The organism is Curtobacterium sp. VKM Ac-2884 (assembly GCF_015350945.1).
Classification (GTDB): Bacteria; Actinomycetota; Actinomycetes; order Actinomycetales; family Microbacteriaceae; genus Curtobacterium.
This window is the reverse complement of sequence record NZ_JADKSA010000004.1, coordinates 56,967-113,323: the sequence shown is the minus strand read 5'-3', so window position 1 is coordinate 113,323 and position 56,357 is coordinate 56,967. Positions and strand designations below refer to the sequence as shown.

The 56,357-nt window shown below is 71.5% G+C and carries 59 protein-coding genes (2 of these 59 cut by a window edge); 46 read left to right on the top strand and 13 right to left on the bottom strand.

Annotated features, from left to right (window positions below; translation table 11 throughout):
* A protein-coding gene (locus ITJ60_RS12090) for an AAA family ATPase (RefSeq protein WP_307860854.1) crosses the window boundary here: on the top strand, nt 1-14 show its 3' end. 2,230 nt of this gene lie to the left of the window's left edge; only the last 14 of its 2,244 coding nucleotides appear in the window; its start codon lies beyond the left edge, outside the window; the stop codon is at nt 12-14.
* Between the two features lie 152 nt (nt 15-166).
* Here ITJ60_RS12090 and ITJ60_RS12085 read toward each other — a convergent pair whose 3' ends face one another.
* From ITJ60_RS12085 to ITJ60_RS12075, 3 genes are read right to left on the bottom strand one after another with little or no spacing between them, the layout of a single operon-like run.
* Nucleotides 167-442 (bottom strand): protealysin inhibitor emfourin, encoded by a 276-nt coding sequence (locus tag ITJ60_RS12085; protein WP_194648099.1) that lies wholly within the window; start codon nt 440-442, stop codon nt 167-169.
* Nucleotides 443-480: 38 nt separating this feature from the next.
* Complete coding sequence (locus ITJ60_RS12080) at nt 481-1,548, bottom strand: M4 family metallopeptidase (protein WP_194648098.1); 1,068 nt, start codon at nt 1,546-1,548, stop codon at nt 481-483.
* 41 nt (nt 1,549-1,589) lie between these two features.
* Nucleotides 1,590-2,645 (bottom strand): glycoside hydrolase family 6 protein, encoded by a 1,056-nt coding sequence (locus ITJ60_RS12075; protein ID WP_194648097.1) that lies wholly within the window; start codon nt 2,643-2,645, stop codon nt 1,590-1,592.
* Nucleotides 2,646-2,788: 143 nt separating this feature from the next.
* On the opposite strand from ITJ60_RS12075, the gene ITJ60_RS12070 reads away from it, so the two are divergent.
* The 8 genes from ITJ60_RS12070 (at nt 2,789) to ITJ60_RS12035 (ending at nt 7,853) form a co-directional block, all read left to right on the top strand.
* Complete coding sequence (locus ITJ60_RS12070; protein ID WP_123293926.1) at nt 2,789-3,235, top strand: VanZ family protein; 447 nt, start codon at nt 2,789-2,791, stop codon at nt 3,233-3,235.
* 102 nt (nt 3,236-3,337) lie between these two features.
* On the top strand, nt 3,338-3,607 hold the full coding sequence (gene rpsO, locus ITJ60_RS12065) for a 30S ribosomal protein S15 (RefSeq protein ID WP_070416523.1): 270 nt from the start codon (nt 3,338-3,340) through the stop codon (nt 3,605-3,607).
* Nucleotides 3,608-3,744: 137 nt separating this feature from the next.
* Complete coding sequence (locus tag ITJ60_RS12060; protein ID WP_194648096.1) at nt 3,745-4,362, top strand: CE1759 family FMN reductase; 618 nt, start codon at nt 3,745-3,747, stop codon at nt 4,360-4,362.
* 126 nt (nt 4,363-4,488) lie between these two features.
* Entirely contained in the window at nt 4,489-4,836 is a 348-nt protein-coding gene (locus tag ITJ60_RS12055; RefSeq protein WP_194648095.1) for a hypothetical protein, read from the top strand.
* On the top strand, nt 4,833-5,780 hold the full coding sequence (locus ITJ60_RS12050) for an FAD:protein FMN transferase (protein ID WP_194648094.1): 948 nt from the start codon (nt 4,833-4,835) through the stop codon (nt 5,778-5,780). The genes ITJ60_RS12055 and ITJ60_RS12050 overlap by 4 nt, the downstream gene beginning before the upstream one ends.
* Complete coding sequence (locus tag ITJ60_RS12045) at nt 5,780-6,337, top strand: ferric reductase-like transmembrane domain-containing protein (RefSeq protein WP_194648093.1); 558 nt, start codon at nt 5,780-5,782, stop codon at nt 6,335-6,337. The genes ITJ60_RS12050 and ITJ60_RS12045 overlap by 1 nt, the downstream gene beginning before the upstream one ends.
* On the top strand, nt 6,334-7,605 hold the full coding sequence (locus tag ITJ60_RS12040) for an NADH-ubiquinone oxidoreductase-F iron-sulfur binding region domain-containing protein (protein WP_194648092.1): 1,272 nt from the start codon (nt 6,334-6,336) through the stop codon (nt 7,603-7,605). The genes ITJ60_RS12045 and ITJ60_RS12040 overlap by 4 nt, the downstream gene beginning before the upstream one ends.
* Complete coding sequence (locus tag ITJ60_RS12035) at nt 7,602-7,853, top strand: ferredoxin (RefSeq protein ID WP_323749167.1); 252 nt, start codon at nt 7,602-7,604, stop codon at nt 7,851-7,853. Before ITJ60_RS12040 ends, ITJ60_RS12035 begins: the two co-directional genes overlap by 4 nt.
* 25 nt (nt 7,854-7,878) lie before the next feature.
* Here the strand turns inward: ITJ60_RS12035 and ITJ60_RS12030 are convergent, their stop codons facing one another.
* Complete coding sequence (locus ITJ60_RS12030) at nt 7,879-9,090, bottom strand: coiled-coil domain-containing protein (RefSeq protein WP_194648091.1); 1,212 nt, start codon at nt 9,088-9,090, stop codon at nt 7,879-7,881.
* A 281-nt stretch (nt 9,091-9,371) separates the two neighbouring features.
* Here ITJ60_RS12030 and ITJ60_RS12025 point away from each other — a divergent pair, with 281 nt between their 5' ends.
* Entirely contained in the window at nt 9,372-11,654 is a 2,283-nt protein-coding gene (locus ITJ60_RS12025; protein ID WP_194648090.1) for a polyribonucleotide nucleotidyltransferase, read from the top strand.
* 165 nt (nt 11,655-11,819) lie between these two features.
* On the opposite strand, the gene ITJ60_RS12020 is transcribed toward ITJ60_RS12025, so the two are convergent.
* Complete coding sequence (locus ITJ60_RS12020; protein WP_194648089.1) at nt 11,820-12,347, bottom strand: YbhB/YbcL family Raf kinase inhibitor-like protein; 528 nt, start codon at nt 12,345-12,347, stop codon at nt 11,820-11,822.
* 208 nt (nt 12,348-12,555) lie between these two features.
* Between ITJ60_RS12020 and ITJ60_RS12015 the strand changes: the two genes are divergently transcribed.
* Complete coding sequence (locus ITJ60_RS12015) at nt 12,556-13,521, top strand: ferritin-like domain-containing protein (RefSeq protein WP_194648088.1); 966 nt, start codon at nt 12,556-12,558, stop codon at nt 13,519-13,521.
* A 247-nt stretch (nt 13,522-13,768) separates the two neighbouring features.
* Here ITJ60_RS12015 and ITJ60_RS12010 read toward each other — a convergent pair whose 3' ends face one another.
* Nucleotides 13,769-14,416 (bottom strand): TetR/AcrR family transcriptional regulator, encoded by a 648-nt coding sequence (locus ITJ60_RS12010; protein WP_194648087.1) that lies wholly within the window; start codon nt 14,414-14,416, stop codon nt 13,769-13,771.
* Between the two features lie 246 nt (nt 14,417-14,662).
* Between ITJ60_RS12010 and ITJ60_RS12005 the strand changes: the two genes are divergently transcribed.
* A complete protein-coding gene (locus tag ITJ60_RS12005; RefSeq protein WP_194648086.1) occupies nt 14,663-15,997 on the top strand; it encodes a M16 family metallopeptidase in 1,335 nt (444 codons plus the stop codon).
* Nucleotides 15,998-16,005: 8 nt separating this feature from the next.
* A complete protein-coding gene (locus ITJ60_RS12000) occupies nt 16,006-16,608 on the top strand; it encodes a histidine phosphatase family protein (protein ID WP_111084585.1) in 603 nt (200 codons plus the stop codon).
* Nucleotides 16,609-16,658: 50 nt separating this feature from the next.
* Here the strand turns inward: ITJ60_RS12000 and ITJ60_RS11995 are convergent, their stop codons facing one another.
* Entirely contained in the window at nt 16,659-17,162 is a 504-nt protein-coding gene (locus ITJ60_RS11995; protein ID WP_123673437.1) for a GNAT family N-acetyltransferase, read from the bottom strand.
* 23 nt (nt 17,163-17,185) lie between these two features.
* Here ITJ60_RS11995 and ITJ60_RS11990 point away from each other — a divergent pair, with 23 nt between their 5' ends.
* Both ITJ60_RS11990 and ITJ60_RS11985 read left to right on the top strand, forming a co-directional pair.
* Complete coding sequence (locus ITJ60_RS11990; protein ID WP_228505012.1) at nt 17,186-17,932, top strand: 4-hydroxy-tetrahydrodipicolinate reductase; 747 nt, start codon at nt 17,186-17,188, stop codon at nt 17,930-17,932.
* A gap of 4 nt (nt 17,933-17,936) precedes the next feature.
* Nucleotides 17,937-18,407 carry a tetratricopeptide repeat protein gene (locus tag ITJ60_RS11985; protein ID WP_416371910.1) on the top strand — a complete coding sequence of 157 codons (471 nt, stop codon included), beginning with the start codon at nt 17,937-17,939 and terminating at the stop codon, nt 18,405-18,407.
* A 7-nt stretch (nt 18,408-18,414) separates the two neighbouring features.
* Here the strand turns inward: ITJ60_RS11985 and ITJ60_RS11980 are convergent, their stop codons facing one another.
* A complete protein-coding gene (locus tag ITJ60_RS11980) occupies nt 18,415-19,335 on the bottom strand; it encodes a TIGR01777 family oxidoreductase (RefSeq protein WP_194648085.1) in 921 nt (306 codons plus the stop codon).
* Between the two features lie 54 nt (nt 19,336-19,389).
* On the opposite strand from ITJ60_RS11980, the gene ITJ60_RS11975 reads away from it, so the two are divergent.
* The 14 genes from ITJ60_RS11975 (at nt 19,390) to dapF (ending at nt 34,271) form a co-directional block, all read left to right on the top strand.
* Nucleotides 19,390-20,220: a thymidylate synthase gene (locus ITJ60_RS11975; protein WP_323749166.1), complete on the top strand. Its 831-nt coding sequence runs from the start codon at nt 19,390-19,392 to the stop codon at nt 20,218-20,220.
* Nucleotides 20,220-20,711 carry a dihydrofolate reductase gene (locus tag ITJ60_RS11970; protein ID WP_194648084.1) on the top strand — a complete coding sequence of 164 codons (492 nt, stop codon included), beginning with the start codon at nt 20,220-20,222 and terminating at the stop codon, nt 20,709-20,711. Before ITJ60_RS11975 ends, ITJ60_RS11970 begins: the two co-directional genes overlap by 1 nt.
* Nucleotides 20,712-20,927: 216 nt before the next feature.
* Nucleotides 20,928-21,905, top strand: coding sequence for a 4-hydroxy-tetrahydrodipicolinate synthase (gene dapA, locus ITJ60_RS11965; RefSeq protein ID WP_111084638.1), 978 nt, complete (start codon nt 20,928-20,930; stop codon nt 21,903-21,905).
* 49 nt (nt 21,906-21,954) lie between these two features.
* Complete coding sequence (locus ITJ60_RS11960; protein WP_123341033.1) at nt 21,955-23,631, top strand: ribonuclease J; 1,677 nt, start codon at nt 21,955-21,957, stop codon at nt 23,629-23,631.
* A 137-nt stretch (nt 23,632-23,768) separates the two neighbouring features.
* Nucleotides 23,769-26,678, top strand: a complete 2,910-nt coding sequence (locus ITJ60_RS11955) for a DNA translocase FtsK (protein WP_194648083.1) — start codon at nt 23,769-23,771, stop codon at nt 26,676-26,678.
* A 5-nt stretch (nt 26,679-26,683) separates the two neighbouring features.
* Nucleotides 26,684-27,328 carry a CDP-diacylglycerol--glycerol-3-phosphate 3-phosphatidyltransferase gene (gene pgsA / locus ITJ60_RS11950; RefSeq protein ID WP_194648082.1) on the top strand — a complete coding sequence of 215 codons (645 nt, stop codon included), beginning with the start codon at nt 26,684-26,686 and terminating at the stop codon, nt 27,326-27,328.
* Nucleotides 27,325-27,870, top strand: a complete 546-nt coding sequence (locus ITJ60_RS11945; RefSeq protein WP_416371909.1) for a CinA family protein — start codon at nt 27,325-27,327, stop codon at nt 27,868-27,870. The genes pgsA and ITJ60_RS11945 overlap by 4 nt, the downstream gene beginning before the upstream one ends.
* A 154-nt stretch (nt 27,871-28,024) precedes the next feature.
* Entirely contained in the window at nt 28,025-28,333 is a 309-nt protein-coding gene (locus ITJ60_RS11940) for a helix-turn-helix domain-containing protein (protein WP_027464765.1), read from the top strand.
* Nucleotides 28,334-28,426: 93 nt separating this feature from the next.
* Nucleotides 28,427-28,651 carry a DUF3046 domain-containing protein gene (locus tag ITJ60_RS11935; RefSeq protein ID WP_123293908.1) on the top strand — a complete coding sequence of 75 codons (225 nt, stop codon included), beginning with the start codon at nt 28,427-28,429 and terminating at the stop codon, nt 28,649-28,651.
* A 282-nt stretch (nt 28,652-28,933) separates the two neighbouring features.
* Nucleotides 28,934-29,995 (top strand): recombinase RecA, encoded by a 1,062-nt coding sequence (gene recA / locus ITJ60_RS11930; protein WP_111084595.1) that lies wholly within the window; start codon nt 28,934-28,936, stop codon nt 29,993-29,995.
* Nucleotides 29,992-30,858: a regulatory protein RecX gene (locus ITJ60_RS19330; protein WP_194648081.1), complete on the top strand. Its 867-nt coding sequence runs from the start codon at nt 29,992-29,994 to the stop codon at nt 30,856-30,858. Before recA ends, ITJ60_RS19330 begins: the two co-directional genes overlap by 4 nt.
* 26 nt (nt 30,859-30,884) lie before the next feature.
* Complete coding sequence (miaB, locus tag ITJ60_RS11920; RefSeq protein WP_123341028.1) at nt 30,885-32,378, top strand: tRNA (N6-isopentenyl adenosine(37)-C2)-methylthiotransferase MiaB; 1,494 nt, start codon at nt 30,885-30,887, stop codon at nt 32,376-32,378.
* Between the two features lie 94 nt (nt 32,379-32,472).
* The gene (gene miaA, locus ITJ60_RS11915; protein ID WP_194648310.1) at nt 32,473-33,384 is read left to right on the top strand and encodes a tRNA (adenosine(37)-N6)-dimethylallyltransferase MiaA; all 912 of its coding nucleotides are present in this window, start codon (nt 32,473-32,475) and stop codon (nt 33,382-33,384) included.
* The gene (dapF, locus tag ITJ60_RS11910) at nt 33,381-34,271 is read left to right on the top strand and encodes a diaminopimelate epimerase (RefSeq protein WP_111084599.1); all 891 of its coding nucleotides are present in this window, start codon (nt 33,381-33,383) and stop codon (nt 34,269-34,271) included. The genes miaA and dapF overlap by 4 nt, the downstream gene beginning before the upstream one ends.
* 209 nt (nt 34,272-34,480) lie before the next feature.
* Here the strand turns inward: dapF and ITJ60_RS11905 are convergent, their stop codons facing one another.
* Nucleotides 34,481-35,092: a class I SAM-dependent methyltransferase gene (locus tag ITJ60_RS11905; protein WP_194648080.1), complete on the bottom strand. Its 612-nt coding sequence runs from the start codon at nt 35,090-35,092 to the stop codon at nt 34,481-34,483.
* 61 nt (nt 35,093-35,153) lie between these two features.
* On the opposite strand from ITJ60_RS11905, the gene hflX reads away from it, so the two are divergent.
* Nucleotides 35,154-36,692, top strand: coding sequence for a GTPase HflX (hflX, locus tag ITJ60_RS11900; protein ID WP_111084601.1), 1,539 nt, complete (start codon nt 35,154-35,156; stop codon nt 36,690-36,692).
* 152 nt (nt 36,693-36,844) lie between these two features.
* Here hflX and lexA read toward each other — a convergent pair whose 3' ends face one another.
* Complete coding sequence (gene lexA / locus ITJ60_RS11895) at nt 36,845-37,489, bottom strand: transcriptional repressor LexA (RefSeq protein WP_123293903.1); 645 nt, start codon at nt 37,487-37,489, stop codon at nt 36,845-36,847.
* Nucleotides 37,490-37,724: 235 nt separating this feature from the next.
* Here lexA and ITJ60_RS11890 point away from each other — a divergent pair, with 235 nt between their 5' ends.
* From ITJ60_RS11890 to scpB, 9 genes are all read left to right on the top strand, one after another.
* Nucleotides 37,725-38,102, top strand: coding sequence for a LysM peptidoglycan-binding domain-containing protein (locus tag ITJ60_RS11890; RefSeq protein ID WP_111084603.1), 378 nt, complete (start codon nt 37,725-37,727; stop codon nt 38,100-38,102).
* 75 nt (nt 38,103-38,177) lie between these two features.
* Nucleotides 38,178-39,284: a histidinol-phosphate transaminase gene (locus ITJ60_RS11885; protein ID WP_123341024.1), complete on the top strand. Its 1,107-nt coding sequence runs from the start codon at nt 38,178-38,180 to the stop codon at nt 39,282-39,284.
* Nucleotides 39,281-39,883 carry an imidazoleglycerol-phosphate dehydratase HisB gene (hisB, locus tag ITJ60_RS11880; protein WP_194648079.1) on the top strand — a complete coding sequence of 201 codons (603 nt, stop codon included), beginning with the start codon at nt 39,281-39,283 and terminating at the stop codon, nt 39,881-39,883. The genes ITJ60_RS11885 and hisB overlap by 4 nt, the downstream gene beginning before the upstream one ends.
* Complete coding sequence (gene hisH / locus ITJ60_RS11875; RefSeq protein ID WP_194648078.1) at nt 39,880-40,515, top strand: imidazole glycerol phosphate synthase subunit HisH; 636 nt, start codon at nt 39,880-39,882, stop codon at nt 40,513-40,515. The genes hisB and hisH overlap by 4 nt, the downstream gene beginning before the upstream one ends.
* A 97-nt stretch (nt 40,516-40,612) precedes the next feature.
* Entirely contained in the window at nt 40,613-41,359 is a 747-nt protein-coding gene (gene priA / locus ITJ60_RS11870; protein WP_194648077.1) for a bifunctional 1-(5-phosphoribosyl)-5-((5-phosphoribosylamino)methylideneamino)imidazole-4-carboxamide isomerase/phosphoribosylanthranilate isomerase PriA, read from the top strand.
* Nucleotides 41,360-41,363: 4 nt separating this feature from the next.
* Nucleotides 41,364-42,191 carry an SseB family protein gene (locus ITJ60_RS11865; protein WP_194648076.1) on the top strand — a complete coding sequence of 276 codons (828 nt, stop codon included), beginning with the start codon at nt 41,364-41,366 and terminating at the stop codon, nt 42,189-42,191.
* A gap of 103 nt (nt 42,192-42,294) precedes the next feature.
* The gene (locus tag ITJ60_RS11860; RefSeq protein WP_194648075.1) at nt 42,295-43,170 is read left to right on the top strand and encodes a ParA family protein; all 876 of its coding nucleotides are present in this window, start codon (nt 42,295-42,297) and stop codon (nt 43,168-43,170) included.
* A complete protein-coding gene (locus tag ITJ60_RS11855) occupies nt 43,154-43,957 on the top strand; it encodes a segregation and condensation protein A (protein WP_111084610.1) in 804 nt (267 codons plus the stop codon). Before ITJ60_RS11860 ends, ITJ60_RS11855 begins: the two co-directional genes overlap by 17 nt.
* A complete protein-coding gene (gene scpB, locus ITJ60_RS11850; RefSeq protein ID WP_228510177.1) occupies nt 43,947-44,654 on the top strand; it encodes an SMC-Scp complex subunit ScpB in 708 nt (235 codons plus the stop codon). The genes ITJ60_RS11855 and scpB overlap by 11 nt, the downstream gene beginning before the upstream one ends.
* Nucleotides 44,655-44,703: 49 nt before the next feature.
* Here the strand turns inward: scpB and ITJ60_RS18910 are convergent, their stop codons facing one another.
* Nucleotides 44,704-45,669 carry a hypothetical protein gene (locus ITJ60_RS18910; protein ID WP_228510175.1) on the bottom strand — a complete coding sequence of 322 codons (966 nt, stop codon included), beginning with the start codon at nt 45,667-45,669 and terminating at the stop codon, nt 44,704-44,706.
* Nucleotides 45,670-45,900: 231 nt separating this feature from the next.
* Here ITJ60_RS18910 and ITJ60_RS18905 point away from each other — a divergent pair, with 231 nt between their 5' ends.
* The 6 genes from ITJ60_RS18905 to ITJ60_RS11820 all read left to right on the top strand — a co-directional run bounded on the left by ITJ60_RS18905 (nt 45,901) and on the right by ITJ60_RS11820 (nt 51,818).
* A complete protein-coding gene (locus ITJ60_RS18905) occupies nt 45,901-46,692 on the top strand; it encodes a pseudouridine synthase (RefSeq protein ID WP_228510267.1) in 792 nt (263 codons plus the stop codon).
* Between the two features lie 77 nt (nt 46,693-46,769).
* Entirely contained in the window at nt 46,770-47,882 is a 1,113-nt protein-coding gene (locus ITJ60_RS11840; protein WP_194648073.1) for a prephenate dehydrogenase, read from the top strand.
* Between the two features lie 203 nt (nt 47,883-48,085).
* Nucleotides 48,086-48,769 (top strand): (d)CMP kinase, encoded by a 684-nt coding sequence (gene cmk / locus ITJ60_RS11835; RefSeq protein WP_228510264.1) that lies wholly within the window; start codon nt 48,086-48,088, stop codon nt 48,767-48,769.
* A 108-nt stretch (nt 48,770-48,877) separates the two neighbouring features.
* Nucleotides 48,878-50,398, top strand: a complete 1,521-nt coding sequence (der, locus tag ITJ60_RS11830; RefSeq protein WP_111084613.1) for a ribosome biogenesis GTPase Der — start codon at nt 48,878-48,880, stop codon at nt 50,396-50,398.
* Nucleotides 50,399-50,529: 131 nt separating this feature from the next.
* On the top strand, nt 50,530-51,165 hold the full coding sequence (locus ITJ60_RS11825; protein ID WP_194648072.1) for a hypothetical protein: 636 nt from the start codon (nt 50,530-50,532) through the stop codon (nt 51,163-51,165).
* Nucleotides 51,166-51,296: 131 nt separating this feature from the next.
* Nucleotides 51,297-51,818, top strand: a complete 522-nt coding sequence (locus tag ITJ60_RS11820) for a hypothetical protein (RefSeq protein ID WP_123293894.1) — start codon at nt 51,297-51,299, stop codon at nt 51,816-51,818.
* An 89-nt stretch (nt 51,819-51,907) separates the two neighbouring features.
* Here ITJ60_RS11820 and ITJ60_RS11815 read toward each other — a convergent pair whose 3' ends face one another.
* Both ITJ60_RS11815 and ITJ60_RS11810 read right to left on the bottom strand, forming a co-directional pair.
* Nucleotides 51,908-54,037: a RecQ family ATP-dependent DNA helicase gene (locus ITJ60_RS11815; protein WP_194648071.1), complete on the bottom strand. Its 2,130-nt coding sequence runs from the start codon at nt 54,035-54,037 to the stop codon at nt 51,908-51,910.
* A gap of 75 nt (nt 54,038-54,112) precedes the next feature.
* Nucleotides 54,113-55,594, bottom strand: coding sequence for a hypothetical protein (locus ITJ60_RS11810; RefSeq protein ID WP_194648070.1), 1,482 nt, complete (start codon nt 55,592-55,594; stop codon nt 54,113-54,115).
* Nucleotides 55,595-55,664: 70 nt separating this feature from the next.
* On the opposite strand from ITJ60_RS11810, the gene ITJ60_RS11805 reads away from it, so the two are divergent.
* Nucleotides 55,665-56,357, top strand: the 5' portion of a protein-coding gene (locus tag ITJ60_RS11805; protein ID WP_194648069.1) for an endonuclease/exonuclease/phosphatase family protein. Its footprint extends 138 nt past the window's final position; 693 of the gene's 831 nt are visible here — the first part of the coding sequence; the start codon lies at nt 55,665-55,667; its stop codon lies off the right edge, out of view.

Here is a 56,357-nt window from a genome sequence, read left to right as displayed (position 1 = left end):
TCGACGTCGACTGACCCGCGGGTCGCGCGCTCCCGCGGCCACTTCGTGAGCAGAAACGGTCGGGTCGGCAGCGCGGACGCGACCATTCCTGCTCACGATCCGCGGCGGTACGGTCGGCGCGGTGCGGACGGGAGGCCCGTGGCGGCTCCGCCACACCCCCGCCGTCTCAGGACGGGTCGCCTGCAGAGCGGACGCGCGCGACGAGGTCGGCCCACGCGCCGTCGAGGCGGCGACCCGGGATCGTCACGGTCGTGCGCTCGACGGTGATCGTCCACGTGAAGTCGTCCGGGACCGGCGGCCCGGCCGACGCCGTCGCGGGGGTCCGGGGGAGCGCGTCGACGACCTCGGACCACGCCGCGGGGTCGGCGCTCGTGTCGGTGTCGACCCGCCAGTGCCGCGTGGTACCGGCGAAGCCCCCGGAACGACGGACCTCGATGCGCATGCTCCCGACCGTACGCCGGTGCGTGGCGCTCGATCGTCTCAGTCGAGGACGCCCACCGTCCGCCAGGCATCCTGCACCGCGGTGTGCTCCGCGGAACCGGCGCCGAACCGGGACCGAGCGGCGTCGATCGTCACTGCGGCGAACCCGGCGAAGTCGATCGAGGCGGTGACGGACTCCGAGGTCAGGGCGTCCCACCACACGGCGCCCGCACCCTGCCAGGCGTACCCGCCGATCGCGGTCGCCGCCAGGAAGAACGCGTGGTTCGGGATGCCGGAGTTCGTGTGCACCCCGCCGGCGTCGTCGGTCGTCACGACGAAGTCGGCCATCGTCGCGGGCTGCGGGTCCTTGCCGAGCACCGGGTCGTCGTAGGCGGAGCCCGGGGCCCGCATCGAGCGCAGGGCGTCGCCGCGCACGGCATCGGTGAAGAGCCCCTCGCCGATGAGCCAGCTCGCTTGCTCGGCGGTCTGCCCGGCCGCGTACTGGGCGACGAGGGAGCCGAACACGTCGCTGATCGACTCGTTGAGTGCCCCGGACTGCCCCTGGTAGGTCAGGTCGGCGGTGTACTGCGTGACGCCGTGCGCCAGTTCGTGCCCGATGACGTCGAGCGCGATCGTGAAGCGTCGGAACACCTCGTCGTCGCCGTCGCCGAACACCATCCGGCTGCCGTCCCAGTAGGCGTTGTCGTAGTCCTGCCCGAAGTGGACCGTGGCGTCGAGGGGGAGCCCGGCGCCGTCGATCGACACCCGGCCGAAGACGTCGAGCCAGAAGGCGTGGGTCGCGCCGAGGCCCGCGTACGCCTCGTCGACGGCCGCGTCGCCGGTGTCGGGGTCGCCCTCGTGCCGGACGACCGTGCCGGGCAGCGTCGTCGTGCCGCGGGCATCGGCGATCGTGCGCTGGGGCGACCGGTCGACCGTGCCGCTGCCCTTGACGCTGACACTGACACCGCGCGGGGCGACCAGGTGCTGGTGCTTCGGGCGCTGCACGAGCTCGAGCGACGCCAGGGCGGTGCGCGCGGCCGAAGCTGCTCGGGGGAACTCGGCCGCCTGGGCCACGGCGTGGAGCAGGTAGGGCGGGACGACGGAGCGCCGGCTGTCGGTCGGGGTCATGCGCTCATGCAACCACCGGGCACCGACACCCCGGCCGTGGGTCAGTCGCGCTTGCGGTTCTCGACCAGGCCGAGCGCGTACGACTCCCACCACTGCCCGGCGGCCGGTCCGCCGTTGCACGTGCCGTCGCTGAGCCCCGGCGTCTTGACCCAGAGCAGGGCGTCGAGCCGGCTCGATCCACCGGTGACGTGCGGGTCCTGGCCGAGGCCCGCGCCTTCGGGGTTGCACCAGGTCCCGCGCCAGCCCTGACCGTTGCGGGAGACGTCGATGACGAAGTGCGGATCACCACCGATCGCGTCGGCGAGTTCGTCGGCGTAGGCGCGTTCCTGGTCGACGCGGTAGAAGTTCGACACGTTCGTGAAGAAGCCCTGCACCTCGTCGACACCCGCCCGACGCAGCCAGTCGGCCATCGTCGCGGTCGGGACGCGGTTCTCGTTGCCGCCGTCGAGGTACACCGTCAGTCCGTGCCCGGTCAGCGCGTCCACGGCCTCGCGGAGCAGGGGGAGCCGGGAGTCGCGGAGGCGCTCGCAGTTCTGGATCTGTGCGATCGCGTCCGGTTCGACGAGCACGACGGCCTTCGAGCCGGCCATCGCGCGGACGGCGGAGCGGACCCACGGCAGGTACGCGTCGTCGGTCGTGCCGCCCTTCGAGTAGCTGCCGCAGTCGCGGTCCGGCACGGTGTACAGGACGAAGACCGGGGTGGCGTGCTGCCGTTCGGCGCTCCGGACGACGGCGCGGATCGTCGCGCGCGTCTCGGACCGCGAGGTGTTCGTGAGCCAGGTCGCGATCGGCTGGTCGGCGATGCGGGCGATCTGCGCCGCGGTGTCGTCGTGTCCGGCGGCGCGGGCCTGGCGCTCGCGGATGCCCGGCTGGTTCACGTCCGACGGCTGGTGCGCGAGGCCGCCGGGGAACGCCTGCTCCACGGTCTTCCGCGTCACGACGTCGCGTCCGCTCGCCGTCGGGTCGGCGTCCGGCCCACTGCCGTGCGGCACGACGACCACGAGCGTCGTGACGACCGCCGCGACGCCGACGACCGCGGCCGTGATCCACAGCCACTGACGTCGCGCGGACGCACGCTTCCCCTGGTGCTCCGGCATCCGGCGGTCCTCCCTGTTCGCACCCATGCTGACAGGTGCGGGGGAGTCCTGACCAGGACGCCGGGGTGTTCGTCCAGGTCGGCCGACGGGTTCTGCCAGGAGCGCTCCAGCGGGCGTGCAGGGCGGTACCGCAGACTGGCGGGATGTTCCGTCGACTCCTCCTCCTCGCCGTGACCGCGGCGTACGCCTGGGTGATCTGGCGGATGACGCTCACCCCGCAGGTGTTCACGTCGGCACAGAACTCGTTCGTGCTGCACGCGATCGCCTGGGTGCAGCAGCTGCCGCACGGCACCTGGTTCACGTACGAGCGCACCGAGTTCCTCGCCAACATCGCGATGTTCGTCCCGGTCGGCATGCTCGCCGCGCTCTGGTTGCCGCGGCGCTGGTGGATCCTCGGAGCCCTGGTCGCGGTGGCCCTGTCGACCGGCATCGAGTTCGCGCAGGCCACCTACCTGCCGTACCGCGTCGCCGACCCCCGCGACGTGCTGTCGAACGGCCTCGGCGGTCTGCTCGGCGCGACCCTCGTCGGACTCGTCCGCAGTCTGCTGCCGGCCCCGCGTCGTCGTCGCCTGCGCGCCAGGACCGCCTAGGACTCTGGTAGTCTTGCGCGGTTGCCGTCGAACGGCCGCGGACAAAGAGCGCTCGTGCATCAGGCACGGGCACCGCGCAACGGACTGAAAGGGGATCTACGCATGGCACTTGACGCGAAGGTCAAGCAGGAGATCATCGAAGAGTACGCGACCCACCCGGGCGACACCGGTTCCCCCGAGGTCCAGGTCGCCGTTCTGACGCGTCGTATCAACGACCTGAACGAGCACCTCAAGGAGCACAAGCACGACCATCACTCGCGTCGTGGTCTGCTGCTCATGGTCGGTCAGCGTCGCCGTCTCCTCGGTTACCTCTCCGACGTCGACATCGCCCGCTACCGCGCGCTCATCGAGCGCCTCGGCCTGCGCCGCTAGTCGACGCCTCACGGCTTGACGGAACGCCCCGGTCCTCCTCGCGAGGACCGGGGCGTTCTCCGTTCCCGGGAATGGTTGCGCGCGGTGCACTGTTCGGTACGATGTTCATGCAAACGCATCGAAAGTCGGGAACCACCATGACCACCATCGCCGTCGTCTCCGCCGGACTCTCCGAGCCCAGCTCCACCCGCCTGCTCGCCGACCGTCTGGGAGAGGCCGTCGTCGCCGCGCTCGTCGCCGAGGGCACGCCCGCGCACGTCCTGCACGTCGAGCTCCGGCCGCTCGCGCACGAGATCACCGACGCGATGCTCACCGGCTTCGCAGCGCCCGCGCTGTCCGCCGCCACGGCCGCAGTGGTCGAGGCCGACGCCGTCGTCTTCGTCACGCCGATCTTCACGGCCGGCGTCAGCGGTCTCGCGAAGTCGTTCCTCGACGTCCTCGACAAGGACGCGCTCGCCGACCTGCCCGTCCTGCTCGGCGCCACGGGCGGGACCTCGCGGCACTCGCTCGCCATCGACCACGCCCTGCGTCCGGTCTTCGCGTACCTCCGCGCAGCGGTGGTGCCGACCGGCGTGTTCGCCGCGACCGACGACTGGGGGAGCGACGGCGACGCCGCGGCCCTGGACGGACGCATCCGCCGGGCCGGAGCGGACCTGGCCTGGGCGATCCGGGCCTCCCGGCGGGCCCCGCAGGAAGCCGACGCGCTCCCCGCGACCGTTGACTTCGCGAGCCTGCTCGGTGGCCTCGGCCACTGACCCGGACCGCTGACCCCGTGGCGCGCTCTTAGGCGGACCACAGGGTTCGCGGGGTCGGCGTGCGGGCGGCTGGCGGCTCGCTCATCGGTGGGCTCGGGAACCTCGTCGTGACGACGAGGAGGACCGATGGACACCAGAGGCAACGGCAAGCGATCCGCACGGGTCACGAGTGCGCTCGTGAGCCTGGGCGGACTCGCGGTCGCGACGGTCACGGGTGCCGGGCTGTGGTTCGGGCACGAGCAGGCCAGCACGACGACGACCGACACGTCCACGAGCACGAGCACCGCGACGGACTCCGGTTCGGGTACCGGGACGTCGAGTGACGCCACCACCGGCTCCGGGTCCTCGTCCTCCTCGTCGTCGAACGACACGTCGACCGACACGTCGACCGACAGCGGCACGAGCAGCAGCGACACCGGCGTCTCGCAGAGCACCACCGGTGGGTCGTCCGACACGACGACGACGGGATCGTGACCGTGCGCGCCGCCGCCGAGTGGGACCTCTGGACCACCACCGCCCGGGTCGTCCTCGACCACCGCGACCGCCGCCACCTCGCCGCCGCCGAGTCCTGCGTCCGCGAGGTCACCGCCGCCGTCGACGCCGCGTGCAGCCGGTTCCGCGCCGACTCCGAGCTCGTGGCCCGCGCCGAGGACCTGGTGCGCGGTACCGAGGTCTCGCCCCTGCTGGCGACGCTCGTGCACCAGGCCGTCGACGCCGCACGGCTGTCCGACGGGGACGTCGACCCGACGCTCGGCCGGCGCATGGTGTCCCTCGGGTACGACGTCGCGTTCGCCGACGCGCCCCCGGTCCCGGCACCCGACGCCGTCGCCCGATCGCTCGACGACCGCCCGGCGTGGCAGCGGATCCTGCTGTCCGGCACGTTCCTGCGGATTCCCGAGGGAGTGACGCTCGATCTCGGCGCCACGGCGAAGGCCGCCGCCGCGGACATGGCGGCCGCGAGCATCACCGCGCGGCTCGGCATCGGCGCCCTCGTCTCGCTCGGTGGGGACGTCGCCACGGCCGGCCCGGACCCCTCCGGCGGCTGGCAGGTGCGTGTGCAGGACCTGGCGGACGACCCCGTCGACCACGTCCGGATCGCCTCCGGGTGGTCCGTCGCGACCTCGAGCACGCAGAAGCGTCGCTGGGAGCAGGACGGGACCGCGCGGCACCACATCCTCGATCCGCGGTGGGGCCTGCCCGCCGAACCGGTGTGGCGGTCGGTGACGGTCGTCGCCCCCTCGTGCACCACCGCCAACACGATGACCACCGCCGCGGTCGTCCGGGGGCACGGCGCCGTGGAGTGGCTCCGGCAGAGCGGCCGTGCGGCACGGCTCGTCGCGGCCGACGGATCGGTGCTGCGGATCGGCGGCTGGCCCGACGACCAGGTCGACCACGTCGACCGGGCGGACGCCGCCTGATGGACACCGCGCTCTGGGTGGTCGGCCGCGGCACGGGCGTCGCCGCCGTCGTGCTCCTGACCCTGACGGTCCTGCTCGGCATCGTGACCCGCGGCGGACGACCGCTCCCCGGCCTGCCACGGTTCGGCGTGCAGCTCGTGCACCGGGACGTCGCCCTGGCGTCCACCGTGTTCGTGGCCGTGCACGTGGTGACGCTGCTGCTGGACACCGAGGCCGAACTGCGCCTGCTGGACGCCGTCGTGCCGTTCGTCGGGGCGTACCGCTGGTTCTGGCTCGGGCTCGGCACCCTGGCCGTGGACCTGCTCGTGGTGCTCGTCGTCACGGGGATGCTCCGCCGGGTGATCGGTCCTCGGGTGTTCCGCGCCGTGCACTGGACCGCCTACGCCATGTGGCCGATCGCGATGACGCACGCGATCGGCACCGGGACCGACGGCACGTCCGCCTGGTTCCTGGTGGTCGCCGGGGTCTGCGCCGCCGCCGTGCTCGGCGCCGTGGCCTGGCGCTGCACGGCCGGCGTCACCGCGTTCCGTCCGACCCCGAAGGAGGCCCTCCGATGACCCTGGCCGACCCGCTCACCGTGCCACCACCGACCGGCGCGCAGCGACTCCTCGCCGCCCCCGGCCCCGGACTCGACGCCCACCGCCGCACGCACGGGCCGCTGCCGCACGTGGGACCCGGGATCATCGACGAGATCGGTCTCGCCGGGGTCGACGGCCGCGGCGGAGCCGGGTTCCCGCTCGCCCGCAAGCTCGACGCCGTGGCGGGCCGGACCCGCCGCGGCAGCCGCGGTGCCCCGACCGTCATCGCCAACGGCGCCGAGGGGGAACCCGCCAGCCGCAAGGACGCCGTCCTGCTCGAACGCGCACCGCACCTGGTGCTCGACGGCATCGTCGTCGTGGCGCAGGCGATCGGTGCGACCGAGGCCGTGGTCGCCACGAGCGCACGGCTCGCCGATCGGGTCCGGCAGGCACTGGCCGAACGCACCGACGGTCGGCGCGGCACCGGCACCGACCCGGTCGCCATCGAGGTCCGCGCCCTGCCGCACACCAGCTTCGTCGCCGGGCAGGCCACGGCGCTCGCCTCTGCCGTCTCCGGTGGACGCGGCCTGCCGGAGGACCGTGTCGTGCGGCTCACCGACCGTGGCCCGAGCGGTCGCCCCACCCTCGTGTCGAACGTCGAGACCCTCGCCCAGGCGGCACTCGTCGCACGAAACGGGGCGGCGTGGGCGCGGAGCGTCGGCAGCGCGAGTACTCCCGGCACCCGTCTCGTGACGGTCAGCGACGTGACCGACCCGGGCGGAGCCGTGGTGCTGGAGACCGCCGGGGGTGCGCCGCTCGGGCAGCTGCTGGGGGCCTCCCGGCTGCCGGCGGCCGATCCGCGACGGACGCGAGCCGTCCTGCTCGGCGGGTGGGGCGGCACCTGGGTGCCGGCCGCAGCGCTCGACGCGCCCTTCGACGTCGACGGGCTCGCACCGTGGGGTGCGGCGCCCGGGGCGGGCGTGCTGGCCGTGCTCGACGACCTGACCTGTCCGGTCGGGGTCACCGCGGGCCTCGCCGCGGCGCTCGCCGGGGCGTCCGCCGGCCGCTGCGGGCCGTGCGTGAACGGGTTGCCGCGGATCGCCGACGTGGTCGCCGACCTGGCCTCCGGGCGTCGGACGGGCGACCTGGCCGGCGAGGTCCGGCGGGTCGCTGCCCTGGTCGACGGACGTGGGGCCTGCCACCACCCGGACGGCGTCGCGCGGATGGTGCGGAGCGCCCTCGACGTGTTCCACGACGACGTCCAGACGCACCTGCGGGGCGCGTGCCTGGTCGGGGGACGACGGTGAGTGGCGAACCGGGCGGTGCAACCGCAGCCGGTCTCGTCGTGCTGCACGTCGACTGGACCCGCTGCCGGGGACGCGGCCTGTGCACCGAACTGTTCGCCGAGCGGCTGGTGCGCGACGAGTGGGGCTACCCGATCGCACGGGACGGCACCGGCACCCGCGACGTGCCGGTGCAGCCGGACGAACGCGCCGCCGCTGCGGACGCGGTGGCGATGTGCCCGCTGCAGGCGTTGCGACTGGTGGGGAAGTGAGCAGGGACGCGGCGAGCAGTGGTCCTCAGTACCAGTGCGGGTTGACGCTCATCTCGTGGCCCCACGCACCGCACGGCGACCCGTACGCGCTCTTGATGTAGGCGAGTCCCCAGTTGATCTGTGTGTTCGCGTTCGTCCGCCAGTCCGCCCCGGCCGCCGACATCTTGTCAGCGGGCAGCGACTGCGGGATGCCGTAGGCGCCGCTCGAGGCGTTCAGCGCGTTCGCCCGCCAGCCGGACTCCTGCGTCCACAGCGACACCAGGCAGGAGAACTGGTCGTCGCCCCAACCGTACGAGCCCAGGGCGCTCCTGGCGTAGGCCTGCGCGGCCGCGGGGTCCACGACGACACCGCCGGTGCTCGGGTAGCTCGTGCCCGAACCTCCGCTGGCGCTGGTGCTCCCGCCGCTGCCGGTGTCCGCGTTCGCCGACGCTGCCGCCGCCTGTGCCGCTGCGGCCGCCGCACGTTTGCGCTGCTGTTCGGCCTGCTGCGCCGCCACCTTCTGCCCGAGCTCGTACCCTGCGGCCTGCTTCGCGGTGGTGTCCCGGAGCGACGCGAGCTGCGCGTACAGCTCGTCGCTGTGCTGCTCGGTCGACTCGACCGCGGCGTTCGCCACGGACTCGGCGGACTTCGCCGCCGCGGACCGTTCCTCGGCCGCCTCCGCACGCGTCGCGCGTTCGGTCTCGGCGCGTTCGGCCTGTTCGTGCAGTGACGATGCCGTGCCGGCCGCGACGGACGCCTCGTCCATCACGCCGGACCACGTGGACGACAGCTGGTCGAGCGCGCCCAGCTGGTAGAGCAGCTGGTCGGGGTTCCCCGCGGTCGCGATCCGGGCGGTCATCTGGTTCGTGCTGCCGTCGCGGTACAGGTTCGCCGCCAGTTGGCCGGCACGTTGCTGGGCCCGGTCCGCCGTCTCCGTCGCATGCTGCGCCTGGGCCTGGAGGCTCGTGGCGGCCTGGGTGGCCTCCGCCAGCTCCGCCTCGGCCGCGTCCGCCTTCGACGAGGCCGTCAGCGCGGCCTGCGACTTCGCCGCTGCTTCGTCCTGCGCCGACTGCAGCGCGGCCTGCACCTTAGTGACCTCGGCGCGCTTGGCGGTCTCGTTCCCCTTGGCCTGCTGCACGTCCTGCCAGGTCGGGTACTCCGTCGCGGACGCCGGGACAGCGGTGAGGACCGGGGCGACGAGCGCGCCGACGACCACGGCGGCCGCGACGAGCACGCCCCGCGAGGGGGTGAGACGCATGGCAGCAGGCTACCGAGGCTCGCCCGGCCGTCAGCGAGCCGCGCCGCCGATTCCCTGTGGACTGGTAAAGTCCATCGTGTCCGAGGACCGTTTCCCCGGATGTTCGACACAACACTGCGCAGGCCGGGCACGGAGCTGGTCATCGGTGGTGGCTCGCGGGCCGGAACGGTTTCCCGAGTGCTTCTACTGCTGGCCAGACATGCGTCCGGAACGATCGGCGCGCACGCACCATCGAGTGCCGTCGCCACGGCCTGCCGAACACACATCAAGGAGGCACCCTTTTGGAGGGTCCCGAGATCAAGTTCGCCGAAGCCGTCATCGACAACGGCAAGTACGGCAAGCGCACCGTCCGGTTCGAGACCGGTCGGCTCGCACAGCAGGCGCAGGGCGCGGTCGCCGCGTACCTCGACGAGGAAACGATGCTCCTCTCGGCCACCAGCGCCGGCAAGCACCCGCGTGAAGGATTCGACTTCTTCCCGCTGACCGTCGACGTCGAGGAGCGCTCCTACGCCGCCGGCAAGATCCCCGGTTCGTTCTTCCGCCGCGAAGGCCGCCCGTCGACCGAGGCCATCCTGGTCTGCCGACTCATCGACCGGCCGCTGCGCCCGTCGTTCGTCGACGGCCTGCGCAACGAGGTCCAGATCGTCATCACCGTCCTGAGCATCGCTCCGGACGAGTTCTACGACGCGCTGGCCATCAACGCCGCGTCCGCGTCGACGCAGATCTCCGGTCTGCCGTTCTCCGGCCCGATCGCCGGTGTGCGCCTCGCGCTCATCCCGGGTTCGAACGGCACCGACCAGTGGGTCGCGTTCCCGAAGGCATCGCAGCTCGCCGACGCCGTCTTCGACCTCACGGTCGCCGGCCGTGTCGTCACCGACGAGGCGGGCAACGAGGACGTCGCCATCATGATGGTCGAGGCCGAGGCCACCGAGCACAGCTGGGAGCTCATCCAGGGCGGCGCCACCAAGCCCGACGAGGCCGTCGTCGCGCAGGGTCTCGAGGCGGCCAAGCCGTTCCTCAAGTCCCTCGTCGACGCCCAGGCGAAGCTCGCCGCGCAGTCCGCCAAGGAGATCCAGGACTACCCGGTCTTCCCGCCGTACGCGCCCGAGGTCTACTCGGCCGTCGAGGCCATCGCGCTCTCCGAGCTCGGTGACGTCTACAAGATCGCCGCCAAGACCGAGCGCCAGGACGCCGACGACGCACTCAAGTCGCGCGTCAAGGAGGCCATCGCGTCGAAGGTGTCGGCGGGCGAACTGCCCGAGGTCGCCAACTCGCAGGTCAGTGCCGCGTACAAGTCGGTCACGAAGAAGGTCGTCCGCGGCCGCATCCTGACCGAGCAGGTCCGCATGGACGGTCGCGGCCTCGCCGACATCCGTCCGCTCGACGCCGAGGTCGCCGTGATCCCGCGCGTCCACGGTTCGGCGATCTTCCAGCGCGGCGAGACGCAGATCCTCGGCGTCACCACGCTGAACATGCTCAAGATGGAGCAGCAGATCGACTCGCTGTCGCCCGTCACGAAGAAGCGCTACCTGCACCACTACAACTTCCCGCCCTACTCGACCGGTGAGACCGGCCGTGTGGGTTCGCCGAAGCGTCGCGAGATCGGGCACGGCTTCCTCGCCGAGCGCGCCCTCGTGCCGGTGCTGCCGACGCGTGAAGAGTTCCCGTACGCCATCCGTCAGGTCTCCGAGGCGCTCAGCTCCAACGGCTCGACCTCGATGGGTTCCGTCTGCGCCTCGACCCTCTCGCTGCTCAACGCCGGTGTGCCCCTCAAGGCCCCGGTCGCCGGCATCGCGATGGGCCTGGTGTCCGACACCGTCGACGGTCAGACCCGCTACGCGGCGCTGACCGACATCCTCGGTGCCGAGGACGCCCTCGGCGACATGGACTTCAAGGTCGCCGGTACCTCGGAGTTCGTCACCGCGATCCAGCTCGACACCAAGCTCGACGGCATCCCGTCGACGGTGCTCGACGCGGCGCTGAAGCAGGCCAAGGAGGCCCGCTCGGCCATCCTCGGTGTGCTGAACGAGGCGATCGACGCCCCCGACGAGATGGCGGACACCGCTCCTCGCGTCATCTCGGTGCAGATCCCCGTCGACAAGATCGGCGAGCTGATCGGCCCGAAGGGCAAGACGATCAACGGCATCCAGGACGAGACCGGTGCCGACATCTCGATCGAGGACAACGGCACCGTCTACATCGGTGCCGTCGACGGACCGTCGGCCGAGGCCGCTCGTGCGTCGGTCAACGCGATCGCGAACCCGACCAACCCGGAGATCGGGGACCAGTTCCTCGGCACCGTCGTGAAGATCGCCACGTTCGGCGCCTTCGTGTCGCTGCTCCCGGGCCGTGACGGTCTGCTCCACGTCTCCGAGGTGCGCAAGCTCGCCGGTGGCAAGCGTGTGGAGAACGTCGAGGACGTCCTGGGCGTCGGCCAGAAGGTCCTGGTCGAGGTCACCAAGGTGGACGACCGCGGCAAGCTGTCGCTCGCGCCGGTCGTCGCCGAGGAGTCGGACACCGACTCCAGCGGTGCCCGCGAGGAGTCGACGGACGCCACCGTCTGATCCACCCCTGGCACACGAACGGCCGTCGTCCCTTCCGGGGCGGCGGCCGTTCGTCGTTGCGGGGCGGTCGGTGCCGAGACTCGGACTGGGCGACGGTTCTCGGGCACTGGGGCCCGAGAACTGTCGCTGACGCCGAGTCTCGGCCGAGCCGCGGGTGGCCGCCGGTCAGGCGGTGGGGGTCTCCTGCGTGCCGACGAGCTGCGCGCGGCCGAGCAGGTGCTCACGCAGCACGAACCCGACGACCGCGGGCGTCGCGTCGGCCGGCGCCTCGAGCAGCGGCACGTCGAGGGCGCTCAGCGTGAAGAAGTAGCGGTGCACGCCGTGGCCCGCGGGCGGGGCAGCGCCGAGGAACGTGTCGGTGCCGAACTCGTTGCGGCGGCGGAGTGCCTCGGCCGGCAGCAGGGCGTCGTCGGTGCCGGCGCCGGCGGGCAGCGAGGTCGCCGAGCCCGGGATGTCGGTCAGGCTCCAGTGCCAGAAGCCCGAGCCGGTCGGGGCGTCGGGGTCGTACACGGTGAGGACGAAGCTCTTCGTGCCCTCGGGAGCGCCGGACCACTCGAGTGCGGGGGAGCGGTCCTCGCCACCCGCGTCGGTGCCGCGCGCCGAGGTCGGCAGTGCGCCGCCGTCGGTGAAGTCGGGGCTGGTCAGGGTGAACGAGGGGACCTCGGGGAGGTTCCAGTTGGGGTCGTTGGCCATGCCCCCAGCCAACACCCGCAGCCTCGGCGGCCGCCCGACGCGGCCGCCCTGTCCGAACTCCGCCGGATGACGGGGGACGCTGGAACCGCCCCCTGTTCGGGGGTATCTTCGCCGCACGATCGACCATCCCGCCGATCGCGGCTCGACCGACCCGTTTCCCTGCAGCGTCGGTGGGGTCCCGTGCTGCCAGCACGACATGAGGACAACGATGTTCGACAAGCGTTTCATCCACCACGCCATCGATCGCAGCGCCGAGAACACGCTCGACCGACGACGGTTCTTCGCAGCCGCCGGCGTTGCCGGTGCCTCAGCCGGCATCGCCGCGCTCGGCTCGTCAGCGCTCACCACCGACCGCGCCGCCGCCACCCCGGAAGAGGACGGTGCCGTCTCCGACGCGGCCATCCTCAACTTCGCCCTGAACCTCGAGTACCTCGAGGCCGAGTTCTACCTGCGTGCCGTGTTCGGCGCGGGCCTCGCCGACAGCATGATCACCGGCATCGACCCGCAGGGGCCGGTGATCGGTGGCAAGAAGGTGCCGTTCAAGACCGCGGCCATCCGCGGCATCGCGACCGAGATCGCGAACGACGAGCGCGCGCACGTGGCGTTCCTCCGATCCGCCCTCGGCGGTGCGACGGTCTCACGTCCGAAGATCGACCTCGCGTCGAGCTTCACCGCCGCCGCGCGCGCTGCGGGTGTGGTCGGTCCGACCGGCACCTTCGATCCGTTCGCCAGTGAGGAGAACTTCCTGCTCGGGGCGTACATCTTCGAGGACGTCGGGGTCACCGCCTACAAGGGGGCCGCGCCGCTCATCACCAGCAAGACGTACCTCAGTGCCGCGGCGGGCATCCTCGCCGTCGAGGCCTACCACGCCGGGATCATCCGGTCGAAGCTCTCGGACAAGGGACTGCAGGTGCCGGCGAACAAGATCTCCGACGCCCGTGACTCGCTCGACGGTCCGACCGACGACGACCAGGGGGTGACGACCCGGTCGGGAGCGGTGAACCTCGTGCCGACGGACGCGAACTCGCTCGCCTACGGCCGCACCGCGGAGCGTGTCCTGAACGTGGTGTTCCTGAACCCGAACCAGATCGACAAGGGCGGGTTCTTCCCGGACGGCGTCAACGGGTCGATCGTCTCGAGCGGCAACCCCGGGAGTGCCACCGGACCGGCCTGATCTGCGCGACGCGATCGGTCGCGGTGAGCGCGACCACAGTGCGGACGGTAGGCACGGTGCCAGCTGGCACCGTGCCTCCCGTCCGCTCGTGGTCGCGAAAGCGACGGACGTCCGTCACGTCGGCGAGTCCGTGCCGCGAGGGCGACAGTCTGCCGCGAACAGTTCGCGGCAGACTGTCGCTTTCGCGGCAGCCGGGCGTCAGCCGGGCGTGAGCCGGAAGGGCGTCGGCGCGGGCGTCGGCCGGGTGTCAGGCGGCGAGGACGCGGTCGACGACGCGACCGAGTGCGGCCGTCGCCGCGATGGCGTCACCGGCGTAGGCGCCGGCCATCGCACCGTCGCGCGCGAGCATGAGCTCGTCGGCGCCGTCGCCGGGCAGCTGGTGTCCGGACTCCTGCAGCAGGGTGGCGAGCCGGTCGGTGTACCAGTCGCGGTGGGTGGCGACCACCTCGCGCACGGGGTCGCGGGGGTCGTGGTACTCGGCGGCGGCGTTGAGGAACGCGCACCCGCGGAAGTCGGGGTCGTTGACCTCGTCAGCCAGGGCGGCGACCCACGCGCGGACCGCTGCGGCGGAGGAGCCGGCGTCGGTGACGAGCTGTTCCAGGCGTTCCTGCACGCGCTCGTGCTGCGTGCGGATGTAGGCGAGGATCAGGTTGTCCTTCGACCCGTAGTGCTTGTAGAACGTCGCCTTCGTGACGCTCGCCTCGGAGATGAGGCGGTCGACGCCGACGCTGTGGATGCCCTCTTCGTAGAAGAGTCGCGTGGCCGTCTCGAGGATGCGGACCTTCGCGCCGCCGGAGCGGGGAGTCGGGGGGACGCTCGACCCGTCCGGCGACGCGAGGTTCGTGCTCGGACCGAGGAGACGCTGGACGGCCGGTTGGGGGGAATCGACCGTCACAGCGTGGCTCCTTGGTTCATCGGCTCCGCGACCGAGTGGGGGGACTCGTGGCCGCGAGGACTGATGTCCCGAGCCGCCGGATCGGAACTTAGGGGGGCTTTCGATCCGGCGTGAACGACTGTACCACATGGAGGACAGACAGACGAGTCGGTCTGTCCTCAATTTCTGTACCCCTCTTCGAGTGACAGTCTGCGGGCCTGTGGAAACTGGGCGGTGGGCTCCGGAGCATCAGTAGGCTCGTCTGCGATGAACCAGCCAGTGCCACTGCCGCTCGGGGCCCCGGACACGTCCTTCCTGACGTCCGGAGGAGCCTTCGTCCGCCGCACCGTGCTGCCGTCGGGTGTCCGCGTGCTGACCGAAGCCGTGCCCGGTGCCGCTTCGACGAGCATGGGCTTCTGGGTCGGCGTCGGTTCGCGCGACGAACGCGACGGCCAGTTCGGATCGACCCACTTCCTCGAGCACCTGCTGTTCAAGGGCACCGAGACCCGGTCGGCGCTCGACATCGCGATCGCGTTCGACTCGGTCGGCGGCGAGCACAACGCCGCGACCGCCAAGGAGTACACCTGCTACTACGCACGGGTGCGGGACGCCGACGTCCCGATGGCCGTGCAGGTCATCGGTGACATGGTGACCGGCTCGGTGCTCGACCCCGAGGCGTTCGCCGTCGAGCGCGGCGTCATCCTCGAAGAACTCGCGATGGCCGCCGACGACCCGGCCGACGTCGCGGGCGAAGCGTTCTTCGCCGCGGCCTTCGGTGGACACGCGCTCGGTCGTCCGATCGGCGGGACCCCGGACAGCATCCGAGCGGTCCAGCGGGACGAGGTCCTGGCCCACTACCGCGAGCACTACGCGCCGAACGGCATCGTCGTGACCGCCGCCGGAGCCGTCGACCACGACCGGTTCTGCGACGCGGTCGCCGCGGTGTTCCACGACGCCGCGCACGCCGAGCCGCTCGCACGCCGGACGCCGCAGACCGTCGCCGACCCCATCGAACCGAAGCTGTCGGTGGTCCACCGTCCGACGGAGCAGGTCAGCATGCTGCGCGGCTCGCAGGGGCTCGACCTGCGCGACGACCGCCGGCCGTCCCTCAGCGTCCTGAACGCCGTGCTCGGCGGGGGCATGAGCTCCCGGCTCTTCCAAGAGGTCCGCGAACGACGCGGCCTCGCCTACGCGGTGTCGTCCTTCGCGCCCGCCTACCTCGACAACGGTGCCTTCGGCGTCTACGCGGGCTGTGCGCCCGACAACGTCCCCGGGGTCATCGAGATCATCGACGCCGAGTTCCGCCGCATGGTGGACGACGGCATCACCGACGACGAGCTCCGCCGCGCCAAGGGCCAGATCGAGGGCGCCCTGACGCTCTCGCTCGAGGACTCCGACGCCCGGATGACCCGCCTCGGCCGGTCCGAGCTCGGCACCGGGGAGTACACCGACCTGTCGACCGCACTGGAGCGTGTCGACCGGGTCACCACCGACGGCGTGCTCGAACTCGCCCGCGACCTCCTGACCCGCCCGACGATCACGTCGGTGGTCGGGGCGGTGCAGCAGGACGAGCTCGCCGCAGCGATCGGGATGGGCAGCTGAGCACGGACATGTCCCACTACCTGTACCTCGTCCGGCACGGCGAACACCAGGATGCCGAGCACGGCCTCCGCGACGGCAAGCTGTCGGAACGCGGCAAGCGCCAGGCGATGCTGGTCGCCGACCGACTTGGCGGGCTGCCGTTCGACGGCGTGTACCACTCCCCGTTGGAGGCCCCGAGCGAGACTGCCGCGTTCCTGGCGCAGCGACTGCCGTCGATCCAGCCCGAACCGTCGACGCTGCTGTTCGACTGCGTCCCCTCCGGCCCGACCCCGGACATGCCGCACGCCTACCAGGGATGGTACGGCGGCGTCACGGAAGAGGAGATCATCGCGGGCCAGGCGCAGATGGGCGACGCCGTCTCCGAGTGGTTCACCCCGGCGCGCGAGGACCGGCACGACCTGCTCATCACCCACAACGCCGTGATCGGCTGGTTCGTGCGCGAGGCGTTCCAGGCGCCCGAGTGGCGCTGGATGGGCACGAACGTCGCGCACACCGCGCTCACGATCATCCGGATCCGCTCCGCGAAGCCGGCCGAGGTGGTCGCCCTGAACGACCTGGCCCACCTGCCGGTGGAGCTCCGCACCGGGCTGCCGGTCGACCAGCCCGTCTAGCGTCGGGCGCTGGCCCGGTGGTCGGCGTCGACCGGGAGGCCCGTGGCGGCTCAGACGATCGGCTTGCGGGCCGTGCGCTTGCGGAACCAGGCGGTCGCGTTCGGGTTGTCGTTGAACGGCGCGACGCGCTCGTAGCCCCGGCTGCGGTACATCGCGCCTGCGGCGACGAGCGAGTCGTTCGTGTCCAGCACGATGCTCGTCGCCCCCAGCGCGGCGCCCTCCCGTTCGAGCGCGTCCATCAGCGCCGTGGCCACGCCCTTCCCCCGGCCCGCCGGGGTGACGAAGACGTGCTTGACCTCGAACCGGACGTCCGTGGTGGTCGCGTCGGGGTCGTCCGCGATGCGCCGCAGGCCGCCGCAGCCGACCGCGACCCCGTCGTCGTACGCCACCGCGAAGACCCCGTTCGGCGGCGTGAACTCCGCCGCCGGGGTGCGCTTGCGCGAGTACGCGCCCTGCGCACTGGGGAACGTCGCCTCGCGCTCGTCGAGGTACGCGTCGAGCAGGACGTCGACCTCGGGCAGATCGGCCGGCACGGTCCTGACCTCGACTGACATGCGTCGATCCTAGGATGGACCGCATGGTCACTCCCGTCGCCGTCGTCGGCGCCACCGGTCGTCTCGGGGGCCTCGTGGCCTCCGTCGTCGAGGAACTCCCGGAGTTCGAGCTCGTCGCCCGTCTGTCGTCGAAGGACGGTGCCCACGAAGCACCGCCGTCGGTGTTCGGCGGCGCCGCGCTCGTCGTGGACGTGACGGTGCCGGCGCTCAGCCCCGCGATCGTCGAGAACGCGCTGTCGAGCGGGGCGAACGTCCTCGTCGGCACGTCCGGGTGGTCCGCCGACCGTCTCGCGAAGCTCCGCACCGCCCTGCAGGAGCGTCCCGACCAGGGCGTCCTCGTGGTGCCGAACTTCTCGATCGGGTCGGTGCTCGGCACCCACCTCGCCACCATCGCGGCGCCGTGGTTCCCCTCCGTCGAGATCGTCGAGACGCACCACGCCGGCAAGATCGACTCGCCGTCCGGCACCGCGGTGCGCACCGCCGAGCTCATCGCCGAGGCCCGTCGCGACGTCGGCCCGGTCGAGGCCCCGCACGTCGACCAGCGTGCCCGCGGCCAGCAGGTGGCGAGCGTGCCGATCCACTCGCTCCGGCTGCCCGGGGTGAAGGCCGTGCAGGACGTCCTGCTCAGCGGCCCCGGCGAGACCCTGACGATCCGGCACGACACCAACGACGACGTCGCCTACGTCGCCGGGATCCGTGCGGCGTTGTCCGCCCTCGGATCCGCCCGCGGGCTCACCGTGGGCCTCGGCAGCGTCCTCGGCATCGGCTGACCCGGTGGGACGTGCAGCGCGTGCCGGTCGCGCGATCCGGTCGCCGTTCTGGGGCGCAGCGCTGATGACCCTGCTGCTGGCGCTCTACATCGTGCTCGTCGGGCAGCGGGCCGTGGCGTTCATCGCCACCGGCATCCCGATCGGGATCGGCATCGGCGTCGCCTTGTTCATCGTCGCCGGGATCGGGGCGCTGTTGCTCGTGCTCGAGTTCCGCTTCGGCATCCGGATCACCCGGCTCGGATCCCGGCTCGAGGCGGAGGGCGGTGCACCGGAGGACGTCGTGCCCGTGCGTCCGTCCGGCCGTCCGACGCGCGAGGCCGCTGACGAGCTCTTCCCGCAGTACAAGGCCGCCGTCGAGCAGGACCCGGCGGACTGGCGCGCCTGGTACCGGCTCGGGGTCGTCTACGACGCCGCGGGGGACCGCAAGCGCGCTCGAGCCGCGATGCGCACGGCTCTGTCGCGGTCGAGCGTCTGAGGCCCGGTCAGAGGACCGCGTCGACGGCGTCCACCGCACGCGTGTACCGGAACGTGTAGCCGGACTCGAGCAGCTTCGTCGGCACCATCCGCTGGCTCGACAGCAGCATCTCGTCGGCGGCGTCCTGCAGCGCCAGGCGCAGCGCGAACTCCGGGATCCGGAACAGGTACGGCCGGTGCAGGTCCTCGGCGACCCGCTTCGTGATCGGGTCGGCGACGACGGCTTCCGGCCCGGCCAGGTTCACCGGCCCGCCGACCCCGGACGCCGACGGGCTCGTCGCCAGGTGCACGATCGCCCCGACCTCGTCCTCGAGCGCGATCCACGGCCAGTGCTGCCCGCCGGTGCCGAGGCGACCGCCGAGCCCTGCCCGGGTGAGCGGGATGAGCGGAGCGAGCGCGCCGCCGCCCTCGCCGATCACGATGCCCGTGCGCAGGGTGACGACCCGGACGCCCTCCGGAGCCGCGTTCGCCGCGGATTCCCACGCGGTGCAGACCTCGGCGAGGAACCCGGTCCCGGGTGCCGCGTCGTCCTGCAGGACGTCCGCCGGACGGTCGCCGTACACGCCCGACGCCGACCCGGACAGGAACAGCGCCGGGGGAGTGCTGGCGTGCCGCATCGCCTCGACCAGGGTGTCGGTCGCGTCGACGCGGGAGCGCCGGATCTCCTCGCGGTACTTCGCGGTCCAGGGCAGCTTGCCGATGTTCGCCCCCGCCAGGTTGATCACCACGTCCGCACCGTCGACGATGGCCGGGTCGAGCGGCCGGCGGCCCGGAGCCCATCGGAACTCGGTGGCCGTGTGCGGCTCGCGCCGGACGAGCGTGGTCACGTGGTGGCCCGCCTCGCGCAGCGCGCGGACGAGCGGGGTGCCGATGAAACCGGACGCGCCGGCGATCAGGATCGAGAGGGGCTCTGCCGCCGTGTCTGCCATGCCGTCAACGCTACTCATGCTGCCGCAGGCTTTCGCCGACGTAGGCTTCTGTGTGTGAGCGACAGCGAGACCGTGCAGCCCGACCCCACCGTGCCGACCCCGTACGAGGACCTGCTCCGCCGGGTCCTCACCGAGGGGGCACCGAAGGGTGACCGCACCGGCACCGGGACCCGCAGCCTGTTCGGCGCGCAGCTCCGCTACGACCTGTCGAAGGGCTTCCCGCTCGTGTCGACGAAGCGCGTGCACTTCAAGTCGATCGCGTACGAGCTGCTCTGGTTCCTGCGCGGCGACGGCAACGCCACCTGGCTGCAGGAGCACGGTGTCCGGATCTGGAACGAGTGGGCGGACGAGGACGGCGACCTCGGCCCCGTCTACGGCGTGCAGTGGCGTTCGTGGCCGACCCCGTCCGGCGAGCACGTCGACCAGATCGCCCAGGTCATCGACCAGATCCGTACGAACCCGGACAGCCGCCGGCTCATCGTCTCGGCGTGGAACGTCGCCGACATCCCGGACATGGCGCTCGCCCCGTGCCACGCGTTCTTCCAGTTCTACGTCAACGACGGCAAGCTCTCGTGCCAGCTCTACCAGCGCAGCGCCGACATGTTCCTCGGCGTCCCGTTCAACATCGCGTCGTACGCCCTGCTCACCCACATGATCGCCGCGCAGACCGGGCTCGAGGTCGGCGACTTCGTCTGGACGGGCGGCGACTGCCACGTCTACGACAACCACGTCGAGCAGGTCGAGGAGCAGCTGTCCCGCACGGCGTACGCCCTGCCGACGCTCGAGCTCGCGCCGCGCGACTCGATCGACGACTACGAGTACGAGGACTTCACCGTCGTCGGCTACCACCACCACCCGGCGATCAAGGCCGCGGTCGCCGTCTGATGATCGGCATGGTCTGGGCCCGGTCGACCGACGGGGTCATCGGGGCCGACGGTGGCATGCCGTGGCACGTGCCCGAGGACCTCGCGCACTTCAAGCAGGTCACCGGCGACGGCACGGTGCTCATGGGCCGCCGCACCTGGGAGTCCCTGCCGGAACGCTCCCGCCCGCTGCCCGGTCGGCGCAACGTCGTGCTCACCCGCGACGCGTCCTGGACTGCCGACGGTGCCGAGGTCGTCCACGACCTGGCGACCGCGCTCGACGGTGCCGACGGCCCCGTCTGGGTCATCGGCGGCGGCCAGGTGTACGCCGCGGCGCTGGACCGTGCCGAGCGCGTGTCCGAGACCGTCATCGACGTCGACGTGCCCGGCGACACCGTCGCACCGACGCTCGGCGAGTCGGCCGGATGGACGCTCACCGACGAGGGCCCGTGGCAGGTGTCCCGCACCGGGACCCGTTACCGCTTCCTCGAGTGGCGCCGCAGCGCGTCCTGACCGACAGCGGCGCGCGGTGCCCCGTGCTCGCGCCCGCTCGCGGGCGTCGCGCCCCGGTGAGTCGGGGCGCGACGGCCATCGCGGGGCGCGACGCGGGCCGGGACCCGGGCGTGAGCGGCGGGGCGGAGGCGATCCGGGCCTCCCGTCCGCGCCGCAGGCAGGCGACCGTCCGCCCGGACGGCGGCCATCGCGCACATCCCCGGTACGCTGGTGCCCGTGTCCCCGCGTGAGAATCCCTTCGGTCAGGTCCTCGTCGCCCTCGTGACCCCGTTCACGGCCGACGGTGAGGTCGACTGGCCCGGCGTCGAGCAGCACATCGACGACTGCATCACCGCCGGCGCCGACGGCATCGTCGTCACCGGCACCACGGGCGAGACGAGCACCCTGACCGACCCCGAGAAGCTCCGTCTGGTCGAGGTCGGCAAGTCCGTCGCCGCCGGCCGCGCGAAGATCATCACGGGTGGCGGTTCGAACGAGACCGCGCACGCGATCCACCTCTACAAGCAGAGCGAGAAGGCCGGCGCCGACGGCGTGATGATCGTCACGCCGTACTACAACAAGCCGACCCAGTCGGGGGTGCTCACCCACTTCCGGATGATCGCCGACGCCACCGACCTGCCGGTGATCCTGTACGACATCCCGGGGCGCACCGGCATCCCGATCACGTACGAGACGATCGTGCGGGCGTCGCACCACCCGAACATCCTCGCCGTGAAGGACGCCAAGGGCGACTTCGCCGAGGTGTCCCGCGTGCTCAACAACACCGACCTCATGTACTTCTCCGGCGACGACACCAACGTGCTCCCGCACCTGTCGATCGGCGCGACGGGCCTGATCGGCGTCACCGCGAACATCACGAGCACGCCGTACCGCACCATCATCGACGCCGTGAACCGCGGCGACCTGGCGACCGCCACCGCCGAGCACAAGCGCGTCGAGCCCCTCGTCCGCGCCGTGATGACCCACGTGCCCGGCACCGTCGCGGCGAAGTACATCCTGCACGGGCTCGGCCGCATCGGCAGCCCGCGCGTCCGTCTGCCGCTCGTCGGCCCCGAGGACTCCGAGGCGTACGCCATCGAGACCTCGCTCGAAGCCGTGCGCGACGTGCCCGGCGCCGACTTCTCGAACTTCCGCCCCGACCGCAACGCAGCGGCCGGCGGCGCACTGCCAAAGGTGCCAGGCACCACCCGCTAGCGAACACCGCGGCGCGCTCCTCGCGCGTCGCCTGAATCCGTAGGACCGAATGCCCACACAAGTCTCCACACCGCAGCCGCTCGAACCCGGAACCCTCCGCGTCATCCCCATCGGGGGACTCGGCGAGATCGGTCGCAACATGACCGTCTACGAGTACGAGGGCAAGCTGCTCATCGTCGACGCCGGCGTGCTCTTCCCCGAGGAGCACCAGCCCGGGGTCGACCTGATCCTGCCGGACTTCGCGCCGATCCGTGACCGTCTCGACGACGTCCTCGGTGTCGTGCTCACGCACGGCCACGAGGACCACATCGGTGCCGTCCCGTACCTGCTGAAGCTCCGCGACGACATCCCGCTGATCGGCTCCACGCTGACCCTCGCGCTCGTCGAGGCGAAGCTCAAGGAACACCGGATCAAGCCGTACACGCTCGTCGTGGCCGAGGACCAGACCGAGCAGCTCGGCCCGTTCCACCTCGAGTTCGTGGCCGTGAACCACTCCATCCCGGACGCCCTCGCCGTCTCGATCACGACCCCCGCCGGTCGTGTCCTGCACACGGGTGACTTCAAGATGGACCAGCTCCCGCTGGACGACCGCATCACCGACCTCCGCGCGTTCGCGCGCCTGGGCGAGGCCGGCGTGGACCTGTTCCTGCCGGACTCGACCAACGCCGACGTCCCGGGCTTCACCGCTCCGGAGCGCGACATCGGCCCGGTCCTCGAGAACATCATCACGCGCGCCCGCAAGAAGGTCGTCGTGGCGAGCTTCTCGTCGCACGTGCACCGTGTCCAGCAGGTCCTCGATGCCGCCGCGGCCGCGAACCGCAAGGTCGCGTTCATGGGCCGCTCGATGATCCGCAACATGACCATCGCCGCCGACCTCGGCTACCTCCGGGTGCCCGAGAACGTCCTCATCGACACGAAGAAGGCGAAGAACGTCCCCGACGACCAGATCGTCTACATGTCGACGGGGTCGCAGGGCGAGCCGATGGCCGTGCTCGCGCGCATGGCGAACCTCGAGCACCAGATCGAGATCGGCGAGGGCGACACCGTCATCCTCGCCTCGTCGCTGATCCCGGGCAACGAGAACGCCGTGTACCGCGTCATCGACGGGCTGACGAAGCTCGGCGCGAAGGTCGTGCACAAGGGCAACGCCAAGGTGCACGTCTCCGGACACGCCTCGGCCGGCGAGCTGCTCTACTGCTACAACATCCTGCGTCCGCGCAACGTCCTGCCCGTGCACGGCGAGCACCGCCACCTGTACGCGAACGCCGACCTGGCGATCCAGACGGGTGTGCCGCCGCGCAACGTGATCCTCGGGCAGGACGGCATCGTCGTCGACCTGAAGGACGGCGTCGCGACGGTCGCCGGGCAGCTCGACATCGGCTACGTCTACGTCGACGGCTCGACCGTGGGCGAGATCACCGACGCCGACCTCAAGGACCGCCGCGTGCTGTCCGAAGAGGGCTTCATCTCGGTCTTCGCCGCCGTGGACTTCACCACCGGCCAGTGCGTCATCGGCCCGGAGATCCAGTCGCGCGGCTTCGCCGAGGACGACTCCGTGTTCGACGACGTCCGCCCCCAGATCGCCAAGGCGATCGCCGAGGCGGCCGCCAACGGCACGCGCGACTCGCACGCGTTCGCGCAGGTCGTCCGCCGCACGGTCGGCCGGTGGGTCAACACCAAGCACCGTCGTCGTCCGATGATCGTCCCGGTGGTCATCGAGGCGTAGCACGTCAGTCGCGTCAGTCGCGTTCATCGCGTTCATCGCGTTCATCGCGGTCGACCGGGAGGCCCGTCCAGCGTCCGTCACGGATGCTGCGGCGGGCCTCCCTTGGTTTGTCCTGAGTGGGGATTAGGGTTCTGCCCATGGCCGGAGGCACCAAGTCGACCACGCGCTCGCGCGCGTCCACGTCGTCCCGTGGGAACGGGACGCGCGGTTCGTCGCGCACCCAGGCCACGACGAAGAAGCTGTCGCAGGCGGCACCGACACCGGTGTTCCGCGAGCAGAACCCGCTCGTGACGTTCTGGCTCGCGATGGCGCACGGCGTCGGGGCGATGTTCCGACTGCTCGGCAAGGAGTCCCTCGAGAAGGACCAGCGGCGTGACGGGTTCCCGTTCCTGCTGTTCGTGCTGGCCATCGCCGGCGCGGTCGTCGAGTGGCTCAACCCGACGAACGGCGTGTCGGTCGCACTCGACGCGTACACGTTCGGCGGGCTGTTCGGCCGGTTGGCGTTCGCTCTGCCGGTGATCATGATCGTCTTCGCCGGATGGCTGTTCCGGCACCCGGCCTCGGTGCACGACAACACCCGGATCGGCATCGGCCTCGGGATCCTGCTCGTCGCGATCGCCTCGCTCTGCCACGTCTTCGGCGGGCAGCCGAGCGCAGCGGACGGCATGCCCGCCCTGGCTGCGGCCGGCGGTGTGCTCGGCTGGGTCGTGATCGGCTGGCTCGTCACGATCGCGACCGCCTGGGTCGCGGTCCCGGTGGCGATCGTGCTGCTCGTCCTCTCGCTCTTCATCATCACCAAGACGCCGCCGAACAAGGTCGGGCGTCGGCTGCACGAGCTGTACGCGTACCTGTTCGGCGCGCCGGCCCCGGCCGCCGAGCCCGAGGTCGAAGCGGCAGCTGCGGCGCCCGCTGCGCGCACCAAGACGGCCAAGCGCGGCAAGAAGGGCGACACCGACTTCCAGCTGTTCGACGACCTCGGCTTCGGCGACGAGCAGGCTGCTGCCGACGGTGACGCCGGCGGCGACAACGTGCCGTGGTGGCGACGGAACAAGTCCGGGCGCGAAGAGGACCCGGCGTACGACAGCCCCGTGCTGCCCCCGGCCACCGGTGTCGCACCGACGGCCCCGCCCGCCGCGGCGGCTGCACCCGCTGTCCCGGTGGTCAACCCCAACGCGGGCGCTGCCGCCGGCCTCGTGGACCTGACACCGGCCGAACCCGCCTCGGTCAACCTCAACGACTCCGTCGAACAGGACCTGCAGGTCGCCGAGCAGGCCCTGCGGGACTTCGGCACCGACGTCCCCGCGCGTCCGGAGCCGACCGCGGCGATCCGCCCCGCGGTGCCCGACGTGGTCGCGGCCCCCCTCGTCGAGGACCCCGCCGCCGACGAGCCCGAGGAACTCTCCGCGGCGGCGACCGACGACGACCCGTCGAAGCCGTACCGCCTGCCGGCCGCGACCACCCTGAGCTCCGGCACCCCCTCGGTCGCCCGCAGCCAGGCGAACGACGACATCGTCGCCGCCATCACCGGCGTGCTGACGGAGTTCAAGGTCGACGCGAAGGTCACCGGGTTCTCCCGCGGTCCGACGGTCACCCGCTACGAGATCGAGCTCGGCCCGGGTGTCAAGGTCGAGCGCGTCACGGCGCTGTCGAAGAACCTGTCGTACGCGGTGGCCTCCAACGAGGTCCGGATCCTCTCGCCGATCCCGGGCAAGAGCGCCATCGGTGTCGAGATCCCGAACTCCGACCGCGAGATCGTGTCCCTCGGCGACGTGCTGCGCTCGAACGCGGCGCGGAAGTCGAAGCACCCGATGACGATCGGCGTCGGCAAGGACGTCGAGGGTGGCTTCGTCGTCGCGAACCTGGCGAAGATGCCGCACCTGCTCGTCGCCGGTTCGACCGGTTCCGGCAAGTCGGTCTTCATCAACTCGATGATCACGTCGCTGCTCATGCGGGCGAAACCGTCCGAGGTCCGCATGGTCCTGGTCGACCCGAAGCGCGTCGAGCTCTCGATCTACGCGGGTGTCCCGCACCTCATCACGCCCATCATCACGAACCCGAAGAAGGCGGCCGAAGCGCTGCAGTGGGTCGTGAAGGAGATGGACATGCGGTACGACGACCTGGCGTCGTTCGGGTTCCGCCACGTCGACGACTTCAACAAGGCGATCGAGAACAACGAGATCGTCCTGCCCGCCGGCAGCGAGCGGAAGCTCAAGCCGTACCCGTACCTGCTCGTCGTCGTCGACGAGCTCGCGGACCTCATGCTCGTCGCCCCGCGCGACGTCGAGGAGTCGATCGTCCGCATCACCCAGCTCGCCCGTGCCGCCGGCATCCACCTGGTGCTCGCGACGCAGCGCCCGTCGGTGGACGTCATCACCGGCCTGATCAAGGCGAACGTGCCGTCCCGCATCGCCTTCGCGGTGACGAGCGTCACGGACTCCCGTGTCATCCTCGACCAGCCCGGCGCGGACAAGCTCATCGGCCAGGGCGACGCGCTCTTCCTGCCGATGGGATCGTCGAAGTCCCTGCGCGTGCAGGGAGCGTGGGTGCAGGAGGGCGAGGTCGCCGAGGTCGTCCAGCACGTCACCCGCCAGGCCCAGCCCGAGTACCGCCAGGACGTCCAGGCCGTGGTCGAGCGCAAGGAGATCGACGCCGACATCGGCGACGACCTCGAACTGCTGCTCGCGGCGGTCGAACAGGTCGTCTCGACGCAGTTCGGCTCGACCTCGATGCTGCAGCGCAAGCTCCGGGTCGGCTTCGCCAAGGCCGGTCGCCTGATGGACCTGATGGAGTCCCGCGACATCGTCGGTCCGTCCGAGGGGTCGAAGGCCCGCGACGTGCTCGTCACCACCGACCAGCTGCCCGCGGTGCTCGCGAAGCTCCGCGGCGAGGAGCCGCCGGCTGCTCCGGCGCCCGTGGCCCCCGTGCCCGGCCCCAGTGACGACGGCGACCGCTACGGCGCCGACCCCGTGGGCGACATGACCCGCGGGTACGATGAAGTGCACGACGAGCCCGATGAGGACGCGTGGGGACTGACGGGCAGGGAGTGAAGGCGATGACCGCCTCGGACGGCACGGACACGACACACGGCGCGAAGTTCCCCTGGCGCGGGCGACTGCTCCGCAAGGGTCCCGGCCCGGCATCGACGGCGAACGTCGCGAACATCATCACCGTGGTGCGCATCCTCATGGCGCCGCTGTTCTTCGTGCTGCTCCTCACCGACGCCGGCGACGACGGCCCGCTGCGCATCTGGGCGGCGATCGTCTTCGTCGTCGCGATCGTGACCGACAGCGCCGACGGCATCATCGCCCGGCGGCAGAACCTGGTCACCGACTTCGGCAAGCTCGTCGACCCGATCGCCGACAAGGTCCTGATCGGCGGCGCGCTCGTCGCCCTGTCGATCCTGCTCGAGCTGCCCTGGTACGTGACGGTGCTCATCATGGTGCGCGAGATCGGCATCACGGTGTTCCGCTTCGCGGTGCTGTCGGACCGGGTGATCCCGGCCAGTCGTGGCGGCAAGATCAAGACCGTGCTGCAGGCCGTCGCCCTGACGTCGGCACTCTTCCCGTGGTGGGAGCTCGTCGGTGACTGGGCGCACTGGGTGAACGTGGTGCTGATGAGCGCCGCCTTCCTGGCGACCGTGCTCAGCGGCATCGACTACCTGTACCAGGCGTGGAAGCACAACCGGACCACCGCGTGACGCAGGCCGACGACGCGACCGGCGCCGCGCCTCCCGGCCCTGTCGACACGGTCGACGCGATCGCGCGGGACCTGGTCGCCGACCTGACGCGTCGCGGTGAGACCGTCGCCGTGGCGGAGTCGCTCACCGGCGGGTTGGTGGTATCGACGCTCGTCGGTGTTCCGGGGGCGAGCGCCGTGGTGCGCGGGGGAGTCGTGGCCTACGCGACGCCCGTCAAGCACACCGTGCTCGGGGTGTCGTCGGCGTTGCTGGCGGCCAACGGGGCCGTCGATCCCGAGGTCGCGCGGCAGATGGCGGCCGGTGTCCGCATTGCGCTGTCCGTCGATGGTGAGCCGGCGACGTGGGGGATGAGCACGACCGGTGTCGCCGGGCCGGACCCGCAGGACGGCAAGCCGGTCGGCACCGTCTACGTCGGCATCGCGTCGGCGGACGGCGCCACTGCCTGGAAACTCCACCTCGACGGGGACCGCGGTGCAATCCGCACGGCGTCCGTCTCCGAACTCCTGACACGGATGTCGTCCGTGGTCCGAGGCCGGGAATAGGTCCCGTTTCCACTGGGTTACATCTCACGCAATCTCCAGCAGGACGGCAGCCAGCCTGGTTAGCATGCTTCAACCGGCAACGCTAAAGTTGCTGAACCCGAACTCGATCCTCCGGATCGGGCGGGCGCGGAGACGACAGAGAGGAGGAGTTCTCATGGTTCTCGTTCGTCAGGAAATCGGCGATGTGCTTCGGGACTTCCGCTTGCAGAAGGGCCGGACCCTCCGTCAGGTCGCGTCCAAGGCCAGTGTGGCTCTCGGGTACCTCAGTGAGGTCGAGCGTGGTCAGAAAGAGGCCAGCTCGGAGATCCTCGCGTCCGTCGCGGATGCGCTGGACACCCCCATCTCCACGATCATGCGCGAGGTGGGCGACCGCCTCGCGATCGTCGAGGGACTCACTCCCGTCCCCGACACGCTCCCGGACGACCTCGTCGCCGAGTTCGACAACGACCTCGCGGTGCGCTGAGCGCCTCGCACCGAACGCCCCCGCCGGAACCTCCCGGCGGGGGCGTTCTGCGTCCGGGGCGCTGTGTGTTCGGGGACGCTTTAGGCTTGTCGGATGCGGGTGAGTGAGTTCTGGCGTGCCGTCGACCAGGTGTTCGGCGAGGCCTACGGGTCCGTGGTCAGCCGTGACGTCGTGCTCGAGGAACTCGGTGGCCGCTCGGCCGTGGACGCCCTCGCGGCCGGCATCGACGCCCGCCGGGTGTGGGATGCCCTCTGCGACTCGCAGGACGTCCCGCTCGACCGGCGGCACGGCAAGGGGTTGGCCGAGCCGCAGAACTGAGGCGTCCGCGCTCCGTCGCGCCGCCGCCACCGCCCGAAACTGTGTTCGGCGTGTTGCTCGAACGGGTGTTCGATCGGTGGTACGTTCCTCCACAGCGGCGTCGCCCAGGTGTTCCATCCACAGATCGCGTGACCGTCGGCAGTGATGTCGGTGGCCAGCCATAGGTTGATGGACATCGGGAACAGCCCGAAGCCTTGTCGCAGAACCATCGGCCTTGCACCACCGGCCGGCGTGGACGCGACAGCCTACAGGCGGCCGAACACGAGCACGAAGGAGCACCCCATGCCATCACCGGCAGACCGCGAAAAGGCCCTCGAGACCGCACTCGCACAGATCGACAGGCAGTTCGGCAAGGGTGCGATCATGCGCCTCGGTTCGGACGAACGCGCACCCGTCAACGTCATCCAGACCGGGTCGGTGGCGCTCGACGTCGCGCTCGGCATCGGGGGACTGCCCCGCGGCCGCATCGTCGAGATCTACGGCCCGGAGTCCTCGGGTAAGACGACCCTCACCATCCACGCCATCGCCAACGCCCAGCGCGCCGGTGGCATCGCGGCCTTTATCGACGCCGAGCACGCGCTCGACCCGGAGTACGCCAAGAAGCTCGGTGTCGACATCGACGCCCTGCTCGTGTCGCAGCCGGACACCGCCGAGCAGGCGCTCGAGATCGCGGACATGCTCGTCCGCTCCGGCTCGATCGACCTCATCGTGATCGACTCGGTCGCAGCACTGGTGCCGCGCGCCGAGATCGAGGGCGAGATGGGTGACTCCCACGTCGGTCTGCAGGCCCGCCTCATGTCCCAGGCGCTGCGCAAGCTCGCCGGTGGGCTGAACCAGACGCAGACGACGATGATCTTCATCAACCAGCTGCGCGAGAAGATCGGCGTGTTCTTCGGTTCCCCGGAGACAACCTCGGGCGGTAAGGCACTGAAGTTCTACGCGTCCGTCCGCCTCGACATCCGTCGCATCGAGACGCTCAAGAGCGGCACCGACGCGGTGGGCAACCGCACGCGTGTCAAGGTCGTCAAGAACAAGATGGCGCCGCCTTTCAAGCAGGCTGAGTTCGACATCCTGTACGGCGTCGGCATCTCGCGCGAAGGCTCGCTGCTCGACTTCGGTGTCGACCACGGCATCGTCAAGAAGTCGGGTGCCTGGTACACCTACGACGGCGACCAGCTCGGGCAGGGCAAGGAGAACTCGCGTTCCTTCCTGATCCAGAACCCGGACACGGCGGCTGAGATCGAGGGCAAGATCCTCGCCAAGCTCGGCGTCGGTGGCGCCAAGGCAGAAGAGGCTCCGGTCGAGTCGATCGCGCCGAAGCTCGCGGAGCGCAAGGGCGCGTGAGCACCGACCACGACGACGACGGCCTCGCACCGGTCACGGACCTGTTCGGTGCGAGGTCCCGTCGTCGGGCCCCGGCAGCTGCGGATCCCACGCCCGAACCCGAGCCGACGGTGCCCAGCGTTCCGGAGCCCGTGCTCGAAGACGATGCGGACACCCCTGTTCCGTTGCCCATCCGCGGGCCGCGTGCACAGGCCGACTGGGTCTCGCCGGTCATCGGCGACGGTTCCGGCCGGACCGCGCGGGCCGAGCAGGACGGCTACGACGACGACGGGGCGGACGCCACGACGGCGTCGGTCTTCTCGATCGCCGGTGGTGAAGAACTCGACCCTGCGGATGCCCCGCGTCCCCTCGACGAGCAACGCGCCGACGCCGAGCGGCTCAGTATGCGGGCGCTCGGCCGCAAGGGCGTGAGCGAGTCCGAGATGCGGACACTGCTCACCCAGCAGGACCTCGACCCCGACGTGGTCGAGCACGAGATCGAACGCCTGACCCGCGTCGGGCTGCTCGACGACGTCGCCCTCGCCACCGACCTGGTGGACCGCCTGCACGCCCGCAAGGGTCTGGGGCGACAGGGCGTGGTCACCGAGCTGCGTCGTCGTGGCATCGACCAGATCGCGATCGACACCGCGCTCGACGAAGCTGCGGACGACGAGGACGACGAGTTCATCCGCGCCCAGGAGCTCGCCGACAAGCGTGCGCCGCAGATGCGTGGGCTCGACCGTGCGACCGCCGAGCGTCGGTTGTCGGGGTTCCTGATGCGCAAGGGCTACGGCTCGGGCGTGGTGCGGATCGCCGTCCAGCGTGCCCTCGACGGCGGCGGACGCCGGCCTCCGACGGGCCGCGGGACCGTGCGCTTCGAGTAGTCGCCCCGACCTACACTGGGACGACCATGGCCACCGTCGCAGCGCGCCAGCGCACCTACGAAGTCCGCACCTACGGGTGCCAGATGAACGTGCACGACTCCGAGCGGCTGAGCGGGTCGCTGCAGGCGGCGGGCTACACGGCTGCGGACGGCGAGCAGGCCGACGTCGTCGTGATCAACACCTGTGCGGTGCGCGAGAACGCCGACAACCGCTTGTACGGCAACCTCGGGCAGCTGGCTGGCATCAAGCGCGACCACCCCGGCATGCAGATCGCCGTCGGTGGGTGCCTGGCGCAGAAGGACAAGAACGTCATCCTCGAGAAGGCGCCGTGGGTGGACGTGGTCTTCGGCACGCACAACATGGGCTCGTTGCCGACGCTGCTCGAGCGTGCGCGGCACAACGACGAGGCGCAGATCGAGATCCTCGAAGCGCTCGACGTGTTCCCGTCGACGCTGCCGACCAAGCGTGACTCGACCCACAGCGGGTGGGTGTCGATCTCGGTCGGGTGCAACAACACGTGCACGTTCTGCATCGTCCCGTCGCTCCGCGGCAAGGAGAAGGACCGACGCCCGGGCGACGTCCTCGCCGAGATCCAGGCGCTCGTCGACGACGGCGCGATCGAGGTCACGCTGCTCGGGCAGAACGTGAACTCGTACGGGGTCGAGTTCGGCGACCGTCAGGCGTTCGGCAAGCTGCTGCGCGCGGCCGGCACCATCGACGGCCTCGAGCGCATCCGCTTCACGAGCCCGCACCCGGCAGCCTTCACCGACGACGTCATCGACGCCATGGCCGAGACCCCGAACGTCATGCCGCAGCTGCACATGCCGTTGCAGTCCGGGTCCGACCGGGTCCTCAAGGCCATGCGGCGGAGCTACCGGAGCGAGCGCTTCCTCGGCATCCTCGACCGGGTGCGCGCCAAGATCCCGAACGCGGCGATCTCGACCGACATCATCGTCGGGTTCCCCGGCGAGACGGAAGAGGACTTCGCGGACACCCTGCGCGTCGTCGAGCAGGCACGGTTCGCCAGCGCCTTCACGTTCCAGTACTCGATCCGCCCCGGTACCCCGGCGGCGACGATGGACGACCAGCTGCCGAAGCACGTCGTGCAGGAGCGGTACGAGCGGCTCGTCGCGCTGCAGGAACGCATCACCGCGGAAGAGAACGCCGCGCAGGTCGGCCGGAGCGTCGAGGTCCTCGTCGCGACGGGCGAGGGGCGGAAGGACGACGCCACCCGCCGGTTGTCCGGACGCGCGGAAGACTCGCGGCTCGTGCACTTCGCCGTGCCGGAGGGCTCCGCGGTCCCGCGACCCGGCGACGTCGTCACGGTCGAGATCACCCGAGCGGCCCCGCACTTCCTGATCGCCGACGACGACGCTCCACTGCGCATCCGACGCACCCGGGCGGGCGACGCCTGGGACCGTGCCGAGGCCGAGAGCTGCGGCGTGCCGACCCCGGCGGCGCCCGGCGACGGTCCGCGCCCGGTGTCGCTCGGACTGCCCACGCTCCGTGTCGGGCGCTGACGCCCCCGTCGGGGACGGCCCCGAGCGCGACACGGCCCAGGACCCCGAGCGCGACCCGGTACAGCACCGCGAGCGCGACGCGTCCGACGCTGATCTGATCGCCGTCGTCGGGGCGACGGGGACGGGCAAGTCCGACCTCGGGATCGCGATCGCCGAACGCCTCCGAGCCGCCGGCCGGAACGCCGAGATCGTCAACGCCGACGCCATGCAGCTGTACCGCGGCATGGACATCGGCACCGCGAAGCTGTCGTTCGACGAACGGCACGGCATCCCGCACCACCAACTCGACGTGCTCGAGGTCACCGACGAGGCCAGCGTCGCCGCGTACCAGGTGGCCGCCCGAGCCGACGTGGACCGCATCCGTGCCGACGGCGGCGTCGCCGTGCTCGTCGGCGGGAGTGGCCTCTACGTGTCCTCCGTCCTGTTCGACCTGGCGTTCCCCGGCACCGACCCGGAACTCCGCGCGCGGCTCGAGCGCGAGCACGACGAGCTCGGGCCGGGCATCCTGCTCGAGCGGCTCCGCGGCCTGGACCCGGCGGCCGCAGCGACGATCGATGCACGCAACCCACGGCGGTTGATCCGGGCACTCGAGATCGCGAGCCGATCCGAGGTCGTGACCCCGAGCCTCCCGTCCGCGCCCCGCGCCTGGCGACCGTCCCGGATCCTGCACCTGCGACGCGATCGTGAGCAGCTGGTCGCGGCGCTGCACGCGCGTGCAGCGGGCATGTTCGCCGCCGGGCTCGTCGACGAGGTCGCGGCTCTGCGCGAGCAGGGCATCGAAGACGGGAAGACCGCGCGGGCCGCGATCGGGTACTCGCAGGCGCTCGACGTGCTGCGGGGGACCTCCACGATCGAGGCAGCGGTCGAGGCGACCGGCATCGCGACGCGCAAGTACGCCCGACGGCAGGTGTCCTGGTTCCGCCGCTACGCCGAGGCCGAGACCCTCGACGGCACCGGAGCCGACCGCGGGGACCTGTCGGAACTGGCCCGTAGGATCGTCCCGTGACCGAGCTGCACTTCACCAAGGGCCAGGGGACCGGCAACGACTTCGTCCTGTTCGCCGACCCCGACGCCACCGTCGACCTGACCCCCGAGCGGATCCGCGCGATCGCGGACCGACGTTTCGGCGTGGGCGGCGACGGCGTGATCCGAGCGGTGCGGTCCGAGGCGATCCCCGAAGGACGCGCCCTGGTGGCCGTCGAACCCGCGGCGACGTGGTTCATGGACTACCACAACGCCGACGGCACGGTCGCCGAGATGTGCGGCAACGGGATCCGGGTGTTCGCGCGGTACCTGACCGAGTCCGGCCTGGTCGAGCTCGCACCCGGCGAGACCCTGACCGTCGGCAGCCGCAAGGGCCTGGTCGACATCCAGCGGACCACCAACGGCTTCGCTGCCGACCTCGGCCGGTGGGGGCTGGGCATCGAGGACGGCGGCTCGGACGACGTCATGGTGCGCGCCAAGAACCTCGACGGTGCCCGGCCCGGCATCGGCATCGACGTCGGCAACCCGCACGTGGTCGTCGCCGTCGCGACCGAGGACGAACTCGCCGACCTCGACCTGACCTTCCTGCCCGTGCTCGACCCGGCGCCCGAACACGGCGCCAACGTCGAGTTCGTGCTGCCCGGCGACCCCCTGATCAACGACGGCGTCGGCGAGATCACGATGCGGGTGCACGAGCGGGGCAGTGGCGAGACGCTGTCGTGCGGCACCGGTGCGGTGGCTGCTGCGCTCGCGACGCGGTACTGGGTGGGTTCCGGTGCGCCGGACACCTGGCGCGTGCGGGTTCCGGGCGGCGTCGTGACGGTGCGGATGTTCGCGGCGGAGGACGGCGAGCACGTGTCGCTGTCCGGGCCGGCCGAGCTCGTGTTCTCCGGCGACCTGACGGTCTGACGCGGGGGCGCGGGCCGCGGGGCGGGCCACGGGCGGCGGGCGGAGCGCGGGCGGAGCGCCGCAGGCGGCGCGCGCCGCTTCGTGAGCAGAAATGGTCGGGTGCTCTGCGGCGACTCGACCATTTCTGCTCACGAAGCCGCTCGCGCGGCGCCCGCGGCGGGCGGCGCGGCGGGCGGGGCGGCGCGGCGGGCGGCGCGGCGCGCGCCGCGCTACGCCGTCCGGCGCACGCGGATGACGCGGAACCCCTTGTCGGTGGACGCCCGCGCGACGTGGAACCCGGCCCCGAGCGCACCGACGAGCCACTTCTGCAACGAGTCACCCCCGAGGTCCTTCGACACCACGAGCCAGGCGTCGCCCTCGACCTCGAGCCGGGGCAGCCACGTCAGCAGGATCTCGTGGAGTTCGTCCTTGCCGACGCGGATCGGCGGGTTCGACCAGATCGTCCGGAACCGCAGGTCGTCCGGGACGTCGTCGGGCAGGGCGATGGTGACGTTCGACGCACCGGCGGCCTCGGCGTTGGCCCGCGCCAGACCGAGCACCCGTTCGTTGACGTCGACGCCCCACACCGACGCGTCAGGGGAGTGCAGCGCCATCGTGATCGCGATCGGGCCCCAGCCGCAACCGACGTCGAGCAGGGCGCCGTCGTGCGCGGGCGGCGGGACGGAACCGAGCAGCACGCGGGTGCCGCGGTCGAGGCCGTCCGGGCTGAAGACCCCTGCTGCCGTGGTCAGCGTGAGCGACCGGCCGGCGAGGGTGACGTCGATCTGGCGTTCGCGGGTGTCCGATGACGGGTTCGCGGAGAAGTAGTGGTCGTTCGCCATGGATGAACCGTAGCGGGAACCCGGTGTGTCCGAGGCCCACCGGAGGTACCCTGTGGACAGGATGACGGATACCCATCAGCAGAACGACCAGACCAACGACGACAGCGCAGACGGTGTCGTCGAACGGGTGTTGCGCAACGCCGACCGCCGCGCAGCATCGTCCATCTTCGCCCCCGCCCAGGCGATCCAGACCCGCTCGGTCGACGAGCACGGGTGGGACGGCGACGGCGACCAGTACGACCGTGAGGACCGCGCGGCACTGCGCCGCGTCGCCGGCCTCTCCACCGAGCTCGAGGACGTCACCGAGGTCGAGTACCGCCAGCTGCGGCTCGAGCAGGTCGTCCTGATCGGCGTGTACCCGCACGGTGATGCGCAGGACGCCGAGAACTCCCTGCGGGAGCTGTCCGCCCTGGCCGAGACCGCCGGCGCGGTGGTCCTCGACGGGCTCCTCCAGCGTCGACCGAACCCCGACCCGGCGACCTACCTCGGCAAGGGCAAGGCGGAAGAGCTCGCGATGGTCGTCAAGGCCACCGGCGCCGACACGGTGATCGCGGACACCGAGCTCGCCCCGTCGCAGCGCCGTGCGCTCGAGGACGTCGTGAAGGTCAAGGTCATCGACCGCACGGCCGTGATCCTCGACATCTTCAGCCAGCACGCGAAGACCCGAGAGGGCAAGGCCCAGGTCGAGCTCGCGCAGCTCCAGTACCTGCTACCCCGACTGCGCGGCTGGGGTGACTCGATGTCCCGGCAGGCCGGTGGTCAGGTCTCCGGCGGTGCGGGCATGGGTTCGCGTGGTCCCGGTGAGACGAAGATCGAGCTCGACCGGCGTCGCATCCACACCCGCATGTCGAAGCTCCGCCGCCAGATCGCCGGGTTCCGCCCCGCGCGCGAGGCGAAGCGTGCCGACCGCCACCGCAACGAGGTGCCGAGCGTCGCGATCGCCGGCTACACGAACGCGGGCAAGTCCTCGCTCCTGAACCGCCTGACGAGCGCCGGCGTGCTGGTGCAGAACCAGCTGTTCGCGACGCTGGACGCCACGGTCCGCCGGACCGAGAGCACCAAGGGCCGCGAGTTCACCTTCGTGGACACGGTCGGCTTCGTCCGGAACCTGCCGCACCAACTGGTCGAGGCCTTCCGCTCCACCCTCGAGGAGGTCGGCGAGGCCGACGTCATCGTGCACGTGGTCGACGGCTCGCACCCCGACCCCGGCGCACAGCTCGCCACCGTGCGCGAGGTCATCGGCGACGTCGGCGCGCACGACATCCCCGAGATCGTCGTGTTCAACAAGGCCGACCTGATCGACGACGCACAGCGCCTCGTCCTGATCGGGCTCGCGTCGGACGCCGTCTTCGTGTCGGCCCGTACGGGTGAGGGCATCCCGGAGCTCCTCCGCACCATCGAGGAGCGCCTGCCGGAGCCCGACGTCGAGCTCACAGTGGTCGTGCCCTACGACCGCGGTGACCTCGTCTCCACGCTGCACGACGCCGGCGCGGTCGACTCCGTCGACTACGTCGAGGACGGCACCCGCCTGCGCGTACGCGTCTTCCAGCGGCAGGTCGCGGAGCTCGATCCGTACGTGGTCGCCCCCGTCACGTCCTGACGGCCGGTACCGGCTGACGGCCGGGAGGCCCGCCCCACGTCCGTCGCGCGGGTGCGCTCCGGCCGCGGTTCAGTTCAACGCCGCACAACCGAAATCGGCTCGAACCACGAGATCTCGTGGTTCGAGCCGATCGTGGTTGTGCCCGGGGCGCGTCAGAGGGAGCGGAGGACCGCGACGACCTTGCCGAGCACCGACGCCGCGTCGCCGAGGATCGGCTCGAATGCGGTGTTGCGGGGGAGCAGCCACGTGTGGCCGTCGCGCTGGCGGAAGACCTTGACGGTCGCTTCTTCGTCGAGCATCGCGGCGACGATGTCACCGTTCTCGGCGGTCTGCTGCGCGCGCACGACCACCCAGTCGCCGTCGCAGATCGCGGCGTCGATCATCGACTCGCCGACGACCTTGAGCATGAAGAGGTCGCCCGAGCCGACGAGCTGCCGGGGGAGCGGGACGATCTCGTCGACGTGCTGCTCCGCCGTGATCGGGACACCGGCGGCGATCCGGCCGACCAGCGGCACGAGGGTCGTGGCGTCGACGTCGGGCCCGGTGACGTCCGGCGTGGGCTCGTCGACCAGGACCTCGAGCGCACGGGGACGGTTCGGGTCGCGGCGGATCCAGCCACCGAGCTCGAGCTGGCCGAGCTGGTGGGACACGCTCGACAGCGAGGAGAGCCCGGCTGCATCGCCGATCTCGCGCATGCTCGGCGGGTAGCCCCGCGAGGCGATGGACGCACGGATGGCGTCGAGGATCGTCTGCTGCTTCGCGGTCAGCGGCTTCTGGCCCCGCAGTTCGTCCACCACGTCGTCTCGCTTTCGTCGGTGCTGAGCGGCCGTGGCGGGAATGTCGGTGGTCCCCGTTTGACTTGTCCCAGTCGATCGAAACAGTATCCGACCGGTCAACCCCGGACAAACACCTGTTCGAGCGTGTCGCAAGAAAACCCCGCAGAAATCCTCTCCTAGGACTTGTGCGTCGTCTGATTCGAAACTATGTTCGGTACACGACTTCGGTTCACCCGAACGGGAAGGCAAGAACGACATGAGCACCATCGCCATCGCTGACATCCAGCGCACCGCGGCCCCCGCCGTGCGCGTCCGCCTGCGCCTGACGCGCCGCGGCCGCATCGTCTTCACGACGCTCGCCGCGCTCCCTCTCCTCATCGTCGTCGCCTTCTTCGTCCTGAACGGCGGCCAGGCGTCCGCCGGTGACGCCGCCGCTGGTGGCGCCCGGACGCAGTTCGACACGGTCACGATCCAGCCGGGCGAGACGCTCTGGCAGCTGGCCGAGGACACCGCGCCGAACGCCGACCCGCGCGACTTCGTGCAGGACGTCATCAGCCTCAACGCTCTCGACGGCTCCGGGCTGCAGGCCGGCGAGCAGATCGCCATCCCGACGAAGTACACCTCCGGCCAGTAGTCGCTGCAAGTGGTCGAGGGCAGTCCCGTCCGGACGGCTGGTCGTCCGGTGGCCACAGCGGCCTACGATGGATCGGTGGCATTCACGCTGGAAGACCTCCCGATCCGAGATGACCTCCGCGGTCAGAGCCCCTACGGCGCTCCGCAGAAGCACGTCCGCGTCCAGCTGAACGTCAACGAGAACACGCATCCCGTGCCGGACGACGTGGCTGACGACATCGTCGCCTCGATCCGCCAGGCGCTCGCGACGGTGAACCGCTACCCGGACCGCGAGTTCACGGAGCTCCGCGAATCGCTGGCCGGGTACCTCGGGCACGGCCTGTCGGCAGAACAGCTGTGGGCGGCGAACGGCTCGAACGAGGTCCTCCAGCAGCTGCTGCAGGCCTTCGGCGGCCCGGGGCGTTCCGTCCTCGGGTTCCCGCCCACCTACTCGATGCACTCGATCCTGGCGTCCGGAACCGGCACGACCTGGATCCCGGCGGAGCGCGACGACGAGTACCGCATCTCTCCCGAGACCGTGGTGGCGGCGATCGAGCAGCACCGTCCGGACATCGTGTTCCTGTGCGGGCCGAACAACCCCACGGGCACACCGCTGCCGATCGAGACGATCGAGGCCGCGTACGCCGCGACCGACGGCATCGTGATGGTGGACGAGGCCTACGCCGAGTTCATGCCGGCCGACGTGCCGAGCGCCCTCACGCTGCTGCCCGGGCGTGAGCGTCTCGTCGTGTCGCGCACCATGAGCAAGGCCTTCGCGTTCGCCGGTGCACGGGTCGGCTACATGGCGGCACACCCCGCCGTGATCGACGCCGTCCGCCTCGTCCGACTGCCCTACCACCTGTCCGTCCTGACGCAGGCAGCCGCCGTCGCCGCACTGCGCCACGCGCCCGAGATGCTCGCGATGGTCGACGACATCAAGCAGCAGCGCGACCGGATGGTGACCGAGCTGCAGGCCATGGGCTACCGGACGTACGAGACCTGGTCGAACTTCGTGCTGTTCGGTGGGGTCGCTGACCCGCACGCTGCGTTCGAGTCGCTGCTCGAGCGGGACGTCATCGTGCGCGACCTCGGGATCCCGAACCACCTGCGGGTGAGTGCCGGCACCGAAGAGGAGACCACCGCCTTCCTCGACGCCATGCGGCAGGTCGCCGCCGAGCAGCCGCCGGTTAGGGTTGGGGCATGACCGCCCGTACCGCCTCGATCAGCCGCAGCACGAGCGAATCGAGCGTCGAACTCCAGCTCGACCTCGACGGCACCGGTTCGTCCGACATCTCGACGAGCGTGCCGTTCTTCGACCACATGCTGACCGCGTTCAGCAAGCACTCGCTCATCGACCTGCGCGTGCGCTCGACCGGTGACACCGACATCGACGTGCACCACACGGTCGAGGACACCGGCATCGTGCTCGGGCAGGCCCTCAAGCAGGCGCTCGGCGACCGGTCCGGCATCGGCCGGTACGGCGACGCCCTCGTGCCCCTCGACGAAGCGCTGGCACAGGCGGTCGTCGACGTCTCCGGGCGCCCGTTCCTCGTGCACTCGGGTGAGCCCGAGGGGTTCGAGTTCCACCGCATCGGCGGTCACTTCACCGGGTCGATGGTCCGCCACGTGTTCGAGGCGATCACGTTCAACGCGGGCATCACCGTGCACGTCCGTGTGCTCGGTGGCCGCGACCCGCACCACATCGCCGAGGCCGAGTTCAAGGCGTTCGCGCGTGCGATGCGCAAGGCGGTCGAGCTCGACCCGCGCGTCGACGGCATCCCCTCCACCAAGGGCGCACTGTGACCGCGAAGCCGAACGTCGTCGTCCTCGACTACGGGTCGGGCAACGTCCACTCCGCCGCCAAGGCACTCGAGCGGGCCGGGGCCGAGGTCACGTTGACCTCCGACAAGCAGGCGGCGCTCCGTGCCGACGGCCTGCTCGTACCCGGGGTCGGGGCGTTCGCCGCGGTCATCGACCAGCTCGAGGGCGTCCAGGGCGGCGAGATCGTCGACCACCGTCTGGCCGGTGGTCGTCCGGTGCTCGGCATCTGCGTGGGCATGCAGGTGTTGTTCTCCCGCGGCATCGAGCGCGGAGCCGACGTCCAGGGGCTCGGGCAGTGGCCCGGCACCGTCGAGCAGCTCCAGGCCGAGGTCCTCCCGCACATGGGCTGGAACACCGTCCAGGCACCAGAGGACTCCGTGCTGTTCGACGGGCTGCACGACGAGCGGTTCTACTTCGTGCACTCGTACGGCGTGACCGACTTCCCGCTCGACGCCTACGGGCCGTTCCGTGCTCCCGGCCTGACGTGGGCCGAACACGGGCAGCGGTTCATCGCCGCGGTCGAGAACGGGCCGCTCACCGCGACCCAGTTCCACCCCGAGAAGTCCGGCGAGCCGGGCATCCGCCTGCTGACCAACTGGGTGCGCTCGCTCTGAACCCGGCCCGTGACGGGCGCGACTGCGCCGCCGGACGTGCCACGGGCCTCCAGACCGAACACCGCACCTTCACCACCGCGACGAAACCGACAGGACCATGACCGACCTCACCGACACCTCGCCCCTCGTCCTGCTGCCTGCCATCGACGTCGTCGACGGCCAGGCCGTGCGGCTGACCCAGGGCGAGGCGGGGAGCGAGACCGGCTACGGCGACCCCGTCGCTGCCGCGCGCACCTGGCGCGACCAGGGCGCGGAGTGGATCCACTTGGTGGACCTCGACGCGGCCTTCGGTCGGGGCGACAACCGCAAGGTCATCGCGCACGCGATCCGCGAGGTCGACGGCGTCTCGGTCGAGCTGTCGGGTGGCATCCGCGACGACGCCTCGCTCGAAGCCGCGCTGGCCACCGGCGCCGCCCGCGTCAACCTCGGCACGGCGGCGCTCGAGAACCCGGACTGGGCCGCTCGGGTGATCGGCGAGTACGGCGAGCAGATCGCCGTCGGGCTCGACGTGCGTGGAACGACCCTCGCCAGCCGCGGCTGGACCGAGGACGCCGGCGACCTGTGGGAGGTCCTGGACCGGCTCGAGGCCGCTGGGTGTGCCCGGTACGTCGTCACCGACGTCACGAAGGACGGCACGCTGCAGGGCCCGAACGTCGAGCTGCTGCGCCAGGTGTGCGACCGGACCGACCAGCCCGTCGTGGCCTCTGGTGGGATCTCGACGCTCGACGACCTGCGGGCGCTGCGCGAGCTCGTGCCGTTCGGGCTCGAGGGCGCGATCATCGGCAAGGCGCTGTACTCCGGGGCGTTCACGCTGCCGGCCGCACTCGACATCGCCTCGGAGTAGCGGCGTGGCGGGGATCTCGAACGGGCGCGGAACCGGACCGGACGCGGCAACCGGGCCCGACGACGCGCACACCCCGGGTGGCGCGGCGGACTCGGCCGGCTTCGCCTGGGAAGGTCGAACGTTCGATCACCACGACACCGCGTTCGCCGACGACGACGGGCTGGCCGACCCGGCGCTGACCGCGGCGATCGCGGGCGTGGCCGCCGGTGCATCGCAGGCGGCGGTCGTCGAGGCGCTGCGCACCGCCCGGCTACTCATCCCGCTCATCGCCGAGGCCGGCGACCTCGGCGAGACCGACGCCGGCAAGCTCGTGGACAAGACCCAGGAGCTCTCGATCGTGACGGTCGCCGGGCCGGACGGGCGGAGCGTGATGCCGGCGTTCACCTCGGTCGATGCGATGCACGCCTGGGACGCCGATGCCCGGCCCGTGCCCGTGGAGTCACGCCGGGTGGCGATGGCCGCGGCGAGCGAGGAGACGCAGCTCGTCGTGCTCGACCCGAAGTCGGCGACCGAGTTCGTGCTGCGCCGTCCCGCGGTGTGGGCGCTCGGTCAGGACCTGCCGTGGACCCCGTGCTTCGAGGACCCCGAGGTCGCCCAGGCGTTCGCCGACTCGGTCGTGGGGGAGCGCAGCGTCGCCCGTGTCGAACTGACCCCCGGTGACCCGGTCGGACGCTTCGCCGGCCCGGAGCTGACCGTCGGGCTGGCGTTGCACCCGGGGCTCGACCGCGAGCAGGTCGGCGAGCTCGTCGCACGCCTGCAGCAGCGGTGGTCGACGGACGCCGTCATCGCCGAACGCGTCGACAGCATGCGCGTGGCCCTGCGCGCAGCCTGAGCGGCGACCGCGTCGGCCAGGCACCCTGCCACGAGCAACGCCGACCCGGCCGCGCGCGGCGGTGCGGCCCCGGGCCGGCCGACGTCGCCGGTACGATGGCCGGGTGAGCACGAACCCGACGACCAACCCCACCGGCGCGACCTCCATCGGTCCGACGGGTCGTCCTGTCCGGGAGTTCCCCGTGCCCGAGGAACTCGACAGCACCGGCCCTGCGCGCATCATCGCCCTCTGCAACCAGAAGGGCGGCGTCGGCAAGACCACCACGGCGATCAACCTCGGTGCGGCGCTGGCGGAGTACGGCCGCAAGGTCCTGGCCGTCGACTTCGACCCGCAGGGTGCGCTCTCGGCGGGCCTCGGTGTCCGCACGCACGACATCCACACCGTCTACGACCTGCTCATGGGCGCCGTGAAGGACCCGATCCAGGTCATCCAGCCGACGAACACCCCGGGGCTCGACGTGATCCCGGCGAACATCGACCTGTCCGCGGCCGAGGTGCACCTGGTCAACGAGGTCGCCCGTGAGCAGATCCTGGCGAGCGTGCTGCGCAAGGTCGCGAACGACTACGACGTGATCCTGGTCGACTGCCAGCCGTCGCTCGGCCTGCTCACCGTCAACGCCCTGACCGCGGCGCACGGCGTGCTGATCCCGCTCGAGTGCGAGTTCTTCGCCCTGCGCGGTGTCGCCCTGCTCATCGAGACGATCGACAAGGTGCGTGACCGCCTCAACCCGGCGCTGACGCTCGACTGCATCCTGCCGACGATGTACGACTCGCGCACCCTGCACTCGCGCGAGGTCATGGAGCGCGTCGTCGACACCTTCGACGACCGGGTCCTCGACACCGTCATCGGCCGCACCGTGAAGTTCCCGGACGCCACCGTCTCCGCTCGGCCGATCACCCAGACGGCACCGGACCACGCCGCCGCCCACGCCTACCGGCAGCTCGCACGAGAGCTCGTCCAGCGTGGCGCCGTCGCCTGAGTCGGGGTTCCGGGTCCGACTCACCAACTTCGACGGCCCGTTCGACCTCCTGCTGTCGCTCATCACGAAGCACGAGCTCGACATCACCGAGGTCTCGCTCGGCGCGGTCACGGGGGAGTTCATCCAGTACGTGCGTCAGGCCGAGTCGGCGGACGAGCTCGACGAGGCGAGCGAGTTCCTCGTCGTCGCCGCGACCCTGCTCGACCTGAAGATCGTCGGGCTGCTGCCGCAGGGTGAGCTCGTCGACGCCGAGGACGTCGCCCTGCTCGAGGCCCGCGACCTGCTGTTCGCACGGCTGCTGCAGTACCGGGCGTTCAAGCAGGCCGCCGACTGGTTCGGTGAGCGCTGGGGTGTGGAGTCGCGTCGGCACGTCCGGAGTGTCCGGCTCGAGGAGCGGTTCCGCGCACGCACGCCCGAGCTCGTGTGGACGCTCTCGGTGCAGGACTTCGCCGCGCTGGCAGCGCTGGCGTTCGCCCCGCGGGAGATCCCGACGGTCGGACTCGACCACCTGCACGCGCCGCTCATCAGCATCCGCGAACAGGCCGCGATCGTCGTCTCGATCTTGCGGACACGCGACGGCGAGGGCGTCTCGTTCCGCGAACTGGTCGCGGGCGTCGACCAGACGGGTATCGTGGTGGCTCGCTTCCTCGCGATCCTGGAGCTGTACCGGAACGCATCGATCTCGTTCGAACAACTCGAGCCGCTCGGGGAACTCACGCTCCGATGGACCGCCGAGGACTGGTCCGACGAGAGCCTCGCCAACCTGGGAGCCGACTATGACGGATGACGTGCACGACACGTCCAGCGCCGAACCCGGCGGCGCCGACGAGATGGCCGACGCCCGCGCGATCGAGCACGAGATCCACGCGCGTGCCGAGCAGGAGCACGAGCATGCCCCGCAGACGCACCCGGCGATCCCGATCGACCGCCAGCTCGAGGCGATCCTGATGATCGCGGACGAGCCCCAGTCACTCGTCGCGCTCGGCGCCGCCGTGAACGCACCCGTCCCCGCCGTCCGCCAGGCCGTCGAACGCCTCGTCGCGGACTTCGACGGCGTCGACGGCACCACCCGCCGCGGGTTCGAACTCCGCGAGGTCGGCGGCGGCTGGCGCTTCTACGTCCGCCAGGACCTGGACGCCGTCGTCGAGCAGTTCGTCGAGGCCGAGCGTCCCTCGCGCCTGTCGCAGGCCGCGCTCGAGACCCTCGCGGTCGTCGCCTACAAGCAACCGATCACGCGATCCCAGATCGCGTCGATCCGCGCCGTCAACGTCGACGGCGTCGTCCGAACGCTGGTCGCGCGCAGTCTCATCGAGGAGTCGTTCACCGACTCCGAGACCGGCGCCATCAACTACGTCACGTCCGATCTGCTCCTGCAGCAGCTCGGCATCAACTCGCTCGACGAGCTGCCGCTCATCTCGCCCCTCCTGGACGACGGTGCGGACGGCTTCGGGCAGAACGAAGGGATCCCCGATGGCCGGGTTTGACGACCGGGGGCGCGGCGCGCCCCGAGACCGAGACGACCGCAACGGACACTCAGGAGGCCCGGATCGCCCCGGGCGTTCGGCTCCCGGGCGCGGCGGGGCCGGCTCCAGTGCCGGTGGCCGCTCCGGTGGGTACGGTCGCGACGACCGCGGGGGCGCACGTCCGCCGCGTGACGACGACCGACGTGGTGGCTACCCGCCGCGTGACGACCGCGGCGGCGACCGTGGCGGGTACCGCGGCCGTGACGACCGTGCCGGCGGCGGCGACCGTGGTGGGTACCGGGGCAACTCTGCGCCTCGCGATGACCGTGGCGGCTACCGCGGCCGCGATGACCGCAGCTCGGCTCCGCGCGATGACCGAGGTGGCTACCGCGGGAACTCTGCGCCGCGTGACGATCGCGGTGGCTACCGGGGTCGCGACGACCGCAGCTCGGCCCCGCGTGATGACCGTGGTGGCTACCGGGGCAACTCGGCTCCGCGCGACGACCGCGGTGGTTACCGCGGGAACTCTGCGCCGCGCGATGACCGCGGTGGCTACCGCGGGAACTCTGCGCCGCGCGATGATCGCGGTGGTTACCGCGGGAACTCTGCGCCGCGTGACGATCGCGGCGGCTACCGCGGCAACTCGGCCCCGCGTGATGACCGTGGCGGGTATCGCGGGCGCGATGACCGCAGCGCCGCGCCGCGTGATGACCGCGGTGGGTACCGCGGGCGCGATGACCGCAGCTCCGCGCCGCGCGATGACCGTGGCGGGTACCGCGGGCGCGATGACCGCAGCTCCGCGCCGCGTGACGACCGCGGTGGGTACCGGGGCCGCGACGACCGCAGCTCGGCACCTCGCGACAACCGTGACGACCGTGGTGGCTACCGGGGTCGCGACGACCGCAGCTCGGCACCCCGCGACAACCGTGACGACCGGGGCGGCTACCGGGGTCGCGACGACCGCAGCTCCGCGCCGCGTGACGACCGACGTGACGACCGCCGCGGCCCCGACGGCCAGCAGAGCCGCGTCTGGCACAACGGCCGCCGCTACGTCGGCGGCACCACGAGCGTCCGCAACAGCGACCGCCCCGGCAAGAGCAGCAACACCGCCAACGGCCGCACCACGCCGAAGCCGAGCGGTGAGCGCGACAGCCACGGCGCCCCGGTGGAGGGCACGCCCGAACGCCCGATCATCGAGGACTGGGACGCGGCGGACGGGGCGGCGTCCGCCGGGGCCGAGCCGGGCCTCCAGGCAGAGGGGGAGCGCCTGCAGAAGGTGATCGCCGCTGCGGGCGTGGCATCTCGCCGCGTCGCGGAGAACCTGATCGTCGAGGGCCGTGTGACGGTCAACGGGCAGGTGGTGGACGCCCTCGGGCGTCGTGTCGACCCCGCGACCGACGCGATCTCGGTCGACGGCGTGCCGGTGCAGATCGACTCCTCGCGGCGGTACATCGTGCTGAACAAGCCGACCGGTGTCGTCTCGAGCCTGCAGGACGAGCGCGGTCGCCGCGACCTGACCGAGTTCGTGGACCGCTACGAGGAGCGCCTGTTCAACGTCGGCCGCCTGGACACCGAGACCTCCGGGCTGCTCGTCCTGACGAACGACGGCGACCTGGCACACGTGCTCGCGCACCCGTCGTTCGGCGTGCAGAAGACCTACATCGCGAAGGTGCACGGCAACGTGAACCCCGCCGTGGTCCAGCGTCTGACCGAGGGCGTCGAGCTCGAGGACGGTCCGATCAAGGCCGACAAGGTGCGGTTGCTCGAGTCCTCGCGGGGTGAGTCGCTCGTCGAGATCACGCTGCACTCCGGCCGCAACCGGATCGTCCGTCGCATGCTCGAGGCCGTCGACCACCCGGTCCTCGAACTCGTCCGCCGCTCGTTCGGGCCGCTGCACCTCGGCAGCCTGCCGCCGGGCAAGATGCGCGAGCTGGGCACGGTCGAGGTCGGGAAGCTGCTCGGCACCGTCCGCGACGCCAAGCCCTCAGCTCGAGACGACCGCGACGTCGCCCTCGACCAGGGCGAGGACGACGAGTGGGACGACGAGACCGCGGACTGACCTGCGACCGCCCCTCGGGCCGTGACCGCCACCCGGGCGTCGACCGAAGCCCGGGTGGCGGTCGGTAGGCTTGCCCGGTGACCGACCTGACCCCACCCGACATCGACCGCCGCGTGCGCGGCCCGGTGCGGGTCGTCGGCACCGGGCTCCTCGGCACCTCGATCGGTCTGGCGCTGCGCGAGAAGGGGGTCGACGTCGTCCTCGACGACGTCTCACCCGGCGCGTTGGCGCTCGCCGTTGACTACGGGGCCGGGCGCCGGCCCGAACCCGGCGACCAGCCGGAACTCGTGGTGGTGGCGGTCCCGCCGGACGTCGTGGCGACCGTCGTCGCCCGCGAACTGTCCGCCTACCCGGACGCCATCGTGACCGACGTCGCGAGCGTCAAGGCCGGACCGTTGGCCGAGCTCGTGGCCGCCGGCGCCGACGTCACCCGCTACATCGGGTCGCACCCGATGGCCGGTCGTGAACGCAGCGGACCGAGCGCCGCCCGCGCCGACCTGTTCGTCGGCAGCCCCTGGGTGATCGCCGGACACGACGCCATCAGCTACCAGCGCGCCGCCGTGGTCGAGGACCTGGCGCTCGACGTCGGCGCGACCGTCGTGCCGATGGACCCGGCGTCGCACGACCTGGCCGTGGCCTACGTCTCGCACGTGCCGCAGCTCGTGTCGACGTTGATGGCCTCGCGGCTTCGTGACGCCCCGGACGGGTCCCTCGGTCTCGCCGGAGGTGGCGTCCGTGACGTCACCCGCGTCGCCGCGAGCGACCCCGGCCTGTGGGTGCAGATCATCGGTGCGAACGCGGCCAACGTCCGGCGGGTCCTGGCCGACCTGCGCGACGAGCTGAGCGGCGTGATCGGGGCGCTCGACGACCCCGCCGCCGCCGGCGCACCACGGACCCTGGCCGAGACGATCGCCGCCGGCAACCGTGGGGTCGAACGGCTGCCCGGCAAGCACGGCACCACCAAGCGCTTCGCCCAGGTGGTCGTCCTCGTCGACGACACCCCCGGGCAGATCGCCGCGCTCCTGACGTTCATCGGGGAGATCGGCATCAACCTCGAGGACATGCGCCTCGAGCACTCACCGGGCGCGCAGATCGGCATCGTCGAGGTGTCGGTCCTGCCCGAGCAGGAACAGCGACTCGTCGAGGAACTCGAGGGTCGCGGATGGAGGATCGCAGCAGCATGGGCCTGAACGACACGAACGCAGCGACGAACGACTCCGGTGTGACCGGCGGACCCGACGGGCCCGACACCGGCCTCCCGACCCCGGGCCAGGGCGGTGCCGGCGGCCCGCTCAGCGGCAGCGGCGACGGCGGCGCACTCGGCGGACCGGCCGGTGGCCTCGGCGAACCCGGCGGCGAGCCCGGTTCGACCAGCGCCCCGGTACCGGCCGGCCTGACCGACGGCGCCTACGTCGCGAAGATCGTCATCGCGGTCGACGGCCCCGCGGGCAGCGGCAAGTCGAGTGTCTCCCGCGCGGCCGCCCGTGCCCTCGGCTACGGCTACCAGGACACCGGCGCCGCCTACCGCGCCCTCGCCTGGCACGCCCTGCAGCAGCGGGTCGACCTCGACGACGCTGCGGCGATCCTGGCGAGCTGGGACACCTTCGACTACGCCATCGGCACCGACCCCGACGACTACTACGTGCGCGTGGGGGAGACCGACGTCACCGATGCGATCCGCACCCCGGACGTGACGGGCGCGGTGGCCCACATCGCGAAGCTCTCCGACGTTCGACACCGGCTCGTGCAGCTGTTCCGGAACGTCATGCGGAAGACCGACGCGCCGGGCATCATCACCGAGGGTCGGGACATCACCACGGTGGTCGCACCCGACGCCGAGGTCCGGATCCTGCTGACGGCCGACGAGTCCGTTAGAATGGCCCGGCGCTCGGCGGAGGTCACGACCCAGTCGGCCGCAGAGACCTCCGCCGCACTCGCTCGTCGAGACGCGGCGGACGCGAAGGTCGTCGACTTCATGAACGCCGCAGACGGCGTTACGACGCTCGACTCCACCGACCTCGACTTCGACCAGACCGTGCAGGCGGTCGTCGACCTGGCCCGCGCGGCCACGCACTGACGCACGACCGGACGGCCTCGGCCGCCTGGTCACACCACGGCCGGATCTCCGGCCCGGCCGGGAACGGCCACCGACACCGCGGCTCCGGCCGCTCGCGAGGAACCCACCATGGCTCAGTTGGACAACCCGGACAACGACGACTTCCCCCAGTACGACGACGCCCTCGGCGAGCGGCTCGCCGGACTCGACGAGGCCGAGGCCGAGCAGCGCGCGACCGCGCTCCGCGCCGGACTCGAGGAGTACGACCTCGAGGACGAAGACCTCGCCCTGCTCGAGGCCGGTCAGGTCGGCGAGGACGGCGTCCACTACCTGCCCGCCTACCCGGTGCTCGCGATCGTCGGCCGCCCGAACGTCGGCAAGTCCGCGCTCGTCAACCGCATCCTCGGTCGTCGCGAGGCCGTCGTGCAGGACGTCCCCGGCGTCACGCGTGACCGAGTCAGCTACAAGGCCGACTGGAACGACAAGCGCTTCACGCTCGTCGACACCGGTGGCTGGGAGCCCGGCGCCGAGGGCATCAACGCCTCGGTCGCCGCGCAGGCCGAGGTCGCGATCGACCTCGCCGACGCCGTGCTGTTCGTCGTCGACGTCACGGTCGGCATCACCGCCACCGACGAGCACGTCGTCAAGATGCTCCGCGGCACCGACCGCCCCGTCATCGTCGTCGCGAACAAGGCCGACGACGAGCGCCGCGAACTCGACGCCTACGAGCTCTGGAACCTGGGGCTCGGCGAGCCGCACCCCGTGTCGGCCCTGCACGGCCGTGGCGTCGCGGACCTGCTCGACCTGATCATCAAGACGCTGCCCGACACCTCGGCCGTCGCCAAGCAGGAGGTCGGTGGCCCCCGCCGCGTCGCCATCCTCGGCCGCCCGAACGTCGGCAAGAGCTCGCTGCTCAACAAGGCCGCCGGTGAAGAGCGCGTCGTCGTGAACGACATCGCCGGCACCACCCGCGACCCGGTGGACGAGCAGATCGAGCTCGGCGGCAAGGTGTGGCGCTTCGTCGACACCGCCGGCATCCGGAAGCGCGTCCACATGCAGCAGGGCGCCGACTTCTACGCCTCGCTCCGCACCACCGCCGCGCTCGAGAAGGCCGAGGTCGCCGTCGTCGTCCTCGACGTCACCGAGCCCGTCTCCGTGCAGGACCTGCGCATCATCGACCTGGTGCTCGAGTCGGGCCGTGCGCTCGTCCTGGCCTACAACAAGTGGGACCTGCTCGACGACGAACGTCGCCGTTACCTCGAGCGTGAGATCGAGCAGGACCTGGCGCACGTCGCCTGGGCCCCGCGCGTCAACATCTCCGCCCGCACCGGCCGTCACCTCGAGAAGCTCGTGCCGGCGCTCGAGACCGCCCTCGCGTCGTGGGACACCCGCATCCCGACGGGCAAGGTCAACGCCTTCATCGCCGAGCTCGTCCAGGAGCACCCCCACCCCGTGCGCGGCGGCAAGCAGCCCCGCATCCTGTTCGGGACCCAGGCGTCGAGCCAGCCGCCGACCTTCGTGCTCTTCACGTCGGCGTTCCTCGACCCGCAGTACCGACGGTTCATCACCCGTCGACTCCGCGAGGTCTGGGGCTTCTCCGGCACCCCGATCAACGTCAACATGCGCGTGCGCGAGCGCCGGAAGCGCTGAGTCGCAGCTCCGTCACACACAACGCGTCCCGTCTGCACGGGGCGCGTTGTGCGTTCGCGTTCGCGTTCGCGTTCGCGTTCGGCCGGGAGGCCCGGAGCGCGTCCGCAGCGTCGGCGCGGCATCATGGGAGCGTGCGCATCGGGCGGTGGGGAACGGATCGACGTCGGCTCGCCCTGGTGGGTGCCCTCGTCGCCGTGGTCGTCGTCGGCTCGGTGTCACTCTGGACGGTCTCGCACGCACCGTCCGAGGACGACACCGTCACCCGCTCCGACGGTGCCGCGCCCGAGCCTGCGCAGTCGCCGACAGAGGGGCTGCGACCCTCGAACGGCCTCGGCGTACCCCTGTCCGACGAGTCCCCGGCCGTGCAGTCCGCCGATTCGTCGCCGATCGAGCCGTGGTGGCGCCGTGTCCCGCCGGTCTCCGGGGACATCGTCGGCATCGACGGCGCCGCTGCCTCTGGCCACGTCCACATCGCGGGGAACACGGGTGACGCCACCCTCGCGGTGGACATCTCGCACCTGAAGACGGGAACGACGGGGCCGGTCGACGTCGTGTTGTCCGGTGGGACGGTCACCGGTGGGAAGGACCCGGAGTGGACGCCGGCGGGGGAGTCCTTCGACGTCTTCCAGGCCGCCGGCGTCGAGCAAGGGCTGACCGTCGTGCTGAGCGACCCGTGGACCCTGCCCGACGAGGTCCGCTCCCTCGTCCTGCTCGACGCCGCGACCGGCACCGTGCTGGGTGGCGCGGCGCTCGTGCCGAGCGACTGAGCCGGCTGGGCAGTCCCGCGCCGACCCGGAACGACATCGTCGACGTCGTGCGACTTCGATGACGTCGTTCGGGGTCGGCGTCGGTACCCGCGCGGTACGTCGACGGTCGCTCGATACGGCACGATGTACTGGTGACGCAGCGCAACGACGGACTCGGTGGCCTCGCCGACCGTCTGTGGTGCCGGCTGCGGCTCGACCGGCTGGCCGGAGGTCGCCAGGGCGGGTACGTCATCCGCCAGGACATGCTCGAGCACCCCGACACCGTGCGCTCCTTCCGGTGGATCCGGTGGCTGCTCGTCGCGGAGACGATCGTCGGACTCGCGGCCATCGTCGTCGCCGTGCTGCTGACGCGCGCGGGGGAGACCGTGCCGTGGGCGGTGTGGTTCCGGGCGACGGTCGTGCTGCTCATCACCCTGACGCTCTACGTGTTCGCGTGGCGGGCACAGCTCGGGTACTACTGGGCGTACCAGCGGGTGCGGTTGTTCAGTCGGATCTTCCCGATCGTGACGCTCATCGTGGCGGCGATCCCCGGGCTGTACCCGTTCTGGATGGTGATCGAGCAGATCGTGTTCTCGCTGCTCATGATCGGCATCGGAGACGTGCTCACCACCGACCACATGCGCGCCACGTTCCCGAAGCCCGCCCGCCGCTAGCCCCGCCCGCCGGCCGCCGACGCCGAACGACTCTGTCGATGTCGTACGACGTCGAGGGTGTCGTTCCGAGTCAGTACGCGCGCGCAGCGCTACGCGACGGTGGCCAGCGCGAAGGGCAGCACGGCGGCGGCCCCGGCACGCCGGAGTTCGCGGCCCGCGACGGTCATCGTCCACCGGCTGTCGACCAGGTCGTCGACGAGCAGCACCGGGCCGTCGTGGGACTGCAGGGCAGCGGCGAGCGACGAATCCACCACGAAGGTGTCCCACACGCCGGACAACCGGTAGGCGCTGTTCGTCGCACCGTCGCCGCGGGGCGTGCCGCCGTTCCGGTCGAGCGTGCCGAGGAACTGCAGCCGCCCGATCGTCGACAGCGCCTGGGCGAGCGACCCCACGAGCTGCGGCCGCGACCGCGAGGACATCGCCACGACCCCGGTCGGCCGGGTCTCCCACGGCCAGTCCTTGAGTGCCCGGACACAGCCGTCGACGAGCTCCCGGGAGATCGGAGCATCGGGCGTCGACGGCGAGAACAGTGCACGGAGCGGCCCGCCCCAGCCGAGGTCGGTCAGACGAGCCACCGCGCGGCCGGGCTGGACGAGCTCGTCGGCGCCGATCTTGCCCCGCACCGAGACGCCGAGCGACGACATGCCCGACGGCCACTGGGCACGCGGGGCGATCTCGACACCGACCTTGTCGAGCGCGGCCGCCGCACCGGACGAGTCCGAGTCGGAGACCGCCGTCGGGAACCACGCCCCGGCGCAGTTGTCGCACCGGCCGCAGGGCTCCGCGGACGGGTCGTCGAGGTCCTGCTGCAACAGCTGCATGCGGCACGCCGAGGTGGACTCGTAGTCGAGCATCGAGGCGGCCTCGGCGGAACGTGCGGCGGCGACCCGCTCGTAGCGCGGGGCGTCGTACTGCCACGGCTGCCCGGTGGAGACCCAGCCGCCGGTGACGCGTCGGACCGCCCCGTCGACGTCGAGCACCTTGAGCAGGAGTTCGAGGGTGGAGCGCTTGATGTCGACCAGGCCCTCGAGCGCGACGGTCGACATCGCGGTGTCGGTGGACAGCGCTCCGAGCACCGCGGAGGCCCGGGCCTCGGTCGGCATGGACGCGCTGGCGAAGTACTGCCAGATCTCGCGGTCCTCACGCCCGGGCAGCAGGAGCACGTCGGCGTTGTCGGTGGCACGACCCGCACGACCGATCTGCTGGTAGTAGGCGACGGGCGACGAGGGCGCGCCGACGTGCACGACGAACCCGAGGTCCGGCTTGTCGAACCCCATGCCGAGCGCACTCGTGGCGACCAGGGCCTTCAGCTCGTTGTTCTTGAGCTGCTGCTCGAGCTGCTCGCGCTCGTCGGTGTCGGTGCGCCCCGTGTAGGCCCGGACGGCGTACCCGTTGTCGCGCAGCAGGCGGGCGATGTCCTCGGCAGCCGAGACCGTGAGCGTGTAGATGATGCCGCTGCCGGGCAGGTCGCCGAGGTGCGCGAGCAGCCAGCCGAGCCGCTGTCGGGCGTCGGGCAACGTGAGCACGCCGAGCCGCAGGGACTTGCGGGCGAGCGACCCGCGGATCGTGAACACCGGGTCGGCCGGGCCGGCGGTGAGCTGCTCGGCGACGTCCTCGACCACGCGCTCGTTCGCCGTCGCGGTGGTCGCCAGGACGGGGACCACGTGGGGAAGGGACCGGATGAGCTCGGCCAGCCGGCGGTAGTCCGGTCGGAAGTCGTGGCCCCAGTCCGAGATGCAGTGCGCCTCGTCGACCACGAGCATGCCCATCCGCGCGATCAGGGTCGGCATCTGCTCGTCGCGGAACTTCGGGTTGTTCAGGCGCTCGGGGGAGACGAGGAGCACGTCGACCTCGTCACGGGCGAGCGCAGCCTGGGTCTCGCCCCACTCGTGCGCGTTCGCGGAGTTGATCGACACCGCACGGACCCCGGCCCGGGCAGCCGCAGCCACCTGGTCGCGCATCAGCGCCAGCAGCGGTGACACCAGGACGGTCGGGCCCCCACCACGGCGCCGGAGCAGCAGGGTCGCGAGGAAGTACACCGCCGACTTGCCCCACCCCGTGCGCTGCACGACGAGGGCGCGCTGCCGGTGCTCGACCAGGGCGGAGATCGCCTCGAGCTGGCCGGGGTGGAAGACCGCGTCGGGGCGCCCGGTGAGCGCAGCGAGCGCCTGCTGTGCCTCGGCGGCGATGTCTGCAGAAGGCGGGGCGGTGGTTTCCATGCCCCCATGCTGTCAGGAGCAACCGACGAAAGCCGACCCGCGCCTCCCGACTGTGGACAACGCGACGGAACGCGCTTACTGGTAGGTGACCAACGACGGCGTCGGCTGCACGTCCGCCATCGTCTGCCCGGGCGTCAGCATGGGCGTGTCCTCGTCGTAGAAGTTCTTCCAGCCCCAGTGCAGGCCCTCCGGAGCGCCCTCGTGCAGCGCCTTCCACGTGGCCTGCTTGTCCGGCTGCGATCCCTGCCCGTCGACGTGCACGAGCATGTCGAGCTCCGGATGGGTCTTCAGCGCCGACCGGTCCTGGATCATCGAGAGCCGGAACTGGTGCAGCACGAGGGCCTTCGGCGGCAGCCCCTCCTTCTTGACGAGCGACGCCAGCCACGAGGACACCTCGTTCACCTCGGACGCCGACACGCGGCCGATCTGCTGCAGCGGCACCTGGTCCTTCGTCAGCCGCCACTCCGGGTCGAGGGCGAGCCAGACGCCGGGCTTCTTCAGCAGCGACTCGTACTTCTTCGCCTGCGACAGGAAGTCCGAGCGCCCCGGCTGCAGGTCGATGATCACGGGCATGTCGGCGTCGTGCGCGGCGTCGACGTAGGGCTCGAGCGTCGACACCGGCAGCTCGGTCGAGTAGTCGCCGTCCGCCCCGGCGTCCCCCGCGGCGACGGTCGCGATGACCTCCATCGCAGGCGTCACGAGCTCGTCGGACTCGGCCCGGTACGGCTTCGCGACCTGCTCGGCACGCTGGACGGTGGCCTCCGGCCCCTGCTCGCCGAGCACACCGAGCGCCGGCGCCCCGGGAGCCCCGTACAGCGCCACGTAGCGGTGCCCGTCGAACGGCCGCTGGCCGCCGTTCCGCAGCTGGTAGCCGCCCTCGGCCGCCCGAACCGTCCACTCCGGGTCCTGCAGCGCGTCGAACGCGGCCCCGACCAGGACCGTCTGGTGCTGCTTCCGCTCGTGCAGCGCCGTCACCACGTCGGGCGCGGCAGCCGGGTCGGTCACGCCCTTCGGCATGGTCACCACCTTCGCACCGGCGGCCTTGGCGGTCGCCACGGCCGCAGCGTCCGCGCTCGCGTCCGCCACCACCACCGTGGCCTGCCGGGAGGCCCGGGTCGACTCCGGCGCGTCGCCGTCCTCGGGCGCCTTCCGCTGTTCGACGTCCGTGTCGACCGACACGTCGCCCTCGGCCTGGTACCAGTCGGCCCCGAGCCGGTCGAGCTCGCCCGCGACGGCAGCGCCACCCTTCGCGCCCTTCGCGGTCAGCAGCACCGGGACGTGGGCGCTCGCCGCGGCCTTAGCTGCATCGGAGATCGCGTCGGCATCACCGGCCGTCGCCACGATCGCGCCGGGAGCACTCGCGAACAGGGCCGTGCTCACCCGCACCGACCGAGCCGCGGCGGCGGAGGCGTCGGCGACCGTGACCGTCCCCGCCGTGGCCTTCGCGAGGGTCGGGCGGCTCGTGTCCGGCCCGCTCGACGTGCACCCGGCGGCTCCGAGCAGCAGTCCGGAGACGGCGATCGCGACGAGGACACGAGGGGTGGAACGAGAACGCATCGGGCCACCCTACGAGCCACGCGGAGAGGTCCCTGGGAATCCGACGGGTGTCGTCTCGTAGAAGGGAGGCATGCCCCACCACCCCGACGACCACCCGCTCATCGGAGCCGTCCGGTCGCCCGAGGTCCACTGCATGACCCTCAACGTGCGGCGCCGCGTGCCACGACCGTCCGCGCACCCGGACGCCTGGGAGCGTCGCCGCGATGCCATCACCGCGCTCGTCACGTCCGAAGCGCCCACCGTCCTCGCCGTCCAGGAGGCCCTCCCCACGCAGGCAGACGACCTCACGGCCGGCCTCGGGTCGGGTTGGGAGCCCGTCCTGGTCGGGCGCGGCGCGCGCGGCGGTGGGGAGCAGGTCGGGCTCTTCCTGGACCGCTCCCGCCTCGACGTCGTCGAGCAGCGCACCTGGGCGCTGTCCCGCACGCCGAGCCGTCCGGGATCCCGCTCGTGGGCCACGTCCTTCCCCCGGCACGCCGTCGGCGCCGTCGTCGACGACCGCGCGACCGGCGTCCGCTTCCTGGCCATCGCGACGCACCTCGACGTCGCCTCGCCGTGGGCCCGACTGCGGTCCGCCGAACTCCTCGGCCGGATCGTGCGACAGCGCGGCCTGCCCGCCGTCGTGATGGCTGACTGGAACAGTCCGGCAGGGTCCGCACCATGGCGAGCACTGGCGGACGCTGGTGTCGTCGACAGCTGGGGACGGGCCTCCAGGCAGACGGGCGAGCCGTACGGGACGTACCCGCACTACGGGAGTCCGCGTGTC

Coding starts and splice junctions, on each gene's coding strand:
- ITJ60_RS12085 (WP_194648099.1), bottom strand. CDS start 442: ATGCGCATCGAGGTCCGTCGTTCCGGGGGCTTCGCCGGTACCACGCGG.
- ITJ60_RS12080 (WP_194648098.1), bottom strand. CDS start 1,548: ATGACCCCGACCGACAGCCGGCGCTCCGTCGTCCCGCCCTACCTGCTC.
- ITJ60_RS12075 (WP_194648097.1), bottom strand. CDS start 2,645: ATGCCGGAGCACCAGGGGAAGCGTGCGTCCGCGCGACGTCAGTGGCTG.
- ITJ60_RS12070 (WP_123293926.1), top strand. CDS start 2,789: ATGTTCCGTCGACTCCTCCTCCTCGCCGTGACCGCGGCGTACGCCTGG.
- rpsO (WP_070416523.1), top strand. CDS start 3,338: ATGGCACTTGACGCGAAGGTCAAGCAGGAGATCATCGAAGAGTACGCG.
- ITJ60_RS12060 (WP_194648096.1), top strand. CDS start 3,745: ATGACCACCATCGCCGTCGTCTCCGCCGGACTCTCCGAGCCCAGCTCC.
- ITJ60_RS12055 (WP_194648095.1), top strand. CDS start 4,489: ATGGACACCAGAGGCAACGGCAAGCGATCCGCACGGGTCACGAGTGCG.
- ITJ60_RS12045 (WP_194648093.1), top strand. CDS start 5,780: ATGGACACCGCGCTCTGGGTGGTCGGCCGCGGCACGGGCGTCGCCGCC.
- ITJ60_RS12040 (WP_194648092.1), top strand. CDS start 6,334: ATGACCCTGGCCGACCCGCTCACCGTGCCACCACCGACCGGCGCGCAG.
- ITJ60_RS12030 (WP_194648091.1), bottom strand. CDS start 9,090: ATGCGTCTCACCCCCTCGCGGGGCGTGCTCGTCGCGGCCGCCGTGGTC.
- ITJ60_RS12020 (WP_194648089.1), bottom strand. CDS start 12,347: ATGGCCAACGACCCCAACTGGAACCTCCCCGAGGTCCCCTCGTTCACC.
- ITJ60_RS12015 (WP_194648088.1), top strand. CDS start 12,556: ATGTTCGACAAGCGTTTCATCCACCACGCCATCGATCGCAGCGCCGAG.
- ITJ60_RS12005 (WP_194648086.1), top strand. CDS start 14,663: ATGAACCAGCCAGTGCCACTGCCGCTCGGGGCCCCGGACACGTCCTTC.
- ITJ60_RS12000 (WP_111084585.1), top strand. CDS start 16,006: ATGTCCCACTACCTGTACCTCGTCCGGCACGGCGAACACCAGGATGCC.
- ITJ60_RS11995 (WP_123673437.1), bottom strand. CDS start 17,162: ATGTCAGTCGAGGTCAGGACCGTGCCGGCCGATCTGCCCGAGGTCGAC.
- ITJ60_RS11990 (WP_228505012.1), top strand. CDS start 17,186: ATGGTCACTCCCGTCGCCGTCGTCGGCGCCACCGGTCGTCTCGGGGGC.
- ITJ60_RS11980 (WP_194648085.1), bottom strand. CDS start 19,335: ATGGCAGACACGGCGGCAGAGCCCCTCTCGATCCTGATCGCCGGCGCG.
- ITJ60_RS11970 (WP_194648084.1), top strand. CDS start 20,220: ATGATCGGCATGGTCTGGGCCCGGTCGACCGACGGGGTCATCGGGGCC.
- ITJ60_RS11960 (WP_123341033.1), top strand. CDS start 21,955: ATGCCCACACAAGTCTCCACACCGCAGCCGCTCGAACCCGGAACCCTC.
- ITJ60_RS11955 (WP_194648083.1), top strand. CDS start 23,769: ATGGCCGGAGGCACCAAGTCGACCACGCGCTCGCGCGCGTCCACGTCG.
- pgsA (WP_194648082.1), top strand. CDS start 26,684: ATGACCGCCTCGGACGGCACGGACACGACACACGGCGCGAAGTTCCCC.
- ITJ60_RS11940 (WP_027464765.1), top strand. CDS start 28,025: ATGGTTCTCGTTCGTCAGGAAATCGGCGATGTGCTTCGGGACTTCCGC.
- ITJ60_RS11935 (WP_123293908.1), top strand. CDS start 28,427: ATGCGGGTGAGTGAGTTCTGGCGTGCCGTCGACCAGGTGTTCGGCGAG.
- recA (WP_111084595.1), top strand. CDS start 28,934: ATGCCATCACCGGCAGACCGCGAAAAGGCCCTCGAGACCGCACTCGCA.
- miaB (WP_123341028.1), top strand. CDS start 30,885: ATGGCCACCGTCGCAGCGCGCCAGCGCACCTACGAAGTCCGCACCTAC.
- ITJ60_RS11905 (WP_194648080.1), bottom strand. CDS start 35,092: ATGGCGAACGACCACTACTTCTCCGCGAACCCGTCATCGGACACCCGC.
- hflX (WP_111084601.1), top strand. CDS start 35,154: ATGACGGATACCCATCAGCAGAACGACCAGACCAACGACGACAGCGCA.
- ITJ60_RS11890 (WP_111084603.1), top strand. CDS start 37,725: ATGAGCACCATCGCCATCGCTGACATCCAGCGCACCGCGGCCCCCGCC.
- hisB (WP_194648079.1), top strand. CDS start 39,281: ATGACCGCCCGTACCGCCTCGATCAGCCGCAGCACGAGCGAATCGAGC.
- priA (WP_194648077.1), top strand. CDS start 40,613: ATGACCGACCTCACCGACACCTCGCCCCTCGTCCTGCTGCCTGCCATC.
- scpB (WP_228510177.1), top strand. CDS start 43,947: ATGACGGATGACGTGCACGACACGTCCAGCGCCGAACCCGGCGGCGCC.
- der (WP_111084613.1), top strand. CDS start 48,878: ATGGCTCAGTTGGACAACCCGGACAACGACGACTTCCCCCAGTACGAC.
- ITJ60_RS11815 (WP_194648071.1), bottom strand. CDS start 54,037: ATGGAAACCACCGCCCCGCCTTCTGCAGACATCGCCGCCGAGGCACAG.
- ITJ60_RS11810 (WP_194648070.1), bottom strand. CDS start 55,594: ATGCGTTCTCGTTCCACCCCTCGTGTCCTCGTCGCGATCGCCGTCTCC.